The 55448-nt window shown below is 73.3% G+C and carries 53 protein-coding genes, 3 pseudogenes and 2 riboswitches (2 of these 58 only partly in view); of the genes and pseudogenes, 21 read left to right on the forward strand and 35 right to left on the reverse strand.

All coding sequences use genetic code 11. The annotated features are described in order from the left end of the window. Window positions 1-935, forward strand: the 3' portion of a protein-coding gene (locus tag ACF07S_RS12835) for a DUF3488 and DUF4129 domain-containing transglutaminase family protein (RefSeq protein ID WP_391974244.1). The gene continues 1405 nt to the left of window position 1, outside the view; the window shows 935 of its 2340 coding nt (coding positions 1406-2340); its start codon lies beyond the left edge, outside the window; its stop codon occupies window positions 933-935. A gap of 282 nt (window positions 936-1217) precedes the next feature. On the opposite strand, the gene ACF07S_RS12840 is transcribed toward ACF07S_RS12835, so the two are convergent. The 3 genes from ACF07S_RS12840 to ACF07S_RS12850 form a co-directional block, all read right to left on the reverse strand. Beyond that, complete coding sequence (locus ACF07S_RS12840; RefSeq protein ID WP_391965158.1) at window positions 1218-1622, reverse strand: DUF3040 domain-containing protein; 405 nt, start codon at window positions 1620-1622, stop codon at window positions 1218-1220. 288 nt (window positions 1623-1910) lie between these two features. After that, window positions 1911-2681, reverse strand: coding sequence for a methyltransferase (locus ACF07S_RS12845; RefSeq protein ID WP_391965159.1), 771 nt, complete (start codon window positions 2679-2681; stop codon window positions 1911-1913). A gap of 229 nt (window positions 2682-2910) precedes the next feature. Continuing rightward, entirely contained in the window at window positions 2911-3486 is a 576-nt protein-coding gene (locus ACF07S_RS12850) for an SAV_6107 family HEPN domain-containing protein (protein ID WP_391974172.1), read from the reverse strand. A gap of 315 nt (window positions 3487-3801) precedes the next feature. Between ACF07S_RS12850 and ACF07S_RS12855 the strand changes: the two genes are divergently transcribed. Together ACF07S_RS12855 and ACF07S_RS12860 are read left to right on the forward strand one after the other, a co-directional pair. Next, window positions 3802-4431, forward strand: coding sequence for a TetR/AcrR family transcriptional regulator (locus ACF07S_RS12855; protein ID WP_391965161.1), 630 nt, complete (start codon window positions 3802-3804; stop codon window positions 4429-4431). A gap of 470 nt (window positions 4432-4901) precedes the next feature. Then, window positions 4902-6398 (forward strand): phytoene desaturase family protein, encoded by a 1497-nt coding sequence (locus ACF07S_RS12860; protein WP_391974173.1) that lies wholly within the window; start codon window positions 4902-4904, stop codon window positions 6396-6398. Between the two features lie 30 nt (window positions 6399-6428). Here ACF07S_RS12860 and ACF07S_RS12865 read toward each other — a convergent pair whose 3' ends face one another. The 5 genes from ACF07S_RS12865 to ACF07S_RS12885 form a co-directional block, all read right to left on the reverse strand. Then, window positions 6429-7349, reverse strand: coding sequence for a hypothetical protein (locus ACF07S_RS12865; RefSeq protein ID WP_391974174.1), 921 nt, complete (start codon window positions 7347-7349; stop codon window positions 6429-6431). Window positions 7350-7405: 56 nt separating this feature from the next. Beyond that, entirely contained in the window at window positions 7406-8329 is a 924-nt protein-coding gene (gene metF / locus ACF07S_RS12870; RefSeq protein ID WP_391965164.1) for a methylenetetrahydrofolate reductase [NAD(P)H], read from the reverse strand. 106 nt (window positions 8330-8435) lie between these two features. Then, window positions 8436-9098: a thiamine phosphate synthase gene (thiE, locus tag ACF07S_RS12875; protein ID WP_391965165.1), complete on the reverse strand. Its 663-nt coding sequence runs from the start codon at window positions 9096-9098 to the stop codon at window positions 8436-8438. 301 nt (window positions 9099-9399) lie between these two features. Further along, on the reverse strand, window positions 9400-9765 hold the full coding sequence (locus ACF07S_RS12880) for an Rv2175c family DNA-binding protein (protein ID WP_391965166.1): 366 nt from the start codon (window positions 9763-9765) through the stop codon (window positions 9400-9402). 104 nt (window positions 9766-9869) lie between these two features. Beyond that, window positions 9870-11111: an NAD(P)/FAD-dependent oxidoreductase gene (locus tag ACF07S_RS12885; protein ID WP_391974175.1), complete on the reverse strand. Its 1242-nt coding sequence runs from the start codon at window positions 11109-11111 to the stop codon at window positions 9870-9872. A gap of 260 nt (window positions 11112-11371) precedes the next feature. Then, window positions 11372-11483, forward strand: a riboswitch (TPP riboswitch). On the opposite strand from ACF07S_RS12885, the gene thiO reads away from it, so the two are divergent. The 5 genes and pseudogenes from thiO (at window position 11481) to ACF07S_RS12910 (ending at window position 16713) form a co-directional block, all read left to right on the forward strand. Continuing rightward, window positions 11481-12647, forward strand: a complete 1167-nt coding sequence (gene thiO, locus ACF07S_RS12890; protein WP_391965168.1) for a glycine oxidase ThiO — start codon at window positions 11481-11483, stop codon at window positions 12645-12647. It overlaps the preceding riboswitch by 3 nt. Continuing rightward, window positions 12644-12856, forward strand: coding sequence for a sulfur carrier protein ThiS (gene thiS, locus ACF07S_RS12895; RefSeq protein WP_391965169.1), 213 nt, complete (start codon window positions 12644-12646; stop codon window positions 12854-12856). Before thiO ends, thiS begins: the two co-directional genes overlap by 4 nt. Window positions 12857-12858: 2 nt before the next feature. After that, window positions 12859-13650, forward strand: a pseudogene (locus ACF07S_RS12900) (thiazole synthase); the annotation flags it as partial. Window positions 13651-13815: 165 nt separating this feature from the next. Then, window positions 13816-15783 (forward strand): Stk1 family PASTA domain-containing Ser/Thr kinase, encoded by a 1968-nt coding sequence (gene pknB / locus ACF07S_RS12905; RefSeq protein WP_391974176.1) that lies wholly within the window; start codon window positions 13816-13818, stop codon window positions 15781-15783. A gap of 51 nt (window positions 15784-15834) precedes the next feature. Beyond that, entirely contained in the window at window positions 15835-16713 is an 879-nt protein-coding gene (locus ACF07S_RS12910) for a deoxyribonuclease IV (RefSeq protein WP_391965171.1), read from the forward strand. A gap of 13 nt (window positions 16714-16726) precedes the next feature. Here the strand turns inward: ACF07S_RS12910 and ACF07S_RS12915 are convergent, their stop codons facing one another. Next, window positions 16727-17374, reverse strand: a complete 648-nt coding sequence (locus tag ACF07S_RS12915; protein ID WP_391974177.1) for a sulfite oxidase-like oxidoreductase — start codon at window positions 17372-17374, stop codon at window positions 16727-16729. A 184-nt stretch (window positions 17375-17558) separates the two neighbouring features. On the opposite strand from ACF07S_RS12915, the gene bfr reads away from it, so the two are divergent. Next, window positions 17559-18077, forward strand: a complete 519-nt coding sequence (bfr, locus tag ACF07S_RS12920; protein WP_391974178.1) for a bacterioferritin — start codon at window positions 17559-17561, stop codon at window positions 18075-18077. A gap of 27 nt (window positions 18078-18104) precedes the next feature. On the opposite strand, the gene ACF07S_RS12925 is transcribed toward bfr, so the two are convergent. Both ACF07S_RS12925 and ACF07S_RS12930 read right to left on the reverse strand, forming a co-directional pair. Beyond that, the gene (locus ACF07S_RS12925) at window positions 18105-18332 is read right to left on the reverse strand and encodes a bacterioferritin-associated ferredoxin (protein ID WP_391965173.1); all 228 of its coding nucleotides are present in this window, start codon (window positions 18330-18332) and stop codon (window positions 18105-18107) included. Between the two features lie 159 nt (window positions 18333-18491). After that, a complete protein-coding gene (locus tag ACF07S_RS12930; RefSeq protein WP_391965174.1) occupies window positions 18492-19847 on the reverse strand; it encodes a class II 3-deoxy-7-phosphoheptulonate synthase in 1356 nt (451 codons plus the stop codon). A 120-nt stretch (window positions 19848-19967) separates the two neighbouring features. Here ACF07S_RS12930 and ACF07S_RS12935 point away from each other — a divergent pair, with 120 nt between their 5' ends. After that, a complete protein-coding gene (locus ACF07S_RS12935; protein ID WP_391965341.1) occupies window positions 19968-20024 on the forward strand; it encodes a trp operon leader peptide in 57 nt (18 codons plus the stop codon). Between the two features lie 106 nt (window positions 20025-20130). Then, window positions 20131-22125: an anthranilate synthase family protein gene (locus ACF07S_RS12940; protein ID WP_391965175.1), complete on the forward strand. Its 1995-nt coding sequence runs from the start codon at window positions 20131-20133 to the stop codon at window positions 22123-22125. On the opposite strand, the gene ACF07S_RS12945 is transcribed toward ACF07S_RS12940, so the two are convergent. From ACF07S_RS12945 to ACF07S_RS12960, 4 genes are all read right to left on the reverse strand, one after another. Then, window positions 22077-23072: a 2-hydroxyacid dehydrogenase gene (locus ACF07S_RS12945; protein WP_391965176.1), complete on the reverse strand. Its 996-nt coding sequence runs from the start codon at window positions 23070-23072 to the stop codon at window positions 22077-22079. The two genes, ACF07S_RS12940 and ACF07S_RS12945, sit on opposite strands and share 49 nt — an antisense overlap. 111 nt (window positions 23073-23183) lie before the next feature. Beyond that, complete coding sequence (locus ACF07S_RS12950) at window positions 23184-23915, reverse strand: response regulator (protein ID WP_391965177.1); 732 nt, start codon at window positions 23913-23915, stop codon at window positions 23184-23186. After that, the gene (gene macS / locus ACF07S_RS12955) at window positions 23912-25177 is read right to left on the reverse strand and encodes a MacS family sensor histidine kinase (RefSeq protein ID WP_391965178.1); all 1266 of its coding nucleotides are present in this window, start codon (window positions 25175-25177) and stop codon (window positions 23912-23914) included. The genes ACF07S_RS12950 and macS overlap by 4 nt, the downstream gene beginning before the upstream one ends. A 27-nt stretch (window positions 25178-25204) precedes the next feature. Continuing rightward, complete coding sequence (locus ACF07S_RS12960) at window positions 25205-26008, reverse strand: lysophospholipid acyltransferase family protein (protein ID WP_391965342.1); 804 nt, start codon at window positions 26006-26008, stop codon at window positions 25205-25207. Between the two features lie 191 nt (window positions 26009-26199). Here ACF07S_RS12960 and ACF07S_RS12965 point away from each other — a divergent pair, with 191 nt between their 5' ends. Together ACF07S_RS12965 and ACF07S_RS12970 are read left to right on the forward strand one after the other, a co-directional pair. Further along, the gene (locus ACF07S_RS12965) at window positions 26200-26997 is read left to right on the forward strand and encodes an alpha/beta hydrolase (RefSeq protein WP_391965179.1); all 798 of its coding nucleotides are present in this window, start codon (window positions 26200-26202) and stop codon (window positions 26995-26997) included. Next, the gene (locus tag ACF07S_RS12970) at window positions 26990-27640 is read left to right on the forward strand and encodes a hypothetical protein (protein ID WP_391965180.1); all 651 of its coding nucleotides are present in this window, start codon (window positions 26990-26992) and stop codon (window positions 27638-27640) included. Before ACF07S_RS12965 ends, ACF07S_RS12970 begins: the two co-directional genes overlap by 8 nt. Window positions 27641-27645: 5 nt before the next feature. Here the strand turns inward: ACF07S_RS12970 and ACF07S_RS12975 are convergent, their stop codons facing one another. Then, window positions 27646-28401, reverse strand: a complete 756-nt coding sequence (locus ACF07S_RS12975) for an endonuclease/exonuclease/phosphatase family protein (protein WP_391965181.1) — start codon at window positions 28399-28401, stop codon at window positions 27646-27648. Window positions 28402-28685: 284 nt separating this feature from the next. Then, window positions 28686-29489 carry a TioE family transcriptional regulator gene (locus ACF07S_RS12980; RefSeq protein WP_391974179.1) on the reverse strand — a complete coding sequence of 268 codons (804 nt, stop codon included), beginning with the start codon at window positions 29487-29489 and terminating at the stop codon, window positions 28686-28688. Between the two features lie 68 nt (window positions 29490-29557). Between ACF07S_RS12980 and ACF07S_RS12985 the strand changes: the two genes are divergently transcribed. After that, window positions 29558-30775, forward strand: a complete 1218-nt coding sequence (locus ACF07S_RS12985) for an erythromycin esterase family protein (protein WP_391974180.1) — start codon at window positions 29558-29560, stop codon at window positions 30773-30775. Window positions 30776-30890: 115 nt separating this feature from the next. Here the strand turns inward: ACF07S_RS12985 and ACF07S_RS12990 are convergent, their stop codons facing one another. The 5 genes from ACF07S_RS12990 to ACF07S_RS13010 all read right to left on the reverse strand — a co-directional run bounded on the left by ACF07S_RS12990 (window position 30891) and on the right by ACF07S_RS13010 (window position 35279). Further along, window positions 30891-31844: an ROK family glucokinase gene (locus tag ACF07S_RS12990; RefSeq protein ID WP_391965184.1), complete on the reverse strand. Its 954-nt coding sequence runs from the start codon at window positions 31842-31844 to the stop codon at window positions 30891-30893. 126 nt (window positions 31845-31970) lie between these two features. Continuing rightward, window positions 31971-32642, reverse strand: a complete 672-nt coding sequence (locus tag ACF07S_RS12995; protein ID WP_391974181.1) for a DUF5304 family protein — start codon at window positions 32640-32642, stop codon at window positions 31971-31973. 57 nt (window positions 32643-32699) lie between these two features. Further along, a complete protein-coding gene (locus ACF07S_RS13000) occupies window positions 32700-33872 on the reverse strand; it encodes an ArsA family ATPase (RefSeq protein ID WP_391974182.1) in 1173 nt (390 codons plus the stop codon). Window positions 33873-33915: 43 nt separating this feature from the next. Next, the gene (locus tag ACF07S_RS13005; protein WP_391965187.1) at window positions 33916-34359 is read right to left on the reverse strand and encodes an SRPBCC family protein; all 444 of its coding nucleotides are present in this window, start codon (window positions 34357-34359) and stop codon (window positions 33916-33918) included. A gap of 122 nt (window positions 34360-34481) precedes the next feature. Beyond that, complete coding sequence (locus tag ACF07S_RS13010) at window positions 34482-35279, reverse strand: metallophosphoesterase (RefSeq protein ID WP_391974183.1); 798 nt, start codon at window positions 35277-35279, stop codon at window positions 34482-34484. Between the two features lie 296 nt (window positions 35280-35575). On the opposite strand from ACF07S_RS13010, the gene ACF07S_RS13015 reads away from it, so the two are divergent. Next, window positions 35576-37372: an AMP-dependent synthetase/ligase gene (locus ACF07S_RS13015; RefSeq protein ID WP_391965189.1), complete on the forward strand. Its 1797-nt coding sequence runs from the start codon at window positions 35576-35578 to the stop codon at window positions 37370-37372. 152 nt (window positions 37373-37524) lie between these two features. On the opposite strand, the gene ACF07S_RS13020 is transcribed toward ACF07S_RS13015, so the two are convergent. Next, window positions 37525-38667 carry a glycosyltransferase family 4 protein gene (locus ACF07S_RS13020; RefSeq protein WP_391974184.1) on the reverse strand — a complete coding sequence of 381 codons (1143 nt, stop codon included), beginning with the start codon at window positions 38665-38667 and terminating at the stop codon, window positions 37525-37527. Window positions 38668-38799: 132 nt separating this feature from the next. On the opposite strand from ACF07S_RS13020, the gene ACF07S_RS13025 reads away from it, so the two are divergent. After that, window positions 38800-40032 (forward strand): glycosyltransferase 87 family protein, encoded by a 1233-nt coding sequence (locus ACF07S_RS13025; RefSeq protein WP_391974185.1) that lies wholly within the window; start codon window positions 38800-38802, stop codon window positions 40030-40032. Window positions 40033-40124: 92 nt separating this feature from the next. On the opposite strand, the gene ACF07S_RS13030 is transcribed toward ACF07S_RS13025, so the two are convergent. The 5 genes from ACF07S_RS13030 to ACF07S_RS13050 form a co-directional block, all read right to left on the reverse strand. After that, window positions 40125-41315: a hypothetical protein gene (locus ACF07S_RS13030; RefSeq protein WP_391965192.1), complete on the reverse strand. Its 1191-nt coding sequence runs from the start codon at window positions 41313-41315 to the stop codon at window positions 40125-40127. Window positions 41316-41348: 33 nt separating this feature from the next. After that, the gene (locus ACF07S_RS13035; protein WP_391974186.1) at window positions 41349-42362 is read right to left on the reverse strand and encodes an NlpC/P60 family protein; all 1014 of its coding nucleotides are present in this window, start codon (window positions 42360-42362) and stop codon (window positions 41349-41351) included. Between the two features lie 190 nt (window positions 42363-42552). Next, a complete protein-coding gene (locus ACF07S_RS13040; protein ID WP_391965194.1) occupies window positions 42553-43593 on the reverse strand; it encodes an NlpC/P60 family protein in 1041 nt (346 codons plus the stop codon). 230 nt (window positions 43594-43823) lie between these two features. Next, complete coding sequence (locus ACF07S_RS13045; protein ID WP_391974187.1) at window positions 43824-45167, reverse strand: NYN domain-containing protein; 1344 nt, start codon at window positions 45165-45167, stop codon at window positions 43824-43826. Window positions 45168-45234: 67 nt separating this feature from the next. Next, window positions 45235-45474 (reverse strand): hypothetical protein, encoded by a 240-nt coding sequence (locus ACF07S_RS13050; RefSeq protein WP_145869774.1) that lies wholly within the window; start codon window positions 45472-45474, stop codon window positions 45235-45237. 156 nt (window positions 45475-45630) lie between these two features. On the opposite strand from ACF07S_RS13050, the gene ACF07S_RS13055 reads away from it, so the two are divergent. The 4 genes and pseudogenes from ACF07S_RS13055 to ACF07S_RS13070 form a co-directional block, all read left to right on the forward strand. Further along, complete coding sequence (locus tag ACF07S_RS13055; RefSeq protein WP_391965196.1) at window positions 45631-46365, forward strand: rhomboid family intramembrane serine protease; 735 nt, start codon at window positions 45631-45633, stop codon at window positions 46363-46365. Then, entirely contained in the window at window positions 46362-46643 is a 282-nt protein-coding gene (locus tag ACF07S_RS13060; RefSeq protein WP_030820493.1) for an Lrp/AsnC family transcriptional regulator, read from the forward strand. The genes ACF07S_RS13055 and ACF07S_RS13060 overlap by 4 nt, the downstream gene beginning before the upstream one ends. Before the next feature lie 82 nt (window positions 46644-46725). Beyond that, window positions 46726-46898: pseudogene (locus ACF07S_RS13065) on the forward strand (small secreted hydrophilic protein); the annotation flags it as partial. After that, window positions 46883-47056 (forward strand): annotated as a pseudogene (locus tag ACF07S_RS13070) (ATP-binding protein); the annotation flags it as partial. The pseudogenes ACF07S_RS13065 and ACF07S_RS13070, both read left to right, overlap by 16 nt. A gap of 123 nt (window positions 47057-47179) precedes the next feature. Here ACF07S_RS13070 and ACF07S_RS13075 read toward each other — a convergent pair. The 6 genes from ACF07S_RS13075 to ACF07S_RS13100 all read right to left on the reverse strand — a co-directional run bounded on the left by ACF07S_RS13075 (window position 47180) and on the right by ACF07S_RS13100 (window position 54369). Beyond that, a complete protein-coding gene (locus ACF07S_RS13075; RefSeq protein ID WP_391965197.1) occupies window positions 47180-48562 on the reverse strand; it encodes an aminotransferase class V-fold PLP-dependent enzyme in 1383 nt (460 codons plus the stop codon). Window positions 48563-48741: 179 nt separating this feature from the next. Beyond that, window positions 48742-48860: riboswitch (SAM riboswitch) on the reverse strand. 74 nt (window positions 48861-48934) lie between these two features. Then, on the reverse strand, window positions 48935-49999 hold the full coding sequence (gene trpD, locus ACF07S_RS13080) for an anthranilate phosphoribosyltransferase (RefSeq protein WP_391965198.1): 1065 nt from the start codon (window positions 49997-49999) through the stop codon (window positions 48935-48937). A 152-nt stretch (window positions 50000-50151) separates the two neighbouring features. After that, window positions 50152-51813 carry a cytochrome bc complex cytochrome b subunit gene (locus ACF07S_RS13085; protein WP_391965199.1) on the reverse strand — a complete coding sequence of 554 codons (1662 nt, stop codon included), beginning with the start codon at window positions 51811-51813 and terminating at the stop codon, window positions 50152-50154. After that, entirely contained in the window at window positions 51810-52868 is a 1059-nt protein-coding gene (locus ACF07S_RS13090; protein WP_391965200.1) for a Rieske 2Fe-2S domain-containing protein, read from the reverse strand. Before ACF07S_RS13090 ends, ACF07S_RS13085 begins: the two co-directional genes overlap by 4 nt. Continuing rightward, entirely contained in the window at window positions 52865-53677 is an 813-nt protein-coding gene (locus ACF07S_RS13095) for a c-type cytochrome (protein WP_391965201.1), read from the reverse strand. Before ACF07S_RS13095 ends, ACF07S_RS13090 begins: the two co-directional genes overlap by 4 nt. Before the next feature lie 80 nt (window positions 53678-53757). Continuing rightward, entirely contained in the window at window positions 53758-54369 is a 612-nt protein-coding gene (locus ACF07S_RS13100; protein ID WP_391965202.1) for a heme-copper oxidase subunit III, read from the reverse strand. Between the two features lie 215 nt (window positions 54370-54584). Between ACF07S_RS13100 and ACF07S_RS13105 the strand changes: the two genes are divergently transcribed. Then, window positions 54585-54986: a hypothetical protein gene (locus ACF07S_RS13105; RefSeq protein ID WP_391965203.1), complete on the forward strand. Its 402-nt coding sequence runs from the start codon at window positions 54585-54587 to the stop codon at window positions 54984-54986. Window positions 54987-55063: 77 nt separating this feature from the next. Here the strand turns inward: ACF07S_RS13105 and ACF07S_RS13110 are convergent, their stop codons facing one another. Continuing rightward, a protein-coding gene (locus ACF07S_RS13110; protein WP_391965204.1) for an Ig-like domain-containing protein crosses the window boundary here: on the reverse strand, window positions 55064-55448 show its 3' portion. 893 nt of this gene lie beyond the right edge of the window; 385 of the gene's 1278 nt are visible here — the last part of the coding sequence; its start codon lies beyond the right edge, outside the window; it ends in the stop codon at window positions 55064-55066.

A 55448-nucleotide genomic window follows, 5' to 3' on the forward strand; every position in this document is an offset into this window, starting at 1 on the left:
GTTTCTGCGTGCACTTCTCCTTCGCGATGGCGTCGATGGCCCGCTCGCTGGGCATACCGGCGCGGGTCGCGGTGGGCTTCGCGCCGGGCACGCCGCAGGCGGACGGCACGGTCGCGGTCGGTCTGCGGGACGCGCACGCCTGGCCGGAGCTGTACTTCGAGGGCGTGGGCTGGACCCGCTTCGAGCCGACCCCGACCCGTGGTTCGACGCCGTCGTACACCGTGCCGGACGCCGCGGACAGCACGGTGCCCGACCCCGCCCGGCCGTCCCGGACGGCGCCCGAGGAGCCGTCCGCCGCGCCCTCGGAGAACGAGAGCTGCACGGCGGAGAGGAAGCGGCTGGGGGCGTGTGCGAGCGAGTCGCCGCAGGCGGCCCTGGCCACGGACGACGACGGGCCGAAGTGGTACGCGCTGCTGGGGTGGGCGCTGGCCGGTCTCGCCGTGCTGGTGCTGCCGCTGTCGCCGATGCTGTGGCGGACGAGGACCCGGGCGTCGCGGCTCGGCGCGCACGGCCGGTCGGAGGCGGACGCGGCGCCGTACGTGCTGGCCCTCTGGGACGAGCTGACCGACACGGCGTGGGACCACGGTGTCTCTCCGGACGGGTCGCTGACCCCGCGCGGGGCGGCGGCCCGCATCGTGCGGCTCGGCCGTCTCGACGAGGGCGCGGCGGCGTCGGTGCACCGGGTGGCCGATGCGGTGGAGCAGGTCCTGTACGCGCCGCGGCCACGCCCGGCGGTGGGTCTGACCGACGACGTGCGCCGGGTGATCGCGGGTCTGCGGGCCCCGGTCGGCCGGTGGACGCGGCTGCGCGCGGTGTTCGCCCCGCGCTCCGCCGTGCGGGTGGTGTGGGCGGTGTCGGCCTGGCGGTCCGGCGTCCGCGAGCGGGTCGTCGCGATGCGGCCGGCCTGGCGCAAGCCGTCACGGCAGCGGGGCTGAACCCGCGGGCGGGACGGCACCGGCCGCCGTCCCGCCCGGTGGGTCCAGCGGGCCGGAGACGCCCGGGGAGAGCCGGGCGTCCGGGGGCGGGACGGCTTCGGGTGTCCCGCCGGTACCGCCCGGACGGCGCGGCGGGTGCGGGACGTTCGGTGAGGACACGCGTCAGGGGGTGACCACCGTGCCGGTGGTCACCCCCTGAGCCGTGCTTTTCACTTGATGCCGCCGGGAGCCGTCGCCCGGTGGCCGGATCCTGAGGACGGCGCCGGGGTCGGGACCCGGGGCCTAGTGGCCGCCCTGCTCGTCGCGCCGGCGCTGCCAGCGCTCCTCTATGCGGTTCATCATGGAGCGGCGCTGTCTGCCCTGCCGGCCCGCATGCGGCTCACCCGGGGTGCCGACGGCGGCCTGCTCGCCCGGCTTGGGCGCCTTGCGCCAGCCGGTCACCGCGAGTACCGCGCAGCCCAGCATCACGAGGAATCCCACGACGCTGAGCCAGACCTGCTGGGCGACCATACCGGCCATGAGGAGCGCAATACCCACGAGGAAGCCCGCGACCGCCTGGTAGACCCGTCGCCGGGTGTACGTACGCAGCCCGCTTCCCTCGAGCGCCGTCGCGAACTTGGGATCTTCGGCGTACAGCGCTCGCTCCATTTGCTCGAGCATGCGCTGCTCGTGCTCCGAGAGCGGCACGGAGTCCTCCTCATCGTGCAGTCGCCGGGGCGACCCGGGGGTCCCTTCAGGATAGGCAGGGAATCGCCCCCGTGAAACCCGCCCCTCTGCGCCAATTGGCCAACCGGTACCACCACGCACGTCCCGGCCCGCTGAGGCTGTTCATTCCCCGGCGGCCGACCCGTCATGCCGGACAGTCTCCCTCGATCATACGGCGCCCAGCCGCCATTCGGGGGGCCTGTGGCGCACTCCATGCACGGCCGGGGCGACGGGGCCGCCGCAGATCAGCGGCACGTCGGGGAAGGAACCTCACGCCTCGGAGGTCCCCCGCGTCTCACCGAGCACATGGAGCTGCGTGGCCACGGAGTGGAAGGCGGCGAGCTCGGCCGCCGCGGCCTCCAGCTTCAGCAGCGCGTCCAGCGCTCCGGGCTCGGTGTCGACGAGCACGCCGGGGACGAGGTCGGCGAAGACCCGCACGCCGTGCACGGCCCCGACCTCCAGGCCCGCTCCCTCCACCAGTGCGGTGAGCCGGTCGGCGGTGAAGCGGCGTGGCATGGGGTCGCCCGTGCCCCACCGGCCGTCCGGGTCGCCGAGCGCCTGCCGGGCCTCCGTGAAGTGACCGGCGAGGGCGCGGGCGAGCACGGCGCCGCCGAGGCCCGCGGCGAGCAGGCTGAGGACACCCTCGGGGCGCAGGGCGGCCACCGCGTTGCGCACGCCCTCGGCCGGGTCGTCGACGTACTCCAGGACGCCGTGGCACAGCACGACGTCGTACCCGCCGCGCTCGGCGACGTCGAGGAGGCCGTGGGCATCACCCTGGACGCCCTGGACCCGGTCGGCGACGCCGGCCTCGGCCGCGCGGCGCTCCAGAGCGAACAGCGCGTTGGGGCTGGGGTCGACGACGGTCACCCGGTGGCCGAGCCGGGCCAGCGGCACCGCGAAGTTGCCACTGCCGCCGCCGGTGTCCAGGACGTCCAGCGCCTGCCGCCCGGTCGCCTTCGCCAGGCGTTCCATGGCGTCCTGGAGGACCTCCCGGACCACGGCGGTACGGAGAGCGGCGCGGGATCGCATCGGGTCCGACACGGCAGTTGACTCCTCGGCGCGGCACCGCCTTGTACTCGGCGGAGCGATCGGGCTCCCTGCCCGGCCGGGCAGGGCTTCAGGCGCTGCCCACCCTATTGCCTGCGCCGAGGTGCGCGGCCATCCGCCCACGCCCCGCGGCGGCGCCCCCGCCGCCCCTCCGGTCCCCGGGGTCCTTGCTCCCGGTGAGCCTCGCGCCGTTCCCCGCGCCCCTGGCCGGGCGCCGTCCCCGTCAGCCGGCGTCCGGCAGGCCGCCCGGGGTGTCGCCGTCCGGGGGACGGGTGTCCGGGTGGTCCCCGTCGCCGCGGGACTTCGGGAGGACCGGCTGGAGGACGAGCAGGTGCTCCACCAGGCGGAGGAACATCGCCGCGTCGCGTATCAGGTCGTCGGCGTCCCGGCCGGTCGCCGCGCCCTGGATGCCCGCCTCGGCCCGGGCGCGGCGCGGGGCCCCGGAGGCGAACAGCGCGCTCCACTCGGCGAGCTCGGGCGCGATCTCGGGGAGCACCTCCCACGCGCTGCGGATCCGGGCCCGGGCCCGGGGCGAGGTCTCGGGCCGCCCGCGGGCGGCGAGCACGGCGGCGGCGGTGCGCAGGGCGGCGAGGTGGGCCGTCGCATAGCGCTCGTTGGGGGTCTCGAGGACGGTGGCCTCGTGGAGTCCGGCACGGGCCTGGGCGAGCAGGTCGAGGGCGGCGGGCGGAGCCGCGGCGCGGCGCAGCACGGGGTGGATGTCGCTCGCCGGGCCGTTCGGTGAGGGGGCAGGGCGGGTTGCGCGGTGCCGACGGGCCGCTGCTGCGGACGAGTTGGCCATGACGAACCTCCTGTCGTCTTCGTGACGGCACGCCCTGATACGAGGTGCCGTTTGTCCACATCGTGGGGTATGGCACTGACAATCCGTTCCGACCTGGGCTTTTGCTTCGATCGGGAGTTCGGGTGGAGCGCAGCGGTGAACCGGCGGGCGCGCGCGGCGGGCGCCTCGGCGTGACGGATCGCGCCGGCGGGCCGACTGCCGGCGATCGCGCGGTGGCACTGCCGGCCGCCGCCGCCAGGTGTGGACCCCGGACCGGGTGCACCCGGAGCCGAGCCCGTGACCGCGCGGGGAGGCGTTGCTGTGAGAATCGGGGCCATGAACAGCAGCAGCACCACGCCGGGCGGCAGCGGCCGCCGCGAGGCCACCCGGCAGAAGCTCTACGAGGCGGCCGTCACCCTCATCGCCGAGCAGGGCTTCTCCGCCACCACCGTGGACGAGATCGCCGAGCGGGCGGGAGTGGCGAAGGGCACGGTCTACTACAACTTCGCGAGCAAGTCGGTCCTCTTCGAGGAACTGCTGCGGCACGGGGTCGGTCTGCTGACCGCCTCGCTGCGGGAGGCGGCCGAGAAGACGGCCGGAGAGGGCGGCAGCAGGGTCGACGCCCTGGACGCGATGATCCGCGCGGGACTGGTCTTCATCGACCGCTACCCGGCCTTCACCCAGCTGTACGTGGCCGAGCTGTGGCGCACCAACCGGGCCTGGCAGTCCACGCTGATGGTGGTGCGGCAGCAGGCCGTGGCGGTGGTCGAGGACGTGCTGCGCGAGGGTGTGGCGAACGGTGAGTTCAGCGAGGAGATCGACGTTCCGCTGACGGCGGCGGCGCTGGTCGGCATGGTGCTGGTGGCCGCGCTGGACCGGCAGTCCTTCCAGCCGGGGCGCTCCCTGGACGATGTGCACGCGGCGCTGTCCCGGCTGCTGCAGGGGCGGGTCAGCGGCCGGCCCTGAGACCTCGGCGCGTCCCGGGGCCCCGGGCGTCCCAGGGCCCCGGCATGCCGGGCCTCTGAAAGAGCGCCGGTCCGGCGGTGGCCGCGTCCCCCGCGGGCCACCGGCCGGACCGGTGCCTTCCGTGCTCCCCCGTACGTCCCCCACGGCCCCCGTTGCGGTCGTCCCCCGGGTTCCCCCTCACCTCGCTCCCGCCGGCGGCGCCGGCGGAAGGAGCGGATGGCGGGCACGTCCCGTTCCGGCGCCCCGTGTCGCCGGCTGCGGGCCGTGCCCCTCTCCGTGGTCTCCACTCTCTCGTCGCCGCAGGCCGCAGCCCATCCGTGCGGGTACTCAACGGGCGGTTGGGTACGGGTACTCAGTGCTGCGCGCACAGGCCCACTCCGCGGCGGCGCCGGCTGGTGCTCCGGACGGGGGCGCGGGTACCCGGGACCGGACTGCCGGTGCCGGCCGATCCGGCCGATAAGGTCCCTGGCATGGCACGGATTGCGGTGATCGGCGCCGGGATGGGCGCGATGGCGGCCGCCGCCCGGCTGGCCGTCGCGGGCCACCGGGTGGCGGTGTACGAGCGGACGGACACGTACGGCGGTGCGCTGCGCCGGCTGGAGCGGGAGGGGTTCTCCTTCGACACCGGCCCCGGGCTGCTCCCCGTGCCCGCGGTGTACCGCGATCTGTTCGTGAAGACCGGCCGGGAGCCGCTGGAGGAGTGCGTCGAGCTGGTCCAGGTGGACCCGTCGTCGCACCACGTGTTCGCGGACGGCACGCGCGTGTCGCTGCCCGACGCCTCCCGCGCGGGCGTCGTCTCCGCCCTGGAGGAGACTCTGGGACCGGTCGCCGGCCGGCACTGGGGCGACTTCCTGGTGCGGGCCCGGGAGGCCTGGGACCGGTCGCGCCGCCCGCTGCTGGAGGAGCCGCTGTGGCCCAACTGGCAGGTGCTGGCCGAGCGTGAGCCCTACCCGGCGGTCCCGCACAAGAGGTTCCTGCGCACCCGTACGGCCGGCACGCTCGCCGAGGTCGGCGCGTGGGAGCTGCGTGATCCCCGGCTGGTCGCGCTGCTGGAGAGCCATGCGCTGGCGTACGGTCTCGACCCCCGCCGGACCCCGGCGAGCGCGGCGGTGCTGCCGTACCTGGAGCACGCCTTCGGCACCTGGTACGTGCTGGGCGGCATGCGGGAGCTGGCGCGGGCGGTGTACGAGCGGTGTCTGGCCCGCCGGGTGGAGTTCCGCTTCGGCGCGGAGGTCGCCAGGGTGCTGGAGGAGGACGGCCGGGTGGCGGGGGTGGAGCTCGCCGACGGCGCGGTGGCGGAGGCGGACCTCGTGGTCGCCGGGGTGGCTCCCGGGGTGCTGGACCGGCTCGGCGCGGGCACACGGCTGCGCGGGGAGGACGGGGTGCCGGCCCGGCGGGGGGCGGCGAGCCGGGTCACGGTGCTGCTGGCGCTGCGGGGCGGACGGCCGCGGGGGACCCCGCACCGCACGGTCGTGCACACCGAGGACCGGGAGACGGAACTGGAGGCGCTGTTCGGTCCCCCCGCGGGCGTGCCCGCGCGCCCCACGGTCACGGTCCTGCGGCCGGACGACCCGGCCCTGGTCCCGGACAGCGGCCACGAGGCGGTCACGGTGACGTCGGTGGTGCCCGAGGGGTACGAGGGCGATCCGGACGCGCACGCCGAGAACCTGATCGCCGTCGCCGGGCGGGCGATACCCGGTCTGCGCGACCGGCTGCTGTGGCACGAGGTGCGCACCCCGGCCGACATCGCCGAGGAGACCGGTGCGCGGGGCGGCGCGGTGCCGGCGCCGGCGCTGGCCGCAGCCGGCGGACGGCTGCTGCACCCGTCCAACAGCACCGGACTGCCGGGGCTGTTCGCGGCCGGCGGCTGGTCCCACCCCGGCGGCGGGCTCCCGCACGCCGGCATGTCGGGGGCGCTGGTCGCCGGACTGATCGTGGAGGGGCCGGAGTTCCGCGGCTCGCAGTGAGCCGCGCTCAGTACTCGCAGTGAGCCGCGCTCAGTAGCGGTACTGCTCGTCGTACCCGTTGCCGCTGCCCTGCGCCTGCCCACCGCCCTGGTACGGGTACGGCTGCTCCGGCGGGAGTTCACCGCCGTACGGGTCGCCGGCGCTGCGCTGCTGGGGAACCCACAGCCCGCCGGGCGGGGTCTCGCCGCCGTACGTGCCGGCGTACGGGTCCTGGTCGTAGCCCTGCCGGCCGTACTGCTGCGGGTCCGCGTGACCGGTGTCGTACGAGGTGTCGCCGTAGGTCGGGTTGCCGATGTACGGGTCGGAGTACGCGGCGTACTGCTGCTGGCCCGTGGTGTCGTAGCCCTGCTGCCGGCCGTAACCGGAGTAGTCGTAGGCGTAGTTCTGGTCGGTGCCCTGCGCGGTCGCCGCGTACTGGTCCTGGGCGGGGGCCGCGTACCCGGTGTCGCCGCCGTAGACGCCGTAGGAGCCGGTGTCGTCGGGCATCGGCTGCGGCTCGTAGACGCCGGTGCTCCCGGCGGTCGCCGGCCGGGCGGGGGTGAAGACATCGTCGCGGTCGTAGTCGTCGTCGTCCGTGCCGTGGGCGGCCCGGTCGTGGTGGCCGCCGTCGTCGCCGGACGCCTCCAGGCCGGAGACCTCCAGGGCCGGTTCCCGGCGCCCGCGGTCACCGCGGCGGCCCTTGGCGGCGGCCAGCAGCGGCGCGTTGACCGCCCAGCCGGCCGCGAAGCCGCGGCGGAACGACAGCGTGACGTAGGTCTGGCCGACCGCGAAGGCCGCGGCGCCCAGCCCGATGACGACGACGGACGGGATCAGCACGCCGAGCACGACACCGAGGAAGCCGCCGAAGGCGAGCAGCCGCCAGCGCAGACGCGCCTTGTACTGCAGCAGCACCTCACCGAGCAACCACAGCGCGACGATGCCGAACGCGATGTAGAGGACCGCCCAGCCCATGTACGCCCCTCTCACAGTGGTCGCTACGCAGTGTGTCGTAGATCCGTGCGACCGGTCTAGGCCTGCGGTGGGTGGTGCAGGCCCAGGTTCTCGTAGATTTCCAGCGTCGCCGTGGAGTTGTTGAGCGTGATGAAGTGCAGTCCGGGCACTCCTTCGGCCAGCAGCCGCGCGCAGAACTCCGTGGCGAAGTCGATACCGATGGAGCGTACCGCCGCCGGATCGTCCTTCGCTGTGAGGATCCGCTCTTTCAGGGCGTCCGGGAACGCGGCGTTACTGAGCCTCGGCAACCGTTCCAGCATCTTCACGCTGGTCACCGGCATGACCTCGGGAATCACGGGGGTCTCGCAGCCGGCGGCGTGGACTCGGTCACGCAGGCGCAGATAGGACTCGGGCCGGAAGAACATCTGGGTGATCGCGTAGTCGGCGCCGGCCCGGCACTTGTCGACGAAGTGCGCGACGTCGGTGTCCCAGTCGGCCGAACGCGGATGCATCTCCGGGAAGGCGGCGACACCGACACAGAAGTCGCCCGACTCCTTGATGAGGCGGACGAGTTCGGCGGCGTAGGCCAGGCCCTGCGGATGCGGCACCCAGTCGCCCATGGGGTCGCCGGGCGGATCGCCGCGCACCGCGAGCATGTTGCGGATCCCGGCGTCGGCGTACTGGCCGATGATGTTGCGCAGCTCGGCGACGGAGTGGTCGACCGCGGTGAGGTGGGCGACCGGGGTGAGGGTCGTGTCGGCGACGATCTGCTCGGTCGCCCTCACCGTGCCGGCGCGGGTGGAGCCGCCCGCGCCGTACGTCACGGAGACGAAGCTGGGGGCGACGGCCTCGACCCGGCGCAGCGCGTTCCACAGGTTGCGCTCGCCCTTCTCCGTCTTGGGGGCCCAGAACTCGAACGAGAAGGTCGTCTTTCCGGCGGCGAGCATGTCACGCACGGTGCGCGCGCGATCAGTCCTGGTGGATGCGGTTCCTAGGGCCATACCCGCAGGTTAGCCAGGGAGCGGCGGTCCCCCAACCGGATGCGGGGAATTTGTCCTTGATGCCGACTTGTTGTCCACCCCTTGGACATTCCCGGGAGGCAGCGGGTCAGCCGGCGTCCGGAGCGGTCCGCCGCAGCCGCGCGGCGAACTCCGCGGCCGCCGCACCCGGGTCGTCGGCCTCGGTGAGGGCGCGGACGACGACGACCCGGCGGGCGCCGGCGGCCAGGACCTCGTCGAGGTTGCCGAGGTCGATGCCGCCGATGGCGAACCAGGGGCGGTCGGTGCCGAGGGCGGCGGTGTACCGGACCAGGTCCAGGCCGGGGGCGTGGCGGCCGGGCTTGGTGGGGGTGGGCCAGCAGGGCCCGGTGCAGAAGTAGTCCACGCCGGGCTGGACGGCCGCCGCGGCGGCCTCGGACTCGGTGTGGGTGGAGCGGCCGACGAGGACGCCGTCGCCCAGGACGGCGCGGGCGGCGGGGACGGGCAGGTCGCCCTGGCCGAGGTGGAGGACGTCGGCGCCGGCGGCGTGGGCGACGTCCGCGCGGTCGTTGACCGCGAGCAGCCTGCCGTGCCGGGCGCAGGCGTCCGCGAGGACCGCCAGGTGCTCCAACTCCTCGCCGGCCTCCATGCCCTTGTCCCGCAGCTGCACGATGTCGACCCCGCCGGCCAGGACCGCGTCGAGGAACTCCGCGAGGTCGCCCTGCCGCTTGCGGGCGTCGGTGCAGAGATAGACCCGGGCGTCGGCGAGCCGGGCGCGAACGGTGTCGGTCATAGGGATGTCCCCCGGGGTTCGGTGGTGGCGTACGGACCCGGCGGGCCGGTGTGCCGCCGGCACGCGCCGCCCCGCCCGTCAGGAGCCGGCGGAGCGCCGGCCGCAACGGACCCTATGCGACCCTGTGCCGCCGCTCCGCGCCCCGCGGCGAGAACACCCCGCGGGGCCCCGGGCCGCTCCGGGCGGGACGGACGGCATGGGTGGGCCGTCGGCCGGGGCGCGCGGCGCCCCGGCCGGTGTCGTTCGTGCGGGCGGCGCCACGCGCGGTGGCGCCGGGACGGATCCGTCGGTGGGATGCGGGTCAGACCGCGAGCGCCTGGGCCCGGCGCTTCACCTCCGTGCCACGGTTCTCGCCGAGTGCCTGCGCGGGCGTGCCCGGCAGCGAGGGGTCGGGGGTGAAGAGCCACTCCAGCATCTCTTCGTCCGTGAAGCCGTCGTCCCGCAGCAGCGTCAGGGTCCCGGTCAGGCCCTTGACCACCTTGTCCTCGTCGATGAAGGCGGCGGGAACGTGCAGCGCGCGGTTCTCACCCCGGCGTACGGCGATGAGCTGGCCATCCTTGACCAGCTGCCGGACGCGCGTCACCTCGACGCCGAGCTTCTCGGCGATGTCGGGGAGAGTGAGCCAGGCGGGGACGAGAGCATCGATCTTTGCGTCAATCTCGGTCACGGGACAAGCCTGCCACCTGCCACTGACAGTCGGAAGCCAGCCCCGTCCACCCGGGCGGGCGCGTCGCCCGGACGCGCCCGCCCGAAGGGCGCCCCGCCGGCGTGTCAGGCCGTCGCCGACTTCAGCGGCCGGGCCGGATCCGCCAGCAGGCGCGCGTCCATCGCCGTGCCCGCCTCGATCAGTCTGCGCCCCTGCGCCAGGTCCCGGGGGCGCCCCACCGCGAGCAGCGCGACCAGCCGGGTTCCACGGAGCCAGCAGACGCTCCACGCGGCGTCGGAGGGGTCCCCCCGCCACACGGTCCGGTCGGCGTCCGCGTGGTGCCCCGCGTACTGCACGAAGCGCCCGAACTGCTCGGACCAGAAGTACGGCACCGGGTCGTACACCGCCGGGGCCCGGCCGGCGGACGCGCCGAGGATGTTCTCGGCGACGGTGCGCGGCCCCTGGAGGGCGTTGTCCCAGTGGTGGACCAGCAGACGCTCGCCGTAGCGCCCGGACGGGAAGGACGCGCAGTCCCCGACCGCGTACACGTCGGGAAGGGAGGTCGCCAGATGCCGGTCGGCCACGACCTCGCCCCGCTCCCCCAGCCCGATCCCGGAGCCCGCCAGCCAGGCCGTGGCGGGCCGGGCCCCGATCCCGACGACCACGGCACCGGCGGGCAGCCGCGAACCGTCGTCCAGGAGTACGGCGCCGGGCTCGACGCCCGTCACGCGCGTGCGTGTGCGCAGCACGACACCGGCGTCCGCGTACCAGCCGGTCATGGGGGCGCTCACCTCGGCGGGCAGCGCCTCGGCGAGCGGCCGCCCGGCGGTCTCCACGACGGTGACCGCGCAGCCCGCCCCGCGTGCCGCGGTGGCGAACTCCGCGCCGATCCAGCCGGCCCCGACCACCACGATGTCGTGCTGGCGCGCGAGTACCGGCCGCAGCCGTTCGGCGTCGTCCAGGGTGCGCAGCAGATGCACCCCGGGGACCCCCTCCGCGCCCGGCAGCCGGACCGGCTCCGCACCGGTGGCGACCACCAGGACGTCGTAGGGGACGGGGCCGCCCTCCGTGTCCAGTTCGTGGTCCCCGGGGCGCAGGCCGAGCACCTCGCAGCCGAGCCGCAGGTCGATGCCGAGTTCTTCGAAGTCGACGTCGAAGGCGGAGCCCTCGGCGGTGCCGAGCAGCACCGCCTTGGACAACGGCGGCCGGTCGTAGGGCTGGTGGGGTTCCGCGCCGATCAGGGTCACGGTGCCGGTGAAGCCCTGTTCCCGCAGGGCGACCGCGGTCCGCACACCGGCCATGCCCGCGCCCGCCACCACCACCCGCCGCGGCTCGGACGGTCCCGGTTCCTGCGTCTGCTCGCTCACCCGATCACCATAGACACCCGGCCGTGGGGCGCGGCCGGCTCCTGCCGTCCGGCGGCTCCTCCACCACGCTGGTGCCGTTGCCCGGCCGCGACTCCCGCTCCCGCCTCCCCGCCGGCCCACGGGGGCGGGGACGAGTCCGTCGAGGGACCTGCGGGACGGGACGACCACCCCCGGCCGGGGGTGGTCGTGGGCGAGGGGCGGGCGGGCCACGCGCGGGCTCCCTTACAGGGCGGGTGTGCCGGGGGCTAGGGTGGCCGACGTAAAGCACTCGCGGGAGCCCGGACGCACCGGGCTGAGAGGGAGGCTGGCGGCCTCCGACCGTACGAACCTGATCCGGGTCATGCCGGCGAAGGGAGGGGCTGGACGCCCATGTCGCCCACGCGCAGCACAGACGTCCTCGTCGTCGGGGGCGGGATCATCGGTCTGGTCACGGCCTGGCGGGCCGCGCAGCGCGGTCTCGCCACGGCCGTGGTGGATCCCGAGCCGGGCGGCGGGGCCGCCCGGGTGGCCGCCGGGATGCTGGCCGCCGTCACGGAACTGCACTACGGCGAGGAGACCCTGCTGGGTCTGAACCTCGCCTCCGCGCGGCGCTACCCCGGCTTCGCGGCCGAGCTGACCGAACTGACCGGCCAGGAGCTCGGCTACCGCCGGTGCGGCACCCTCGCGGTGGCGCTGGACGCCGACGACCGCGCCCATCTGCGGGAGCTGCACGCCCTGCAGCAGCGGTCGGGGCTGGACTCGCAGTGGCTGTCCGGGCGGGAGTGCCGGCGGCTGGAACCGATGCTCGCGCCGGGTGTGCGCGGCGGTCTGCGGGTGGACGGCGACCACCAGGTCGATCCGCGCCGGCTGGCGGCCGCGCTGGTGACGGCCTGCGTGCGGACCGGCGTGACCGTCCACCGCGCGTGGGCCGGGCGGCTGCTCGTCGCGGGGGGCCGGGCGACGGGCGTGGTCACCGCCGACGGCACCGAGCTGGGCGCCGGGCAGGTGGTGCTGGCCGCGGGCAGTCTCAGCGGGCGGCTCGCGGGCGTCCCCGAGGACGTGCTGCCTCCCGTGCGCCCCGTGAAGGGACAGGTCGTACGGCTGACGATGCCCGAGCGGCCCGGTCCCTTCCTGAGCCGGACCGTGCGGGCCGTGGTGCGCGGCAGCCAGGTCTATCTGGTGCCGCGCGAGAACGGCGAGCTGGTCGTCGGCGCGACCAGCGAGGAGCTGGGCTGGGACACGACGGTGACCGCGGGCGGCGTGTACGAACTGCTGCGCGACGCCCACGAGCTCGTCCCCGGGATCACCGAACTGCCGCTCACCGAGACCCGGGCCGGGCTGCGCCCCGGCTCCCCCGACAACGCGCCGCTGCTCGGCCCGACCGGTCTCGACGGACTGCTGCTGGCCACCGGCCACTACCGCAACGGCGTCCTGCTGACGCCGGTGACCGGCGACGCCATGGCGCACGCCCTGACCACCGGTGAACTGCCGGAGGAGGCCCGTCCCTTCACCCCGCGGCGCTTCGGCGCCGCCGTCCCCACGGAGCAGCCCGCGTGAACGCCTCGGTCACCGTCTCGGTCAACGGGGAGCCCCGGGAGTTCGCGCCCGGCACCGCCCTCGACCTCGTCGTGCGGTCGCTCACCGCGGCGCCCTCGGGAGTGGCCGCCGCCCTCAACGAAACCGTCGTCCCGCGCGCGCAGTGGCCCACCACCCCCCTCGCGGACGGGGACCGGGTGGAAGTCCTCACCGCCGTCCAAGGAGGCTGACCATGGCCGACGATCCGTTCGTCCTCGGCGGTACGTCCTTCACGTCCCGCCTGATCATGGGCACCGGCGGGGCGCCGAGCCTCGACGTGCTGGAGCGGGCGCTGGTGGCGTCCGGGACGGAGCTCACGACCGTCGCGATGCGGCGGGTGGACCCCTCGGTGCGCGGCTCCGTGCTGTCGGTGCTGGAGCGGCTCGGCATCCGGGTGCTGCCGAACACCGCGGGCTGCTTCACCGCCGGGGAGGCCGTGCTCACGGCGCGTCTGGCCCGGGAGGCGCTCGGTACCGATCTGGTCAAGCTGGAGGTCGTCGCCGACGAGCGGACGCTGCTGCCGGACCCGATCGAACTGCTGGAGGCGGCGGAGACGCTGGTCGACGACGGGTTCACGGTGCTGCCGTACACCAACGACGATCCGGTGCTGGCGCGGAAGCTGGAGGACGCCGGCTGCGCGGCGATCATGCCGCTGGGGTCGCCGATCGGGTCGGGGCTGGGGATCCGCAACCCGCACAACTTCCAGTTGATCGTGGAGCACGCGCGTGTGCCGGTGATCCTGGACGCGGGGGCGGGGACGGCGTCGGACGCGGCGCTGGCGATGGAGCTGGGGTGCGCGGGGGTGATGCTGGCGTCCGCGGTCACCCGGGCGCAGGAGCCGGTGCTGATGGCCTCCGCGATGCGGTGCGCGGTGGAGGCGGGGCGGCTGGCCCGGCTGGCGGGGCGCATTCCGCGGCGGCATTTCGCGTCGGCGTCCTCTCCCGCGGAGGGGCTGGCCGCGCTGGATCCGGAGCGGCCGGCGTTCCAGGGCTCCGGCCGGGCCGGGAGCGGGTTGCGCCCGCCGGGTGCCGCCGCGCCCGCTCTCCCCCCGGGCTCCCCGCTTCCGGGTGCGGGTGCGGCGCGTCACAGGTCCGCTCCAACGGGGGGTGAACGGGGCGGGGGTGTCGGCGGGGACTCGTAGACTCACCGCGTGGACACGACCCTTCAGGACCCTCTGGTCGGGCAGGTGCTCGACGGCCGGTACCGCGTCGACGCGCGGATCGCGGTCGGCGGGATGGCCACGGTCTACCGGGCCGTGGACACCCGCCTGGACCGCGTCCTCGCCCTCAAGGTGATGCACCCCTCCCTCGCCGTCGACGTCTCGTTCGTCGAGCGGTTCATCCGCGAGGCGAAGTCGGTCGCCCGCCTGGACCACCCGAACGTGGTGCAGGTGTTCGACCAGGGCGCCGACGGGGCGTACGTCTACCTGGCGATGGAGTACATCGCCGGCTGCACCCTGCGCGACGTGCTGCGCGAGCGCGGCGCGCTCCAGCCGCGGGCCGCGCTGGACATCCTGGAGCCGGTGCTGGCCGCCCTCGGCGCGGCGCACCGGGCCGGGTTCGTGCACCGGGACATGAAGCCCGAGAACGTGCTGATAGGGGACGACGGCCGGGTCAAGGTCGCCGACTTCGGGCTGGTGCGCGCCGTGGACACGGTGACGAACACCACGGGCACCGTGCTGGGCACGGTCTCCTACCTGGCCCCGGAGCAGATCGAGAGCGGCGCCGCCGACCCCCGGGTGGACGTCTACGCCTGCGGCATCCTCCTCTACGAGATGCTGACCGGCGTCAAGCCGCACGACGGCGACTCCCCCGCGATCGTGCTCTACAAGCACCTGCACGACGACGTGCCGCCCCCGTCGGCCGCCGTGCCCGGCATGGCGTACGAGCTGGACGAGCTGGTCGCGTCGGCGACCGCGCGCACTCCCGGGGTCCGTCCGCACGACGCGGTGGCTCTGCTGGCGCAGGTCCGCCGGGGCCGCGGCCGGCTCGGTGCCGAGCAGCTCGACGCGGTGCCGCCGCAGGCGCTGACGGCGGAGCACGACAACGCCGGGGACCGTACGAGCGTCATCCCGCGCGCGCTGACGTCCCCCACGCCCGGCTTCGCCCGCGCGGGGGGACCCCCGTCCCGCCCGCTGCCGGCCGACGAGGGCGACGGCGGCGCGGCGGACTCCTCCCACCGCACCAGCCGGTTCCGGTCCCCGCCGCCGCTGCCGCCCCGGCGCCGGACGGCGCTGCGGCGCGGCCCGATGGCGGCCGTCGTGGCCGTGCTCCTGGTCCTCGGGCTCGGCACCGGCGTGTGGTACATCAACTCCGGCCAGTTCACCAAGGTCCCGCCGCTGCTGGCGAAGACCGAGCGGGAGGCCCGGGACCGGCTGGCGGACGCGGGCCTGGACGTCGGGCAGGTCGAGGAGGCGTACAGCGACACGGTGGAGCGGGGCACGGTGATCAGCACGGACCCGGCCGTGGGCGCCCGCATCCGCGGCCACGACCCGGTGTCGCTCACGATCTCCAAGGGTCCGCAGACCGTGCGGGTGCCCGACCTCGACGGCTACCCGCTGGACAAGGCCCGCTCCCTGCTGGAGGACGAGGGCCTGGAGCCCGGCATGGTCACCCGGGCGTTCAGCGAGGACGTGGCCCGGGGCTCGGTGGTCTCCACCGAACCGGGCAAGGGCACCGAGGTCCGGGCGGGCTCGGCGGTGGCGCTCACTGTGAGCAGGGGCAGCCCGGTGGACGTGCCGGACGTGACCGGGGACGACCCGGCGGACGCACGGTCCGAACTGCGGGAGGCCGGCCTCGAGGTGAGGATCGCCGACGAGCGGGTCACCTCCGGGCACGACGCGGGTCGGGTGGCCCGGCAGTCCCCGGGCGCCGGCCGCCGGCTCGCCGAGGGCGACACCGTGACGCTGACGCTGTCCAAGGGCCCGGAGATGATCGGGGTGCCGGACGTGGTCGGCGACAGCGTGGACGAGGCCAGGGAGAAGCTGGAGGGCGCCGGGTTCCGGGTGGAGGAGGACCGCGGACTGCTCGACCTGTTCGGCGACACCGTCGAGGGCCAGTCCGTGGCCGGCGGCGACACCGCGCCCAAGGGGTCGACGATCACCGTCGAGATCGGCTGATCCCGGGAATCCACCGGCGGGCGGGCCCGGCGCTCATGGCACCCTGGGTGGGTGAAGAGTCACCTGTCCGGATCCGCCCGCAACCCGGTCGGCGGCCACGTCCCCGTGGCCGGCGGTCTGCACTCCGTCGGTCTGTCCTACGCCCGTGAGCTGAACGCCGAGGCCGTGCAGGTCTTCGTCGCCAATCCGCGCGGCTGGGCCACGCCGGCCGGCGATCCGAAGCAGGACGAGGCGTTCCGCGCGGCCTGTGCGGCCGGGTCGATCCCGGCGTACGTGCACGCCCCGTATCTGATCAACTTCGGTTCCCACACCGAGGCGACCGCCGAGCGGTCCGTGGAGTCGTTGCGGCACTCGCTGCGGCGCGGGCGGGAGATCGGCGCGCTGGGCGTGGTGGTGCACACCGGCAGCGCGACGGGCGGGCGGGAGCGGCCGGTGGCGCTGCGGCAGGTGCGCGAGTACCTGCTGCCGCTGCTCGACGAGCTCACCCACGACGACGACCCGTTCCTGCTGCTGGAGTCGACCGCCGGCCAGGGTTCCTCGCTGTGCTCACGGACCTGGGACTTCGGACCGTACTTCGAGGCGCTGGACGCCCACCCGAAGCTCGGTGTCTGCCTGGACACCTGCCATGTCTTCGCGGCCGGCCACGACCTGACCGGGCCCGGCGGGATGCATCGGACGCTGGATCTGCTGGTGGGGACGGTCGGCGAGGGACGGCTGAAACTGATCCACGCCAATGACTCCATGGATGTGGTCGGCGCCCATAAGGACCGGCACGCGAACATAGGTGCCGGACACATCGGTGAGGGCCCCTTCCGGGCCTTGATGACGCACCCGGCGACCGAGGGCGTACCGCTGGTCATCGAAACCCCCGGCGGCAAGGAGGGGCACGCGGCGGACGTGGAGCGGCTCAAGAAACTCCGGGACCGCTGACCTCCCGCACTCCTCAGAGCTCGGGGCCCTCCCCGGGCTCCTCCTGGTAGGAGTAGCGCTGTTCCCGCCACGGGTCGCCGACGTTGTGGTACCCGCGCTCCTCCCAGAAGCCCCGGCGGTCGGCGGTCATGTACTCCACACCGCGGACCCATTTGGGGCCCTTCCAGGCGTACAGGTGGGGGACGACCAGGCGCAGCGGGAAGCCGTGCTCGGCGGTCAGCAGTTCGCCGTCCTTGTGGGTGGCGAAGAGGGCGCGCTCGGACATGAAGTCCTCCAGCCGCAGGTTGGAGCTGAACCCGTACTCCGCCCACACCATCACATGGGTGACGTCCGGCGCGGGCGGGGCGATCTCCACGACGGTGCGCGCCGGTATCCCGCCCCACTCGGCGCCGATCATGCTGAACTTGGTGACGCAGTGCAGATCGGCCACGACGGTGGTGTACGGCAGGGCCGTGAACTCCTCGTGGTTCCAGCAGTGCTTCTCACCGTCGGCGGTGGCGCCGAAGATCCGGAAGTCCCAGCGCTCGGGCCGGAACTTGGGGACCGGTCCGTAGTGCGTGACCGGCCAGCCCTTCTGCAGTCGCTGCCCCGGCGGGAGCTCGGACCGCGCCGCTTCCCGTGACGCGCGCTCCCCCGATTCGCGTTCCGCCGGCTGACCCATGGCTCCATCCTGACAGACCGGGGACGAGATCCCTGAACCAGGTTCGGCGAAATCGGTCAATCAGGCATTGAATTGACCAAGCATGGACTTACTTACTAAGTGAAGACTTACTGGACTATCTTCCGCGTCGAGTGCAATCATGCGCCCCAACCGCCAGATCCCCCGCGCGGAAGGAGCCCATGCGATGCAGGGCGACCCCGAGGTCCTCGAATTCCTGAACGAGCAGCTGACCGCCGAGCTCACGGCGATCAACCAGTACTTCCTGCACTCGAAGCTGCAGGACCACAAGGGCTGGACGAAACTCGCCCAGTACACGCGCGCCGAGTCCTTCGACGAGATGCGGCACGCGGAAGTGCTCACCGACCGCATCCTGCTGCTCGACGGCCTGCCGAACTACCAGCGGCTGTTCCACGTCCGGGTGGGCCAGACGGTGACCGAGATGTTCCAGGCCGACCGGGAGATCGAGCTCGAGGCGATCGACCGGCTGCGCCGCGGGGTGGAGGTCATGCGCCACAAGGGGGACATCACGTCGGCCAACGTCTTCGAGGCGATCCTCGCCGACGAGGAGCACCACATCGACTACCTGGACACGCAGCTGGAGCTGATCGAGAAGCTCGGTGAGGCGCTGTACCTGTCGACGGTCATCGAGCAGTCCCAGTCCGACGCCTCGGGCCCGGGGACCGGCGGCTTCTCGACGCACTAGGGCCGCGTCAGCCGGGACCGGCGGGCCCTAAGCGGCTTCCGGCAGTTCCGCCGCGAGGGACGGGGCCTCCTGGCCGGTCAGCTCCCGACGGGGGCAGGCACCGCGGCCCAGCAGCGCCTGGATGCGCCGCACACAGCCGCCGCAGTCGGTACCGGCCTTGCAGGCGGAGGCGATCTGCCGCGGGGTGCACGCCCCCGCTTCCGCGTGACTCCTCACCTGTTCCTCGGTCACGCCGAAGCAACTGCAGACGAACACGCGGTTCACCTCCCGCCGAAGTACTGGCCGTACCCCACCGGCCTGATCGGTGAGGCAAACCTAACCTTACCTGTGGTCCGGAGGGCACAAAAGTGGGGTGGGGCGCGGATCCCTGTGATCCGCGCCCCACCCCTTCGCCGGTGTCACCGGCGGTGCCGGTCACTGGTCGCGGTACATCTCCGCGACGAGGAACGCCAGGTCCAGCGACTGGCTGCGGTTGAGCCGGGGGTCGCAGGCCGTCTCGTAGCGCTGGTGCAGGTCGTCGACGAAGATCTCGTCGCCGCCGCCCACGCACTCGGTGACGTCGTCGCCGGTGAGCTCCACGTGGATGCCGCCCGGGTGGGTGCCGAGACCCTTGTGCACCTCGAAGAAGCCCTTGACCTCGTCGAGCACGTCGTCGAAGCGGCGGGTCTTGTGACCGGAGGCCGCCTCGAAGGTGTTGCCGTGCATCGGGTCGGTCACCCAGGCCACGGTGGCGCCGGAGGCGGTGACCTTCTCGACCAACTCGGGAAGCTTGTCGCGGATCTTGTCCGCGCCCATGCGGACGATGAAGGTCAGCCGGCCGGGCTCACGCTCGGGGTCCAGGCGGTCGATGTACTGCAGCGCCTCCTCGGCCGTCGTGGCCGGGCCGAGCTTGATGCCGATCGGGTTGCGGATCTGCGAGGCGAACTCGATGTGCGCGTGGTCCAGCTGCCGGGTGCGCTCACCGATCCACACCATGTGCGCGGAGACGTCGTACAGCTGCCCGGTGCGGGAGTCCACGCGGGTGAGCGCCGACTCGTAGTCGAGCAGCAGCGCCTCGTGCGAGGAGAAGAACTCGACGGTCTTGAACTCCTCCGGGTCGGTCCCGCAGGCGTGCATGAAGTTCAGCGCGTTGTCGATCTCGCGGGCGAGCTGCTCGTAACGCTGGCCGGACGGGGACGACTTCACGAAGTCCTGGTTCCAGGCGTGCACCTGGCGCAGGTCGGCGTAACCGCCGGTGGTGAAGGCGCGCACCAGGTTCAGCGTGGAGGACGAGGCGTGGTACATGCGCTTCAGCCGCTGGGGGTCCGGGATCCGGGCCTCTTCGGTGAAGTCGAAGCCGTTGACGGAGTCGCCCCGGTAGGTGGGCAGTGTCACGCCGTCGCGGGTCTCGGTGGGCTTGGAGCGCGGCTTGGAGTACTGGCCGGCGATCCGGCCGACCTTCACCACGGGCACGGAGGCGGCGTACGTGAGGACGGCGCCCATCTGGAGCAGCGTCTTCAGTTTCGCCCGGATGTGCTCGGCGGACACCGCGTCGAAGGACTCGGCACAGTCGCCGCCCTGGAGCAGGAACGCCTCTCCTCGGGCCACTGCCGCCATGCGCGCGCGCAGCTGGTCGCACTCGCCGGCGAACACCAGCGGGGGATACGTTTCGAGCTCGGCGATCACATCGCGCAGAGCCCCGGCATCCGGGTACTCGGGCTGCTGCGCCGCGGGCAGGTGTCGCCAGGTCGCCTGAGCGGCGACGCTTCGGGAATCAGCGTTCACGGTCACGCGCACCAGCCTACGCGGTCGCTCGGGGTGTCCATCGCCCCGCTCACCCTGTGAGACGGCTCCGCCCCGGCGACGCGGAACCGCCCCCCGGCGCGCGTCGCATCGTGTAGCGTGCGGCCCATGTTCGCGCACTCGATCCAGAACTGGTGGTGGACCGCTCGTCCGGCGGCCCACTGACTGCGCGTACGCACAGACTTCGCGAAGGCCGCCCGAGGGGCGGCCTTCGGTGTTCTCCGGGGTCGTTCCTCACCGCTCATGACAGCGACGAAACGAGGAACGCACCATGGATCTGGCACAGCTCGCGTCCGACGACCGGCCCTTCGCCCTGCTGCTCCGCCGCACTCCGGGCCGCCCCGCCGAGGACGGCGCCGTGGTCGAGCTGCTGACCGGCCCCGTCGGCGTCCGTGACCGCCTGGCCGACCTGCCCGACGAGTGCCTGGCGCTCGTCCCCTTCCGGCAGATCCGCGAGCGCGGCTTCGACGTCCGCGACGACGGCACCCCACTGCTGGTGCTGACGCCCGAGGAGCGCCACGAGATCCCGCTCGCCACCGCCCTCGAGCAGCTTCCCTCCCATGACGTCCGCGTCGAACGCGGCGGCTTCGACGTCGGCGACGAGGAGTACGCGCGGATCGTCGGGCGGGTGCTCGACGAGGAGATCGGCGGGGGCGAGGGCGCCAACTTCGTGATCCGGCGGACGTACGAGGGGGAGATCCCCGGGTTCGGCCGGGCGGACGCCCTCGCGCTGTTCCGGCGGCTGCTCGAGGGCGAGCGGGGCGCGTACTGGACGTTCGTCGTCCACACCGGGAACGGGAAGGGGCCCGGAGGGCCTTCCCCACAAGGGCGGGGGCGGGGGACGGGTGGGCGGACGCTGGTCGGGGCCAGCCCCGAGGCGCACGTACGGGCGTCCGGCGGGACGGTCGTGATGAACCCGATCAGCGGCACCTACCGCTACCCGGCCGGAGGACCGACGCCCGAGCACCTGCTGGAGTTCCTCGCCGACGGCAAGGAGATCGAGGAGCTGTCGATGGTCGTCGACGAGGAGCTCAAGATGATGTGCACCGTCGGCGACATGGGCGGGGTCGTGATCGGACCCCGGCTGAGGGAGATGGCGCACCTCGCGCACACCGAGTACGAGCTGCGCGGCCGGTCCTCGCTGGATGTGCGCGAGGTGCTGAGGGAGACCATGTTCGCGGCGACCGTCACCGGATCGCCGGTGCAGAACGCCTGCCGGGTGATCGAACGGTACGAGCCCCTCGGGCGGGACGGTGCCGGGCGCGGCTACTACGCGGGGGCGCTGGCCCTCATCGGCCGGGACGCGAACGGGGCGCAGACGCTGGACTCCCCCATCCTCATCCGTACCGCCGACATCGACGCCTCCGGGCGGCTGCGGGTGCCGGTCGGGGCCACGCTGGTGCGCGGCTCCGACCCGGCGGGCGAGGTCGCGGAGACCCACGCCAAGGCGGCCGGGGTACTGGCCGCCCTGGGCGTACGCCCCGGGCGGCCGCGCGCGGAGTCGGTACGGCACGGGCTCGCCGACGATCCGCGGGTGCGGGCGGCGCTGGACGGGCGCCGGGCCGCGCTGGCGCCGTTCTGGCTGCGGATGCAGGAGCCCTCGGACACGCTCACCGGCCATGCCCTGGTGGTCGACGGGGAGGACACCTTCACCGCGATGCTCGCCCACGTGCTGCGCGCCGCGGGGCTGGAGGTGACGGTGCGGCGGTACGACGAGCCGGGACTGCGGGAGACGGTGCTCGGGCACGAGGGGCCGCTGGTGCTGGGGCCCGGGCCGGGTGATCCGTCGGACACGGCCGATCCGAAGATGCGGTTCCTGCGCGCGCTGACCGCCGAGCTGCTCCTCCCCCACGCCCGGCTCCGCTCGCGCGGGAAGACCCCCGCGCACCGGCACGGCGTCCTCGGTGTCTGTCTCGGCCACGAGCTGATCGCGGCGGAGCTGGGCCTGCGGATCGTACGCAAGGACGTGCCGTACCAGGGGGCGCAGACGGAGATCGATCTGTTCGGGCGCCCGGAGACGGTCGGCTTCTACAACAGCTTCGTGGCGCGCTGCGACGAGGACGCCCTGCGCGAACTGGCCGCGCGCGGAGTCGAGGTGAGCCGCGCGGCCGACGGCGAGGTGCACGCCCTGCGGGGGCCGGGCTTCGCCGGGGTGCAGTTCCACCCCGAGTCGGTGCTGACCCTGAACGGCGCGGCGCTCGTGCGGGAGCTGATGGGTCAGCTGCGCGGCACCAGCACGTTCTCGGAGCGGCGGCCGGCGGTGTAGTCGAGGACGTTGTCCACCGTGGTCCGGGCGATCTGCCCGACGGCGTCCACCGTGTAGTACGCCTGGTGCGACGTGACCAGGACGTTCGGGAAGGTGACGAGGCGGGCCAGGGTGTCGTCGTCGACGGCCTCCAGGGACCTGTCGAGGAAGAACAGCCCGGCCTCCGCCTCGTACACGTCCAGGCCGACACCCGTGAAGCGGCCCTCGCGCAGCTCGGCGACGAGGGCCGCGGTGTCGACGAGGCCGCCCCGGCTGGAGTTCACCAGGATCGCGTCGTCCCGCATCGCCTTGAGCGCGTCGGCGTCGATGAGGTGCCGGGTCCCGGGCAGCAGCGGGACGTGCAGGGTGACCAGGTCGGACTCGGCGAGCAGCTGTTCCTTGGGGACGTAGGTCATGCCGAGGTCCCGGCAGGCGGGGTTCTCGGCGACGTCCCAGCCCAGCAGCCGCATGCCGAAGCCGTGGGCGATCCGGGCGAACGCCTCGCCGATCTTCCCGGTGCCGAGCACGCCGGCGGTGCGTCCGTGCAGGTCGCGGCCCATCAGTCCGTCGAGCCGGAAGTCGAAGTCGCGGGTGCGGGTGGAGGCGCGGACGACCCGGCGGTTGACCGCCATGGCGAGGGTCCAGGCGAACTCGGCGACGGAGTACGGCGAGTAGTACGACACCCGGGCGACCGTCAGGCCGAGCCGTTCGGCGACCTCGAGGTCGATGTTGTTGAAGCCCGTCGAGCGCTGGGCGACCATCCGGGTGCCGCCTGCCGCGAGGTCCGCCAGCACCTCGGCGCCCAGGTCGCAGTTGACGCTGGTGGAGATGGTCTCGTGGCCGGCGGCGATGGGGGCGGTGTCCGCGTTGAGGAAGACGTCGAGGCCGCGTACCTCGTGGTGGCCCGCGAAGGCCCGCTCGATCAACGGCTTCTCGTCGGCCTGCACTCCGAACGCCAGGATCTCCACGGGTTCCCTCCGGGGGTCGTGCCGGGTTCGACGTCCTACCGGCGAATATACGAGGGGCCGGGAGCGTCCGCCCGGGCGGCCGGGGCACGCGGGGGCGCCGGGGCGCCGGTTCTACTCGTCGTCGAGGCCGCGCTCTATGGCGTAGCGGACGAGTTCCACGCGGTTGTGCAGCTGGAGTTTGCCGAGGGTGTTCTGCACGTGGTTCTGCACCGTGCGGTGGGAGATGACGAGCCGTTCGGCGATCTGCTTGTAGCTCAGGCCCTTGGCGACCAGGCGCAGCACCTCGGTCTCGCGGTCGGTCAGCCGGGGTGCCCCGGTGTCGCCGTCGCCCGGTGCGGGGCCGGCCGGTTCGGAGGCGAGGCGCCGGTACTCGCCGAGGACCAGCCCGGCCAGGCCGGGGGTGAACACCGGGTCTCCGGCGGCGGTGCGGCGCACCGCGTCCTGCAGTTCCCCGGTGGAGGCCGACTTCAGCAGGTATCCGGTGGCGCCGGACTTCACCGCCTCCAGGACGTCGGCGTGCTCGCCGCTGGCCGACAACACGAGGACGCGGACCGCGGGGTCGGCGGCGACGACCTCCTTGCAGACCTGGACGCCGGGCTTGCCGGGCAGGTTCAGGTCGAGGACGAGGACGTCGGGTGCGACGGCCTTGGCGCGGCGCACCGCCTGATCGCCGTCGCCGGCGGTGGCGACCACCTCGAAGCCGGACTCGCACAGGTCGCGGGCGACGGCGTCGCGCCACATGGGGTGGTCGTCGACCACCATCACCCTGACCGGGCCCCGCCGATCGTCCTTCCCGTCCCGGCCGTCGTGGCCGTCGTGCCGTTCGGCTGCCGTGTCCGTCATCGCCGTTCCGCCTTCCCCCGCGGGTCGTCCGCGTCGTCCTCGGTGTGCCGGGAGTCGCCCTTCGGCACCGTCAGTTCGACCTCCGTGCCCTGCCCCGGCACCGAGATCAGTTCCGCACCGCCGCCGAGGTCGCGCAGCCGGCCCCGGATGGACAGGGCCACGCCGAGCCGGCCCTCGCCCTCGGCCTCGGCGAGCCTGCCCCGGGGGATGCCGGGTCCGTCGTCGCGGACGGTGACGGTCACCCGGTGCGGTTCGTCCTCGACCAGGATCCAGGCGCGGGCCTGCTCCCCGGCGTGCCGGCGGACGTTGTCCAGGGCGGCCCCCACGGCGGCGGCCACCTCCCGCGCGGCGGCCGGCGCGAGCAGCACCGGCGCTCCGGGCTCGGCGAAGGCGACCCGGGCTCCGGCGTAGGGGGCGAGCAGGGCGCGCAGGTCGGTCCGCCGGTCCCCGGTGCCGTCCTCGTCCTGCCCGTCGTGCTCCACGGCCCGTACGACCGCGCCCTCGGCGGCCTCCTCGGACGCCCGGGAGACCGGGACGAGCCCGCCGGAGACCAGGGTGCGCAGCGCCACCTCCTGTTCCCCGGCCATCCGGCCCAGCTCGGCCGCCTCGCCGCCGATCACCGCGCCGCGCCGCTGCACCATCGCCAGCACCTGGAGCACGCTGTCGTGGATGTCCCGCGCGAGGCGCTCCCGCTCCCTGGTGGCGGCCTCGATCTCCAGGGCGCGGGCGAGGGTGCGCTCGGAGGCGCGGGCGACCTCGACGACGTAGCCGATGGCGATGGAGGCGACCCAGACGAGGATCACGTTGTGCACGGTGTCGCGGGCGGGGCTGCCGCGCTCGACGACGTTGGCGACGGCGACGAGGGTGGAGGCGAGGGCCGCCCAGCGCCAGCCGCCCTTGACGGCGAAGGCGAGCACCGATCCGGCGGTCCATATCGACGGCAGCGTGGGACCGCCCGCCTGGACGCGTTCGTGCGCGTCGGCGAGGGGGGTGAGCAGGATGCCGGTGAGCGCGACGGCCAGGTCGGCGGTGAGGAAGCGCTTGGTGCAGGCGGCGGCGTTCGCGACCTTGGGCAGGGTGGCGAACGTCCACACCGCGAGTACGGCGAAGTAGCCGACGGCGAGCCAGGGACGGGTGAACCGCTCGTAGGCGGTGGCGAACAGGCCGACCGCGTACACCAGGGCGAGGACCCGGTAACCGGAGAGCGCGCGCCACAGCGGCTGCTCGACCGACATGCGCATGACTCGCTCGCGCCTGACCATGTCCCCCACTTCCCCCTGAGCCCCCGTCTAGGGGCCGGGCCGCCGCCCGTCCTGCTCCTGGTCGGCCTGCTCCATCGCGGCCCTCAGCTTCTCGGCCTGTTCCTTCTCCGCGCGGGCGAGCGCGGCCTTCGCCGCCTTCTCCGCTTCCCTCTCGGCCTTGGCCGCCTCCGAGAGCTGCCGCTTCATGGCGGTGGCGTACATGTCGACGTACTCCTGGCCGGACAGCTTCATGATCTCGTACATGACCTCGTCGGTCACCGCGCGGAGCACGAAGCGGTCGTGCTCCATGCCCTGGTAGCGGCTGAAGTCCAGCGGGCGGCCGATCCGGATGCCGGGCCGCATCAGCTTCGGCACGACCTGCCCGGGAGGCTGGATCTTCTCCGTGTCGATCATGGCGACCGGTATGACGGGTGCTCCGGTGGCCAGCGCCACACGCGCGAGGCCGCCGGGCTTGCCCCGGTAGAGCCGTCCGTCGGGCGAGCGGGTGCCCTCCGGGTAGATGCCGAACAGCTCACCGCGCTCCAGCACGCCGATACCGCTCCTGATCGCCGCCTCACCGGCGCCGCGCGCTCCGGAACGGTCCACCGGGAGCTGGCCCATGCCCTTGAAGAAGGCGGCGGTCAGCCGGCCCTTCACCCCCGGCGTGGTGAAGTACTCGGCCTTGGCGATGAAGGTGACCTTGCGGTCCAGCACGGCCGGCAGGAAGAAGGAGTCGGAGAACGACAGGTGGTTGCTGGCCAGGACGGCGGGGCCCTCGGCGGGTACGTTCTCCAGGCCCTCCACCCAGGGCCTGAAGGCGAGCTTCAGCGGCCCTCCGATGGCGACCTTCATCGTGCCGTACAACAACCGAGTGCCTCCTGTGTGTGTCCGTCAGACCATATCCCGGAGCACCGTCGAAGGCCCCGACGGCCCTGGTCGGTGTCAGTGCGGTCGCGTACGGTGAAGGTCCTGCACCCCCTTGTGCGGCACCTGCCGCGATCACCGTGACGTGCCAGACCCTTCCCACGAACAGGAGGCCGAAGGTGCCGCTCCTGCCCGGAGCCGAGCCGTTCCGCCACGAGGGCGGGGAGACCGCCGTCCTCCTCTGCCACGGTTTCACCGGTTCACCTCAGTCGCTGCGTCCCTGGGCGGAGCATCTCGCCGCACGCGGCCTCACCGTCTCGTTGCCGCTGCTGCCCGGGCACGGCACCCGCTGGCAGGACCTCGGTGCCACGGGCTGGCAGGACTGGTACGCGGAGGTGGACCGCGAGCTGCGGCTGCTGCGGGACCGGTGCGCCCGGGTGTTCGTGGCCGGTCTGTCGATGGGCGGCGCGCTGGCACTGCGGCTGGCCGCGCGGCACGGTGACGCGGTGAGCGGGGTCATGGTCGTGAACCCGGCCAACCGGGTGCACGGGGTGGCCGCGCACGCCCTCCCGGTGGTCCGCCATCTCGTCCCCGCGACGAAGGGGATCGCGAGCGACATCGCGAAGCCGTTGACCAGGGAACTCGGGTACGACCGGGTGCCGCTGCACGCGGCGCACTCGCTGCGGGCCTTCCTGCGGATGCTCGACGGCGAGCTGCCCCGGGTCACCCAGCCGTTGCTGCTGCTGCGCAGCCCGCAGGACCACGTGGTGCCGCCCGCGGACCCGGCTCGGATCCTCGGCCGGGTGTCGTCGACGGAGGTGACGGAGATCCTGCTGGAACAGAGCTACCACGTGGCGACGTTGGACTACGACGCGGAGCGGATCTTCCAGGAGAGCACCGCGTTCATCGACCGGCTCGCACCCGGCGCCGTCAAGGAGCCCGGTCTCGGCAAGGAAGGGACGACCGCAGGTGGCTGAGCACGACTCGGACCGCGAGGACCGCGAAGGTCGCGAGGACCGCGAGGACCGTGAAGGTCGCGAGGGCCGTGCGGGCCCTGAAGGCCGCGAGCCGGAGGAGGCGGGCGTCTCCTTGGACGAGGACGCCGTGTGGGCGGCGATCGTCGCCGGGTACGGCGACGAGCCGCCGGACCCGCCGGGCGCCAAGCCGTTCAAGTCGATCGAGGACCTGGCGCTGCTGGAGCCCGAGACCAACGAGGACGAGGACGAGGAGGAGGGGGCCGAGGCACCGCGCGGGGCCGAGGACAAGCCGGCCAAGCCGCTCGGCGGCTCCGTCTCCTTCGCACCCGGGGTCGGCGGCCCGCGCGACTACAGCGTGGCCGAGCCGGCGGACGACGACCTCGACGCGAGCGACGAGGGCCACTTCGTGCCGCCGGAGCCGCCGCCGCTGCCGGATGCCGACGTCACCTCCAGGTTCGCCTGGCTCGGGGTGCTCGGCGGCCCGCTGCTGCTCCTGCTGGCGGTACTGCTCGGCTGGGAGATGACCTGGTGGCTGACCACCCTGTGCATCGGCGGCTTCCTGGGCGGCTTCGTCACGCTGGTGATGCGCATGCGCACGGACGACGAGGACGACGACGACCCGGGCCGGGGCGCGGTGGTCTGACTTCCCTACGCCGCGGGGATTCCGAGGGCGGCCAGGACCGGAAGGTGGTCCGTGGCCGCCCTCAGGTCGCTCTCGGTCACCCCGGGCTGCTCGAGCGGGACGCCGCAGCCCAGGACCTCGACGCCCTTGGTGGCGAAGAGGGCGTCGATACGGCGGTGCGGGGCGTCCCGGATCCAGGTGTGCTCGCCGCCCCAGGGAGCCGCCGCCCAGCAGTCGGTCAGGGACTCGCTCAACCGCCGGAACGTACGTCCCTGAGGCCGCTCGTTCAGGTCCCCACCCGCGACCGCGTGCTCCACGCCCATCGCGGCGAGCCGGTCGAGGAGCATGCCGCCCTGCTCGTACCGCTCGTTCCCCTCCAGTGACAGATGACAGCTCAGCACCCCGATCCGGGCACCGCCGAACCGCACGACGGCGGTCGCGAAGCCGCGCCGGTGCCGGCCCGGGGCGAGCGGCAGCAGGACGTCCTCGGTGTGCTCGACGGCCGCCCGCAGGGAGCAGAGGATCGCGGGCCCGGCGGCCGTGGCGCCCCCGGTGAGCATCACCGTGCCGGACTCGGAGGCGAGCCGGGCGAGCTTCTTGCGCCAGCGGAAGAACCGCGGCGCCTCCTGCAGCAGGACCAGATCGGGGGCGCAGGCGCTGATCACCCGGGCGAGGGCACCGGTGTCGTCGCGCATCGAACGGATGTTGTAACTCAGTACCCGGATGACGGCCGAACCGTCGGACTCGGTCCGGGAGCCGGGCAGCAGCGGAGTCGTCGCCATGCCGATCAAGATACGCCGATCCGCACGGTCCGGTCCGGCTCGGCGCCGCACGTACCCGGGGACGCCGCCCCCGCGGACGAGGAGCCCGCGGACCGCGGCCCGTCCGGCGTCTTCGCGTCACGTACGGGCACGGCCCCGGGTGCGAAGGCCCGGTCCGCTCCCGGGGGACGTCCTCGCCGCCCGTGTGCCGCGGCCGCCGTGCGGCCGTACGGACGGCCCGGCGGCCGCCGGGGGCTGCGGGCCAGGCCCGGCCAGGGCCCGTACAAGCCGGCGTGTACCGGAACTCATCCGCGCTCACGGAGGTACGCCTCCAGCTCCGCGGCCCCGGTCAGCATCGCCCGCCCGCGGGCGGAGAGCCGCCCGTGCCAGTCGCGCAGCGCCGCCTCCAGAGGCTCCGGACCGCCGGCCGCCCGCACCTGGGCGACCAGCGGGGCGATCTGCTCCAACAGGTAGCCGCCGCGCCTCAGTTGATGGGTCATCCGGGCGTCCCGTACGTCGGCATCGTCGTAGACGCGGTACCCGGTCCGCGGGTCGCGGCGCGGGCGCACCAGCCCGGCGCGCTCCCACGTGCGCAGCGTCGCCGGCCGGACGCCGAGCTTGGCGGCCAGCGGCCCGATGAAGGTGCCGCCGGGCTTGGACCCGGCACCGGGCCAGGGCGCCGTGGTGCGCCCGGACCCCGTGGTGGGCACGGACGCCGTGGTGCGCCCGGACCCCGCACCGGGCCCGGACCTCGTGGTGGGCTCCAGGTCGCGCAGGGCGCTCTCCACGGCCTGGAGGGTGCGCCGGTCCTCGAGGAGCTGGGCGTGGCTCTCGTCGATCAGGCGGAACGCCTCGTCGGTCGCGCCCTCGTTCACCGCCCGCATGACCGCCGTCGCCGTCCGGTGGCCGTGGCCGGGGACCAGGGCGAGGAACGCGCGCAGGGCCCCCGCGTGCAGCGGGGTGTAGGTGCGGTAGCCGTGGGGGGTGCGAGGGGCGGCCGGGAGGATGCCGGCGTCCTCGTAGTTCCTGATCGCCTGCGTGGACAGACCGTGCCCGCGCGCCAGATCGACCGGCCTGAGCCGCTCACCGCTTTGAAGGTTCCGTCCCATGGAGCCGAAGATACCGGGTTGGATCGCAGAAAAGTCTCCACCGAATGTTCAACGATAGCGTTGACGGCATGACTCCGGACATCAAGGACACCGTCCATCCCGTCGAGGCCTCCGCCCTCATGCGGCTGCTCCCGGCCAGACCCCGGCTGCTCGCCCTGGGCGAGCCCACCCACGGCGAGGACACTCTGCTCGGCCTGCGCAACGAACTCTTCCGGCGACTCGTCGAGCAGGAGGGCTACCGGACGATCGCGCTCGAGAGCGACTGCGTGATGGGCCTGGTCGCCGACGACTACGTCACCTCGGGCACCGGCACCCTCGACGAGGTCATGGAGCGGGGGATCAGCCACGGCTGGGGCGCCCACGCGGGCAACCGCGAGCTCGTGCGCTGGATGCGCGCGTACAACGTCCGCGCCGACGAGGACGGCCGGCCCGCGTCCGAGCGGCTGCGCTTCGCCGGCTTCGACGGTCCGCTGGAGATCACCGCTGCCGCGAGCCCCCGGCAGGCCCTCACCGCCCTTCACGGCTTCCTCGCGGCCCGGGTGGACACCGGCCTGCTCCCCTGCACCGCGGACACGCTCGACCGGCTGCTCGGCGCCGACGACCGGTGGACCGATCCCGCCGCGATGAGGGACCCGTCCCGGTCGGTGGGGCAGTCGGCCGAGGCCGGCCGGCTGCGGCTGCTGGCCGACGATCTGGTGGCACTGCTCGACCAGCAGGCGCCGCACCTGCGGGCGGCGGTCTCGCGGGAGGAGTGGGACCGGGCGCGCCTGTACGCGCGTACCGCGACCGGCCTGCTGCGCTACCACCACTGGATGGCCGACACCTCACCGGCCCGCATGGCGTGGCTGGTCGGCGTACGGGACCGGATGATGGCCCACAACCTCCTCGCCGTCGCCGAACGCGGCCCGGCACTCGTGTACGCCCAGAACGCCCACCTCCAGCGGAGGAGGAGCTCGATGCGGATGGGCGGGAGGCCGGTGGAGTGGTGGAGCGCCGGTGCCCTGGTGAGCGCACGGCTCGGTGAGGAGTACGCGTTCGTGGCCACGGCCCTCGGCACGATCCGGCACCGGGGGGTGGGCACGCCGCCGCCGGACACCGTCGAGGGGTTCCTGTACGCGCTCCCGGAGGACCGCTGCCTCCTCGACGCCCCGCGGCTGGCCACCGCCCTCGGCGACGCACGGCCCGCGCCCCGGGTGTCCCCCTGGTTCGGCTACGCCCCGCTCGACCCGGCCCACCTGGCGGACAGCGACGGCCTCGTGTTCGTCAGGGACGTCACGCGGAGTTAGGGCCCCGGGGCCCCCGTCGGCGGCGCCTCGCGGTCGCGGACGCGGCGTCCGGGAACGGCCGCGCCCGCCGTCCCCGGGGGGATCGGGCGGGCGCCGCCGTGCGCGGACGGGGGGGTCACATGACGGGGTCGGGCTCCCGGGCCAGGTCGGCCGCGCCCACCAGGCCGGCCTTGTTGCCGAGCTGGGCGGCGAGGACGTCGGCGACCGGGCGCCAGTTGCCGCCCACCAGCCAGCGCTTGTAGGACTTGCGGATCGGGCCGAGGACCAGTTCGCCCTCGTCGGAGAGGCCGCCGCCGACGATGAACGCGGAGGGGTCGAAGAGGGAGGCCAGATCGGCGAGGCCGGCGCCGACCCAGCGGGCCAGCTCCCGGTAGGAGTCGACGGCCACCCGGTCGCCCTGCCGGGCGGCCATGGAGATGTGCTTGCCCTCAATGCCGTCGGGGGTGCCGTCGCCGAGGGAGAGCAGGGTCTCGGCGTTCTCGGGGGTGGCGTTGGCGCGCTGCTTGGCGTAGCGGACGAGGGCGCGGCCGGAGGCGTACTGCTCCCAGCAGCCCTGCGAGCCGCAGCCGCACAGCAGGCCGTCGGGCACCATGCGGATGTGGCCGAACTCGGCGGCCACGCCGAAGTGGCCCCGGCGCAGCTTGTTGCCGATGATGATGCCGCCGCCCAGGCCGGTGCCGAGCGTGATGCAGATGACGTTGCGGTGGCCCTTGCCGCCGCCGAACCGGTACTCGCCCCAGGCCGCGGCGTTGGCGTCGTTCTCCACGACGACCGGGAGCCCCGTGCGGGCCTCGACCTCCTCCTTGAGCGGCTCGTTGCGCCAGTCGATGTTGGGCGCGAAGTACACCGTCGAGCGCTGGCGGTTGACGTATCCGGCCGCACCGATACCCACGCCCACGATGTCGTGTCCGGCGCGCGCGCCCTCCACCGCGGAGGCGATGGCGTCCACGATGCCCTCGGGCGTGCCCGGGGTCGGCACCTTGTGGGTCGAGAGGATGTTGCCTTCCTCGTCGACCACGCCGGCCGCGATCTTGGTGCCGCCGATGTCGACGCCGATGGTGAGTCCCATGAATCCCTCAGTTCCGGTCGAGCCCCGCTAACGCCAACGGTACCCGAGCCCCTGCCGCCCGGGGCCCGGCGTCCGTACGGTGAGCGGCCGGGCGCGGATCACGGGTGCCCGCCGGTGACCGTGGTGTCAGTCCAGGTCGATGCGCTCGCCGGAACCGGTGCCGGGGTCGTCGCCGCGGTCCCGGGGTTCGCCGAGGTCGCGGGGATCGGTGTCACCGGCCGCCCAGCGGCGCTCCTGCTCGCGCACCGCCGAACGGTAGGCGGCGAGGAGTTCGCCGCCGGCGGCGGCGAGGTGGTCGAAGACGTCCGGGTTGCGTTCGATGACGGGTTCCACGGCGGCCTTGGCCTGCTGGACGACCTGGCGCACCACCTGCTGCGCCGCGGGCCCGGCGACCGCGCCGAACAGGGGGGACTGCAGTCCGGAGAGCTTGTCCGCGACGGCGTCGACGAGCTTCTTCAGCTCCTCGGCGGCGGACCCGGGGGGCGCCGCGCGCTCGGCGCGACGGCGGGCCTTCTCCGCCTCCAGGTCCTCGGCGCAGGCGGTCGCCCAGGCGTCGGCGTGGGTGTCGGCTCGTGAGTCGGCCTGTGGATCGGCCGGGGTGCCGGCTTGCGAGTCGGCCTGTGTGTCGGCTCGTGAATCGGCCTGTGTGTCGGCCTGTGTGTCGGTCGGCGAGTCGGCCGGCGAGTCGGCCGGGGTGCCGGCTCGTGTGCCGGCCGCCCGTACGTCGTCGGCCGGCCGGCCGGTCGTCTCGTCCCCGGCCTGGTCCCCGTCGTCGTGCGGGGGGAGCTGTTCGCTCATGACGGACTCCTGACTACGGGTGGCCCCTCCGACGTTACCCGAACGGGGGTGGCCGCTTCACGGGATGCGCGGCCACAGCCCCGGATCCGGCCGGAACCGGATGCGCAGCTCGCCCTCGCGCAGGGCGGCCCCGTCGACGGTGCAGCGGCGCAGCGCGGAGGGCAGCGGGACGATGCGGCGGAAGGGTCCGGCGGTGACGACGAGTTCGTCGCCGCGCCGGATCAGGTCCAGTTCCTCACGGCGGGCGTCCGGCAGGGGGATGTGCCAGATCAGGACGCCGTCCTCGGCGAGCGCGTCGGTGACCGGCCACTCGACGGCGCCGCTCCCCGTTCCCGCACCGGGCAGGGCGAGCGCGGCGAGGTCGTCGGTGCCGCGCGGGTCGCGGCCCAGGTGGGCGGCCGGGCGGACGTCGTACGACGCCCGCCAGTCGTCCAGGGTCTTGCGCTGCTGGGCGACGGGTCCCGCCAGCCAGCTCCCGCCGTCGCTCTCCGGCAGGACCCGGGTCGCGATCAGCGCGTCCGTGCGCAGTCCGCGCAGGGCGAGGCCGAGGGCCGTGGTGCGTACGGCGTCGGCACCGGCGGGTCCCGGCTCGGCGACCAGGCGTACGGCGGTGTCGCGGTCGGCGAGCACGGCCTCGACGGCGGCGAGTTGGAGGTCGAGGCGGGCCGCCGCCTGGTAGAGCCACTCGGCGGGCAGCGGGACGCCGGCGAGGCGGCCGAGGACGGGGCGCAGGGCGCGGGCGGCCTGCCGCTCGGGCGGGAGCAGCCGGCGCAGGTAGCGGCGGAGTTCCTCGGGAAGGGCGAGCAGGGCGAGGGCCCGCGGGGCGGGCGGGAGGTCCACGACGACGAGGTCGTACGGCTCCTCCGACAGCGCGGCGTCGCGCAGGGCCCGCAGCACGGCGAGTTCCTCGGCGCCGGGGAGCGGGCCGATCTCCTCCGGCTCGAGCCGGGAGGCGCCGAGCAGGTTCAGTGCGGAGGCCGCCCGGTCCTGGAGGGCGGCCAGATCGGCGCGGGAGGCGGCGTCGGCGTCGACCCGTCGCGCGGTGAGCCCCGGGGCGGCCTCGACCGGCCCGGTTCCGACGGGCACCCCCAGTACCGCTCCCAGGGTGTCCGTCCGGTCGGTGCCCAGCACCAGGGTGCGGGCGCCCGCCCGGGCGGCGGCGAGCGCGGTGCCGGCCGCGACGGTGGTACGCCCGCTGCCGCCGGGGCCCATGATCAGGAGGGTACGCATGGGAGTGAACGCTACCCGTCGCGCCCACCGCGCCCGGCGGGCGCTACGCGGCGCCGGCCTCCACGCGCTTCTTCAGGCCCGCCAGGGCGCGGTCGATGATGACCTTCTCCGCCTTGCGCTTGATCATGCCGAGCATGGGGATCTTGACGTCGACGGTCAGCCGGTAGGTGACCTCGGTGCTGCCCGGGCCGGCCGGGGTGAGCAGGTAGGAGCCGTCGAGAGAGCGCAGCATCTGGGACTTCACCAGGGTCCAGGAGACCTCGTGCTCGCCGGTCCAGGTGTACGCCAGGGTCTGGTCGTCCTTGATGGCGCCGGCGTCCATGACGAGCCGCACCTGTTCGGCGCGGCCCCGGCCGTCGGTCGCGATGACCTCGGCCTCCTTCACCTCACCGGTCCAGTCCGGGTAGCGGGCGAAATCGGCGATCACCTCCATGACATCGGCCGGGGCCGCCTCGATCGTGATGCTCGAGCTGGTGTGTTCCGCCATCGCCGTGGTTCCTCCGGATGCGGGCCGGTACTCGGATCGCCGTGCGCGAGTGCAGCGCACGCCTGTGCAGCGGAAGGCTACCGCGCACCGGACCGGCGCAACTCACCCCGCCCGGGGCCTCGTCACCACTCGAGCGCCCAGGGCCGCCCGCTGCTCGCGAAGTGCCCCACGTTGACGCACTCGGTGGCCCCGATCCGCATCCTGCGCGCCAGCGGCTGGTGGACGTGCCCGAACAGGGAGTAGCGGGGCCGGGTGCGGCGGATGGCGTCCAGCAGGGCCCGGCTGCCGCGTTCGAAGCGGCGCGCCACGGTGTCGTACACCAGCTCCGGTACCTCCGGCGGGATGTGGGTGCACAGCACGTCGACCTCGCCGACGGCCTCGATCTTCGCCGCGTACTCCTCGTCGTCGATCTCGTAGGGCGTACGCATGGGGGTGCGCAGGCCGCCGCCGACGAAGCCGAAGGTCCAGCCCCCTATCTCCACCCGCTGCCCGTCGAGCACGGTGGTGCCGGGACCGGCGTACTCCTGCCAGAGGGGCGGCATGTCGACGTTGCCGTAGGTGGCGTACGTCGGGGTGGGGAAGGCGGCGAACAGCTCGGCGTACTGTTTGCGCACCGCCTTCTCGATCGCCGCGGCCTTGTCCGTGCCGATCCCCGCCCACAGCCGGCGTCCGAACTCGCGCGCCTCCTCGAAGCGGCGGGCGGTGCGCAGCTCCACGATGCGGTCGGCGTTCCCGGTGCCGAACAGGTCGGGGAAGATGCCGCGCGAGTGGTCGGCGTAGTCGAGGAAGAGCACCAGGTCGCCGAGGCAGATCAGGGCGTCGGCGCCGTCGCCGGCCCGGGCGAGGTCACGGGCGTTGCCGTGCACGTCGCTGACCACGTGGACACGCGTGCGGCGCTCGCCGCCTGGTGTGGCTGCCATGGCGATCAAGGGTAAGCGCGTGCGCCACCGTGGACAACGGCGGGCCGGACCTGCGGTTACTGGCTCGCCGGCGAGGGGGTGGACTACTGTGCGCAATGAAACGCCAACCTGTGTGACGCAGCGAACATCTCGCGGGGACCCCCTGTCGTAGACGCCATACCGGCGGGTAACGTCCGGGCGGTCCAGTCGTGCTCGGGATTTCAACTTGTGAATTCGCGAGCACCCGCCCGAGCCTTGGACCGCACCGTCGCATCGCACGATGTCGTGGCGCCGGCGCCCTAAGAGGAGCAGCAGTCTTGCGCGAGTTCAGCCTTCCGGCTTTGTACGAGGTCCCAGCGGACGGCAACCTGACCGATATCGTCCGCAGAAACGCCGCGCAGCACCCCGACGTCGCCGTCATCGCCCGCAAGACCGGGGACACCTGGCAGGACGTGACGGCGTCGGCCTTCCTGGCGGAGGTGCGGACGGCCGCCAAGGGCATGATCGCGGCCGGTGTGCGGCCCGGGGACCGGGTCGGCCTGATGTCCCGCACCCGTTACGAGTGGACCCTGCTGGACTTCGCCATCTGGAGCGCCGGAGCGGTCACCGTGCCGGTGTACGAGACCAGTTCGCCGGAGCAGGTGGCGTGGATCCTCGGCGACTCCGGTGCCACCGCCTGCTTCGTGGAGCTGGACGCGCACGCGGCGACCGTGGAGTCGGTGCGCGACCGGCTGCCCGCGCTCGAGCACCTGTGGCGGATCGAGGACGGCGGCATCGGAGAACTGGGCCGGCTCGGCCGGGACGTCACCGACGAGACGGTCGAGGAGCGCGGCTCGACCGCGAAGGCCGACGACCCGGCGACGATCGTCTACACCTCGGGGACGACGGGCCGTCCCAAGGGCTGTGTGCTCACCCACCGCAGTTTCTTCGCCGAGTGCGGCAACATCGTGGAGCGGCTGCGCCCGCTGTTCCGTACGGGCGAGTGCTCGGTGCTGCTGTTCCTGCCGCTCGCGCACGTCTTCGGACGGCTGGTGCAGATCGCGCCCATGATGGCGCCGATCAAGCTGGGCTGCCTGCCCGACATCAGGAACCTGACCGACGAGCTGGCCTCGTTCCGGCCGACGCTGATCCTGGGCGTGCCGCGGGTCTTCGAGAAGGTCTACAACTCGGCGCGGGCCAAGGCGCAGGCCGACGGCAAGGGGAAGATCTTCGACAAGGCGGCGGACACGGCGATCGCCTACAGCCGGGCGCTGGACACGCCGTCGGGTCCGTCGCTCGGCCTGAGGATCAGGCACAGGGTGTTCGACAAGCTGGTCTACGGCAAGTTGCGCGCGGTGCTGGGCGGACGCGGCGAGTACGCCATCTCCGGCGGCGCCCCGCTGGGGGAGCGCCTCGGCCACTTCTTCCGCGGCATCGGCTTCAGCGTGCTGGAGGGCTACGGCCTGACCGAGTCGTGCGCGGCCACCGCGTTCAACCCGTGGGACCGGCAGAAGATCGGCACGGTGGGCCAGCCGCTGCCCGGCTCGGTGATCCGCATAGCGGACGACGGTGAGGTGCTGCTGCACGGCGAGCACCTGTTCAAGGAGTACTGGAACAACCCGGGCGCGACCGCCGAGGCGCTGGCCGACGGCTGGTTCCACACCGGGGACATCGGCACCCTGGACGAGGACGGCTATCTGCGGATCACCGGCCGCAAGAAGGAGATCCTGGTGACGGCGGGCGGCAAGAACGTCGCCCCGGCAGTGATCGAGGACCGCATCCGCGCGCACGCGCTGGTCGCGGAGTGCATGGTGGTGGGCGACGGACGGCCGTTCGTGGGCGCGCTGGTCACCATCGACGAGGAGTTCCTGGGCCGCTGGTGCGCCGAGCGCGGCAAGCCGGCCGGCTCCACGGCGGCGTCGCTGAGCGAGGACGCGGAACTGCTCGCGGAGATCCAGTCGGCGATCGACGACGGCAACGCGGCGGTGTCGAAGGCTGAGTCGGTGCGCAAGTTCCGTGTCCTGCCCGCGCAGTTCACCGAGGATTCGGGGCATCTCACCCCGTCGCTGAAGCTGAAGCGGAACGTGGTGGCGAAGGACTACGCCCACGAGATCGAGGCGATCTACGCGAAGTAGGACTTCGGTGCCCATGGGGTGCCGGGGCGCCAGGCCGGCGGGTGCGGGGCGTCCGTGGCCTGCCGCGCCCGCGCGGCGGAGCCGCATGATGCCACAGCCCCGCGCCCCGGGTGGTGTTGCCGCCGAGGGTGTCCCCCGTCGAGGGCGTTGTCCTACAGCAGCTTCTCCAGGTGCTCCGCCAGCAGGTCCCACCGCCACTTCCGCTCGACCCACTCCCGGCCCCGCCCGCCCATCCTGCGGCGCAGTTCCCCGTCGCCCAGGAGGGTGATGACGCGGTCGGCGGTCTGGTCGGGGGAGTCGCCCCGGACGACCCAGCCGGTCTCCCCGTCGAGGACCGCGTCGGGGGCGCCGCCGGAGTCGCCGGCGACGACGGGCAGGCCGGTCGCGGACGCCTCCAGGTAGACGATGCCGAGCCCTTCGACGTCCAGTCCCCCGCGCCGGGTCCGGCAGGGCATCGCGAAGACGTCGCCGGCACCGTAGTGGGCGGGCAGCTCGGACCAGGGGACGGAGCCGGTGAAGCGCACGGAGGCGGCGACGCCCGCGTCCCGGGCGAGGACGCGTAGGTCCTTCTCGTACGGGCCGCCGCCGACGATCAGCAGCACGGCGTCCGGCTGGGCCGCCAGGATCGCGGGCATCGCCCGGATCAGCGTGTCCTGCCCCTTGCGCGGCACCAGCCGCGAGACGCACACGACCACCGGCCGGTCGGTCAGCCCGAGCCGCGCCCGGACCTCCTCGCCGCCCGAGCCGGGGTGGAAGGTCTTCTCGTCGACCCCCGGCGGCAGCTGCACCATCCGCGCGGCCGCCTCGGGGGTCAGCGCGCCGGCGATCCGCGAGCGCGTGTACTCGCCGAGGTAGGTGATCGTGTCCGTGGACTCGCCGATCCGGCGCAGCAGTTGCCGCGCGGCGGGCAGCTGGGCCCAGCCGGCCTCGTGGCCGTGGGTGGTGGCCACGATCCGCTCGGCGCCCGCGCGGCGCAGCGCCGGCGCCATCAGCCCGAGCGGCGCCGCCGCTCCGAACCACACCGAGCGGCAGCCGTGCTCGCGCAGCAGCCCGACGGCCCGCCGGGTGGCCCCGGGGGTCGGCAGCAGCACCGTCGTACGGTCGCGTACGACGGTGAAGGGCTGCTCGGCGTCGAAGGCGGCGGTCGCCTCCACGCCCTCCCGGGAGCGCTTCCAGGTGGAGGCGTAGACGACGAGCCGCTCCGGGTCCAGCCGCAGCGCCATGTTGTGCAGGAACGCCTGGATGCCCCCGGGCCGGGGCGGGAAGTCGTTGGTCACGATCAGGGTCTTGTGCATCGCCGCAGACCCTACCGAACGGGGTCGTGCCGTCCGCCACGGCCGTGCTCGGTGGCACGTGCACAGGACGCCGGGACATCATGGCCCCCTCGACGACCGCACAGGACCGCACACCGGACGGGCAGGCATCACGTGAAGACGACGGCCGCACGAGGGTCCCTCGCCTGGCTCCTGGTCCTGTGGGGCCTGACGAGAACGGCCCTGCTGCTGTGCGTCTGCAAGGTGATCGTCTTCCCCGGGCCGGACGTCACCAGCGACGTGTCGGTGATCTACCGGGGCTGGTACGACGTCCTGCGCACCGGATCGTTCCCGCTGGACGACGTCACCTGGCAGTACCCGCCCGCCGCGGCCCTGGCGATCCTCTCCCCCGCCCTGCTGCCGTTCCTCGGGTACGCCACCGCGTTCTTCGTCCTGGCACTCGTCGCCGACCTGGCCGTCCTGGTCCTGCTGGTGTCCGCGGGCCGGCGTCCCGGCCGGTCCCCGCGCGGCGCCCGGGTGTGGGTGGCGGGCGTGCCGCTGCTCGGGCCGACGGTGTACGCGCGCTACGACGTGATGGTCACCGCGGTGGCGGTGGCCGCTCTGCTGGCCGCGGGCCGGCACCCCCGGCTGGCGGGGGCGCTGGCCGGCTTCGGGGCGCTGCTGAAGGTGTGGCCGGCCCTGCTGCTCCTCGCGGTCCGGCGGCGCGGCGCGTGGGTGTCGGCGGCGGTGACCGGCGCCGGTGCGGCCGCCCTGTTCGCCGCGCTCATGCCGGGGGCGTTCGCGTTCCTCACCTTCCAGCGGGACCGGGGCACGGAGGTCGAGTCGCTGGGGGCGCTCGTCTTCCACGTGGCCCGGCATCACGGCTGGGAGGGCGAGGTGCTGCTCAACTACGGCTCGGTGGAGTTCCTCGGCCCGTACGTGAACCGGGTGAGCGCGGGCGCGCTCTTCCTGACCGGGGCCGCGCTGGCCTGGCTGGTGCTGTGGCGGCTGCAGGCGACCCGGTTCGCGCCGCACACCGTCACCGACGCCGCGTTCGTGGCGGTGCTGCTGTTCACCACCACCAGCCGGGTGATCAGCCCGCAGTACATGGTGTGGCTGGTGGGGCTGGCCGCGGTCTGCCTCTGCTTCCAGGACAGCGTGATGCGGCTGCCGGTCGCGCTGGTGCTGACGGCGTCCTTCGTGACGGTGCTGGAGTTCCCGCTCTGGTTCGCCCACGTCGTGGCGAGCGATCCGCTGGGCATCGCCCTGCTGGTCGTCCGCAACGGCCTCCTGGTCGCGGCGGCGCTCCTCGCGGCCCGCAGGCTGTGGTGCGCCACGGTCCCGCTCCCGGCCCCGCCGCCCCGGCAGCGGGCCCCCCGCTCCAGCGAGACGCCGGTCTCCTCCTGATCCGCCGCCGGTGTCACGCGCCCCCGCCCCGCGGGCGCGTCCGCCGGGGCGCGCCCGCGCGGGGATCGCGTCTCCTCCGGCTCCGGCCCGGCTCAGGCCAGCAGGTCCCTCAGGTACCGCTGCCACCGTGCCGTGAACTCCTCGGGGGTGATGCCGAGGACCCGGTCCATGGCGTCCTCGACCGCGCCCTCCCGCCCGGCGTGCGCGCCCACCGCCCGGTAGAACTCGCCGAGGCGTTCCTCGCCCCAGCGGCCGGCGATGAGGAGGCAGGCCGTCCAGCCGCCCTCGTAGGCGCGGGCGAGGCGGCCGGCGTCGCCGGAGAAGTCGAAGTCGTCGTCGGTGGGCAGCCCGTCGGGCACGTCGCCCCGGCTCACCGCGTGGGCGAGCTCCGGTGCGGTCTCGTCGGGGGCGCGGTCGCCGCCGCGGTAGCCGACCCAGTCCGCGAAGCCCTCGGACAGCCACAGCGGGGTCGCGGCGGAGGTGTGGGCGCGGGTGGCGACATGGGTGGCCTCGTGGGTCAGGACGACCTGCCGGCCCGGGTCGCCGAGCAGTCCGAAGGCGTCCGGGTTGACGATCACCCGGTCCGCCGGCGCCCGCGCCCCGGGGCCGGTCGCGCCGGTGGTGACCGCCGCGATCCCCCGGTAGGAGGAGGCGGGTGAGCCCAGCAGACCCGCCATGTCCGCCAGGGACTCCGGCACCAGGACGACGACGCGCCGGGACCACCGCGGGCTCCAGGCGTCGGACACGGCGGGCACCGCGCGGTCGGCCAGCCCGGCGTAGTCGCGCAGTTCCGCCCCGCTGCGGCCGACTCCCAGCACCAGGCTGCGTTCACCGCGGACGGCCCGTACCGCGCCCTGGTCCCACAGCTGCCGGCCGGACCTGCCGGCGGGGCGGTCGGAGTCGACGGACCAGCGGCCCTCCCGGTCCCGGCTCAGGCGCAGGGAGCGGGTGGTGGTGACCGGGGCCACGTCGTAGCCCTCGACGCGGTAGCTCAACTCGGCGGAGGCGGTGGCGGTGTCACCGGTGCGGTCGAGGGCGGTGACGCGGTAGGACCAGTCGGCGAACGGTACCGCGCGCAGGTTGCCGAATCCGGCCCGGGTGCCGGTGCGGGCGTAGGCGGCGGCGTCGCGCTGGAGGACCGCGTCCGCGCGCCGGTCGAGGAGCGACTGCACCTGCGCCCGCGCGCCGTCGGCGGCCGGTCCCCCGCCGCACGCCACGAGGGAGACGAGCAGCAGACACAGCGCCACCACCGACGCACCCGGCACCCGCCTTCGACCAGCCACCTTCCCGAGGGTACGGGCGCCGGGCCGTTGCGGTCAGACCCTGGTGACCGACGAGACCGGCATCATGCCGACCGGGTCGTAGCGCACGGGGGCGCCGGGGTGGGGCGCGTGGATCACCTGGCCGTTGCCCGCGTACATCCCGACGTGGCTCGCGTCGTCGCGGTAGACCACGAGGTCGCCGGGCCGCGCCTCGGAGAGCGGGACCCGCCGGCCGGCGTACCGCTGGGCCTGCGAGGTGCGCGGCAGGGCCACCCCGGCCTGCGCGTACGACCACTGGGTGAGGCCCGAGCAGTCGAAGCCGGAGGGGCCGTCGGCGCCCCGGACGTAGGGCTTGCCGAGGGCTGTGCGGGCGGCGGCCAGGGCGGCGGCGCGCGCCGGGGCGGGTGCGGTGCCGCCCGGGCCGAGCAGGTCCGCGCGGGCGGAGCGGGTGGCCCGGTCCCAGGCGGCGCGTTCGCCGGACGGGAGGGAGTCGAGCAGTCTGCGGGCCTCGGCGAGTTTGCGTTCCGCGGTCCGCTTGTGGGCGGCGGCGGCCCTGCGGCTCCTCTCCAGCGCGCCGAGCCTGCCGACGGTCTCCTCGCGGTCCTGGGCCAGGGAGCGCAGGGCGCCCCGGAGTCTGCCGAGTTCACCGGTCCGGTGGGCGGTGATCCGGTCCAGCACGGAGGCCTTCTCGAGGTAGTCCTGCGGGTCGTCGGCGAAGAGCAGGACCAGGGAGGGGTCGAAGCCGCCGGAGCGGTACTGGGCACCGGCGAGCGCTCCCAGCGACTCCCGCAGGGTGTTGACGCGCTCCTGCTGGCGGGCGATGCCGTCCTGTGCGGTGGCGATCTGCCGGCGCAGGCCGTCGGCGCGCTCGCCGGCCTCGTCGTACGCCTCGGTCGCCTTCTCGGCCTCCCGGTGGAGGCGGTTCACCTCGGCGCGGGTGTCGTCGTACGGCGTGGCCGCGGCCGGTACCGCGCCGAGGGCGGTGGCCGCCGCCGACAGCAGGCCGAGGGCGACGGCGGTGCCCCGGTCGGCTCCGGAGGACGGTGCGAGACGGCGATGGGACCCCACGGGAAACCGCGCTCCTTCCGCTGGCGGACGGGGAAACGCGGCAGACAGTAGCCCCCGCGGCGGCGGGCGGACCAACGGCCGGGACCGGGCGCACACGGCGGCGCCCCGCCTCTGACGCAGGTCACAGGCGGGGCGCGGGGCCGGTGCGGTCCGGTGCGATTCCCCCGGACGGCGGCACCGGCGGGGAACGCTAGACGCGGACTCCGAACATGAACGGGCCGCCGATGGTGTCCATCGACTCGTAGCGCACGACGGTTCCGGTGCGCGGGGCGTGGATGATCTGGCCGTTGCCCGCGTACAGGCCCACGTGGTGCAGGTCGTTGAAGAAGAAGACCAGGTCGCCGACCTTGAGCTGGCTCACCGAGTAGATCCGGGTGCCGGCGCCGGTCTGCGCCTCGGAGGTGCGCGGGATGCCGACGCCGGCCTGGGCGTACGCCCACTGGGTCAGGCCCGAGCAGTCGTAGGAGGACGGGCCGGTGGCGCCGTAGACGTAGGGGCTGCCGAGCTTGCTCTGGGCGGCGGCGTAGGCCGCGGCGGCGCGTCCGGAGCCGGCCGGGACGTCGGCGGTGAGGGCGTCGCGCTCGCTGGTGCGGGTGGCGCGGGTCTGCTCCTCGGCGAGCTGGGCCTTCTCCGCGGCGGTGAGGCTGTTGAGCAGCTTCTGCGCGGAGGCGAGCTTGGACTGGACTTCCTTCTTCTTGTTGCCCAGTTCGGTGCGGGTGGAGGCGAGGTCCTCGAGCTTCTCGGACGCCTCGGAGCGCTGCTGGGCGAGTTCGCGCTGCTTCTCCTGGATCTTCTTCAGCGCGTCGACCTGCTGGGTGCTCAACTGGTCGAGGGTGGACGCCTTGTCGAGGTAGTCGTCCGGGTCGGAGGAGAGGAAGAGCTGGACGGAGGGGTCGATGCCGCCGCTGCGGTACTGGGCGCTGGCCATCGAACCGAGGCCGTCGCGCAGCTCGTTGAGCTCCTGCTGACCGCGGGCGACGTTGTCCTGGATGGTGGAGATCTCCTTCTGGAGCTTCTCCTGCTTCTCCTTGGCCCCGTTGTACTTCTCGGTGGCCTGCTCCGCCTGCTCGTAGAGCTTGTCGACCTTGGCCTTGACCTCGTCCTTGCTCGGCTTCTCACTGGGCGCCGCGTTGGCGGCCTGCGAGCTCATGACTACGGCAGCTGCGGCAGCGGTGGTGAGCACGGTCACACGTGCGCGGCTCGGCTGCTTGGGACGACGGTGGGACGCCACGGAGACGAGCTCCTTCTCGAGAGTGATCGCGCGGTCGCGGGTTCGAGGCAGACCCTAATGATTCTCTTGTGATCAGTTCAAATCCCCGGACGGAAAATCTCCATTACAGCGCGTTTATTTGACCTCAACTCACCTGCAGTGACGCACCCTTGACGCTACGCTGCGTGACGATCCCGTCAATTCGGTCATAGACCGCGTACGTTGCAGGGGGGACGGAAGTCAATCAGGTGTCAGGAAAGCCTCTTGAGGAGAACCGCCGAGGCGACCGGGCGGGCGCCCGCGCGGGCCACTCCGTCGGCGACCTCGCGGTCGGTGGAGGCGACGATGACGGGCCGGCCCGGCGGCTCGGCGCGTACCAGCTGACGGATCAGCTCGTCGGCGGTGACGCCCGGCTTGGAGAACAGCACCCGCACCCCGCGCGGCGGCGCCAGCAGCACCGGCACGGCCAGTTCGGCACCGTCGAAGACGCAGGTCACCTCCGCGCCGGTCTGGGCGGCGAGCTGGGCGAGCTGGCCCAGCAGCCGCAGACGCTGCTTCTCCAGGGGCATCTGCGGATAGCCGGTCTTGGTGACGTTGTAGCCGTCGACGACCAGATGCGCCTGCGGCAGCGCCAGCAGCTGGTCGAGGATCGCGGGGTCGTCCTCGGACAGCGCGCGGGCGGCGATGTCCTTCGGGGTCATGCGCCCCGGTTCGACGGCGTCCACGGTCTCGGCGGGCCGCACGGACACCGGGGGCAGTGCCAGCTCGCGGCGGAGCCCCTGGGCGGCGTCCAGCACGGTGTCCAGCAGCAGCCGTACCCGCATGTCCTCCACGCTGCGGCCCTCGCGGGCCGCCCGGCGCGCGGCCTCCAGCGCGGCCTCGGTCTCGCCGAGCCTGGTCCTGAGGCGGCGGCTCTCGCTCTCGGCGGCCGACACCTGGGCGTGTCCCTCGGCGCGGACGCCCTCCATCTCGCCCCGCAGCTTGCGCAGCGCGGCCTCGCCGCGCTTGACGTCGCTCAGCGCGGAGCGCAGCTTGCGGTGCAGCGCGTCGGCCTCCCGCTTCGCCGCGTCCAGTTCGGTGCGCAGCCGCTCGGTCTCCGACCTGGTGTGCTCGCGGGCCCGGTCGAGTTCGGCGCGCAGCCGCTCCAGCTCGGCCCTGCTCTCCTCGCCGGCCCGCTCGGCGTCGGCGCGCTGGGCCTCCTCGCCGGCGGCGGTCACCAGCTTGACCCAGCCGGGCGGGCGGATCACGTAGGCCGCGGCCGCCACGTCGAGCGGGTCCGCGGCCGGGGGCGGGGTGCCGGATTCGAGGGCGCCGGTCAGTTCCGGCTGGGCCTCTGCGAGCCGCTCACCGATGCGCTGCCGGAACAGCGGGTCGGTCTCCAGCGCCGCCGCCATGGCGTTGCCGGCGAACTTGGCACGGCGGTTCGGGGCGAACCGGGCGTACTGCCGCAGCTGGGCGGGCAGCTCGGTGACCGTGAGCCCGCCGAAGCCGTCGGCGACGATCTGGACGACCCGGCGGCGCACTCCCTCGGGCAGCGGGCGGTCGAGCACCTCGGCGGCGCCGTCCTGCGGCCCCTCGCCCATGGTCTCCGCCATCCGTCACACCCCCATGCCTGTGTGCGCCCCCGTGTGCGGGGTCGCCGTCCGCGGGGCCCGCTCCTGCTCAGGAGCCGGCGCCCGGCCTGTCCACGAGTTCCACCTGGTCCACCGCGTTGCACCAGCGGCAGCGCACCGACTCGATCGTCTCATCGAGCACCTCGCGCTCCTCGACCGCGGGCTCCCCGGCCAGGTCGAGGTGGACGTACTCGACGACCTTCGACGAGCGGGTCACGTCGAAGCGCGTGAGGTTGCCGCAGAGGGTGCAGCGCCACCGCGTCGAGGCGGTCGGCAGAGGAACCGTCATCGTGGCTGTTCGCCTTCCTTCCAGTGTCCGTGACGCACCGGCCCGCCCGGGGCGTGTGGCGGTAACCCTAAGGCCTGGCGGGTCCCCGCCGCCCGCCCGCCCACGACGGCGAGGCGGTCCGTGCGGTTGTGTCCGGTTACGTCATGCTCTGTGGTCATGATCCGCAACTGGGGCGCGTCGGCGGCCGGGGCGATCCGGGGCACCCCGGCGCCGGTCACCCGCGCCCTCATCGTCCTGTGCTGCCTGCTCTTCCTGGTCGGGCCCGCCTCCGGCCTCGATCCGGCCCACGGCTCCGGGGAGGAGCTGGCCGCGGCGCGGCGGGCCTATTTCCGGCGCTGGGGCGTGATTCCCGCAGACCTGTTCGAGGGTTCACCCGGGGCCGTCCTCACCCCCGCCACCGCGCTGTTCGTGCACGGCAGCTGGGTGCACCTGCTCGGCAACATGCTCTTCCTCCAGGTCTTCGGCACGATGACCGAGGCACGGATGGGCCGGGTGCGGTTCACCCTGTGCTACGCCGGCTGCGGCTACCTCGCGCTGCTGGGGTACGCCGCCGCCAACGCCGGCTCCGAGCGGTCCCTGGTCGGTGCCTCGGGGGCGGTCTCGGCGGTCCTCGGCGCGTTCCTCCTCCTGTTCCCCCGGGCGCGGGTGACCAGCCTCCTGCCGTTCCTGTTCTTCCTGCCGGTACGTCTGCCGGCCTGGGTGGTGCTGCCGTGCTGGGCGGCGTTGCAGTGGGTGGCGGCGGGGCGGGCGGCCCAGGGGCCGGGGGTGGCGTACCTGGCGCACGTGGTGGGGTTCGGCCTGGGCTTCGGCTGCGCGTGGGTGTGTTCCGGCAGGGCGACTACAGTGAAGTCCGCCCCTGCTCCGGCCCCCGAGGGAGAGAACCAGCCGTGATCACCGCGATCGTCCTCATCAAGACCAGCGTGGACCGGATCCCCGAGATCGCGGAGCGGATCGCCGCGCTGGACAGCGTCAGCGAGGTCTTCTCCGTCACCGGCACCTACGACCTGATCGCCATGGTCCGGGTCCGTGAGCACGAGGACCTGGCGGAGGTGATCCCCGGCCGGATCAGCAAGATCCCGGGGGTGGAGGGCACCGACACGCACGTGGCGTTCCGCACGTACTCGCAGCACGACCTGGAGGCGGCGTTCGCCATCGGGCTGGACAGCTGAGGCCGGCCGGCGCGGAGGAGATGAAGGGTTCCTCATCCTGGACCCATCCGGGCCCTGCGGTCCGGCGCGCAGGATCGGGTCCATGGTCCTCACTCGCCGGATGGCGGCCCTGGCCGCCGTCGTACTGATCCCGCTGGGCGCCGCCGCGACCAGCTTCGCGCTCGCCGACAGTCCCGCGCCCCCGAGGTGCCGCCGCGCGTCGAACTGGACAGCGGCTCGCCCACCCCGACGTCCACGGCAGGCGCGGCACCGCCCGGCGTGGCGCGCGCGGCTCGGGCGCCGGACTCGGCCTGTCGATCGTCAGGGCGATCGCGGAGGGCCACGGCGGCCTGGTCCGCCTGTACGACACCGAGGGCGGCGGCGCCACCTTCGTACTGACGCTGGACCGATCGCGGGAGGAGACGCGCACATGAACCGGATTCTGATCGTCGAGGGCGAGGAACGCATCGGACGCCGAGCTCGACCGGATCCCGCTGGTCGACGGCGGTGAGGGCACGGCCTCGGCGCTCGCCGCCGCACCCGGCGGACCGGCACCGTCACGCCCGGGCGGAGGGATTCGGCACGCAGCGGCCGTCCACCGTGCGGTAGCTCCAGCGCGCCCCGTCCCGCACCAGTTCCCGCACCGCCCGCACGAACCGCTCCACGTGCTCGTCCGGCGTGCCCGCGCCGAAGCTGACCCGGATGGCGTTGAGGGACTTCTCCCCGGGCGCCGCCTCGGGGGCGCCGCACTCGCCCTGGGCCTGCGGGTCACCGCCGAGCAGCGTGCGCACCAGCGGGTGCGCGCAGAACAGCCCGTCCCGTACGCCGATGCCGTACTCGGCGGACAGCGCGGCGGCGAAGTGGGAGCTGTTCCAGCCCTCGACGACGAAGGAGAGCACGCCGACGCGCGGGGCGTCGTCCCCGAACAGGGACAGGAACCGCACCTGGGGAACGTCCGCGAGCCCGTCGCGCACCGTGCGGATCAGCCGCTCCTCATGGGCGAGCAGCGCCTCGAAACCGGCCTCGGTGAGCGCCTTGCAGGCGGAGGCGATGGCGTAGGCGCCGATGACGTTGGGGGATCCGGCCTCGTGGCGGGCGGCGCCGTCGTGCCACTCCACGTCCACTCCCCCGTCCGCGCGGCGGGTGACCTTGCGGCTGGCGCCGCCGCCCGCGAGGTAGGGCTCGGCCTGCCGCAGCCAGTCGGCGCGGCCGGCCAGCACACCGGAGCCGAAGGGGGCGTACAGCTTGTGCCCGGAGAACGCGACCCAGTCGACGTCCAGGTCGCGGAGGCTCACCGGGTGGTGCGGGGCGAGCTGGGCGGCGTCCAGCACGATCCGGGCACCGTGCGCGTGCGCGGCGGCGGCCAGTTCCCGTACGGGCCACAGCTCGCCGGTGACGTTGGATGCGCCGGTGACGCAGACCAGGGCGGGCCCGCGGGGGTCACGGCCGGCGAGGGCGCGCTCCAGGGTCTCCACGGCCTGCCGCGGGCTGCTCGGGGCGTCGAGGCAGGTGAGGCGCGTGCCGCGGGCGGACCCCCAGGGCAGCAGGGAGGCGTGGTGCTCGGTCTCGAAGACGAAGACCTCGCAGCCGTCGGGGAGCGCGGCGGCGAGCAGGTTGAGGGAGTCGGTGGTGGACCGGGTGAACACCACCTGGTCGCCGGTGCGGCAGTCGAGGAACTCGGCGACGGTGCGGCGGGCGTTCTCGAACAGGTCGGTGGAGAGCTGGGAGAGGTACCCGGCGCCGCGGTGGACGCTGCCGTAGTACGGCGCGTACGCGGCCACGTCGTCCCAGACGCGCTGGAGCGCGGGCGCGCTGGCGGCGTAGTCGAGCGCGGCGTAGGCGACCTCGCCGCCCGTGACGAGGGGGACGGTGACGTCCCGGCCCAGAACGGGCAGCGGGGAACAGACGGACTGGCCGACGGCAGCGGTGGAGACGGACATGGCGCAACTCCCGGTGAGGCAGGCGGAACCGCCGCGCGAGCACACATCGCTCGAGCACGGGGGGAAGAGAAAGGGGGTGTGCGGAGGCGGGGCTCTGCGGCCCTAGCGCATTCGCTTGCTCACGGAAGGCTCCTCGACGACCAGGACCCCTGGCCCCACGCTGTTCACAGCGTGCGAGGGGTCCGCGCTTGCCGACGCGCCCTGCTGCCCATCGGCCTGGTCTTCACCCGGGGCACCCCGCCACGGACGGAGGGTTGCCGGACAGCCGGCCGGGGCCTGATGGCTGTCACTCATGACCTGGAGAGGAACGTACGTGAAGTGATCGAGTCCCGCAACCCGGGTCCGGATCGCGGGACGTCCGCCGTCGGGCCGCTACGCGTTGCTGACGGCCACCCAGCGCTCCAGGACCCGCCCGGCGGCCCCCGAGTCGATCGCCTCGGCCGCCCGCGCCATCCCTGCACGGATCTGCTCGGTGAGGGTTCCGGGGCCCGGCTCCAGGGCGACCAGCGCCGCCGCCGAGTTCAGCAGCACCGCGTCCCGTACGGGGCCGCGCTCGCCGTCCAGCAGCCGCCGGGCGACCTCGGCGTTGTACGAGGCGTCCGCGCCGCGCAGCGCTTCCACGGGCACCAGGTCGAGACCGGCGTCGCGCGGGTCGAAGGCCTCCTCGGTGACCTCGCCGTCCCGGACCACCCACACCCGCGAGGTGGCGGTGGTGGTCAGCTCGTCCAGGCCGTCGTCGCCGCGGAACACCAGTGAGGAGTGGCCGCGTGCGGCGAACACACCGGCCATGATCGGGGCCATCCGCGGGTCGGCGACCCCGACCGCCTGGGCCTTGACCCGTGCCGGGTTGGCCAGCGGACCGAGGAAGTTGAACACCGTACGGATGCCCAGCTGTCCCCGGGCGGCGGCCACGTGGCGCAGCGCCGGGTGGAACTTCACCGCGAAGCAGAAGGTGATCCCGGCCTCCTCGGCGACCTCGGCCACCCGCCGCGGGGTCAGCTCCAGGTTGACGCCGAGCTTCTCCAGGACGTCGGAGGCACCGGATGCCGAGGACGCCGCCCGGTTGCCGTGCTTGACGACCTTCGCGCCGGTGCCGGCCACGACGATCGAGGACATCGTGGAGATGTTCACCGTCTTCGCGCCGTCCCCGCCGGTGCCGACGATGTCGACGGTGTCTCCCGGCACCTCGATCACATGGGCGTGGTCGTACAGCGCACGGACGCAGCCGGTGATCTCCTCGACGGTCTCGCCCTTGGCCCGCAGGGACACCGCGAACCCGGCGATCTGCGCGTCACTCGCCTCGCCGCGCATGATCAGGTCCATCGCCCAGGCGGTGTCGTCGGCGGACAGGTTCCGTCCGTCCAGCAGTCCGTTCAGCAGGGCGGGCCAGGAGCGGCCCGCCGCGGTGTCGCCTCCAGCGGGGGTCACAGCGCTCATCGGCCGCTCCTGATCGTCGTAGAGGAGTTCCGGGACCGCGGGGGTCCCGCACCCACCCTATCCAGGTCCGGGGACGGCGAAGGGCCCCCGTCCGCGGAACGGACGGGGGCCCTTCGCCGTCGTGTGGCGACTCGGGTGAGGCGAACCGGTGATCAGTGGTGGCCGTGGCCGCTGGTGATCTCCTTGTACTCCTCGACGGTCGGCTTCGCGACCTGCGCGTCCTCGCCGTAGTACCCCTTGCTCAGCCTGGCGCGCAGCTTCTCCGTCGCGCCGACCTTGCGCCGGACACCGTTCTCGTCGACCGTCGGGCCGATCTCGACCGGCTTGTACTGCTCGTGCGCGGTGAGGGTGTGCAGCTGCTCCTGGCTGAGCGGCTCGTGGACCTCGATGAACTCACCGTGCGGCAGGCGCTTGATGATGCCCGACTCGCGGCCGTGCAGCACCTTGTCCCTGTCCCGGCGCTGCAGGCCGAGGCAGATCCGCTTGGTGACGATGAACGCCAGGACCGGCGCGACGAAGAACGCGACCCGCACGAACCAGGTGATGGCGTTGATCGACAGGTGGAAGTGGGTGGCGAACAGGTCGTTGCCACCACCGATGAGGAGCACGACGTACAGCGTGATCCACGCGACGCCGAACGCGGTGCGGGTCGGGGCGTTGCGCGGGCGGTCCAGGATGTGGTGCTCGCGCTTGTCGCCGGTGACCCAGGACTCGATGAACGGGTAGACCGCGATCGACACCAGGACCAGCGGGAAGATCAGCAGCGGGATGAACACGCCCAGGACGAGCGTGTGACCCCAGAAGTTGATCTCCCAGCCCGGCATCACACGGATCAGACCCTCGGAGAAGCCCATGTACCAGTCGGGCTGGGCGCCGGTGGAGACCATGTCCGGCCGGTACGGGCCGAGTGCCCAGATCGGGTTGATCGTGGCGATCGCCGAGACGGCCGCGAGCACACCGAAGACCAGGAAGAAGAAGCCTCCGGCCTTGGCCATGTAGACCGGCAGCAGCGGCATGCCGACGACATTGTCGTTGTTCTTGCCGGGGCCCGCGAACTGCGTGTGCTTGTGGTAGAAGACCAGGATCAGGTGCGCCACCACGAGGCCGAGCATGATGCCCGGCAGCAGCAGGACGTGGATCGAGAAGAACCGGGCCACGAAGTCGTCGCCGGGGAACTCGCCGCCGAAGAGGAAGAACGACAGGTACGTGCCGACGATCGGCACGGACAGGATCGCGCCCTCCATGAAGCGGATACCGGTGCCGGAGAGCAGGTCGTCCGGGAGCGAGTAACCGGTGAAGCCGGTGAACATGCCCAGGACGAACAGCAGGAAGCCGAACAGCCAGTTGATCTCACGCGGCTTGCGGAACGCGCCGGTGAAGAACACGCGCATCATGTGCACGAACATGCCGGCCAGGAAGACCAGCGCGGCCCAGTGGTGGATCTGCCGGATCAGCAGACCGCCCCGGACGTCGAAGCTGATGTCCAGCGTCGACTTGTAGGCCTCGCTCATCAGCTGTCCCTGCAGCGGGACGTAGGAGCCGTGGTACTCCACCTCGTTCATCGACGGGTGGAAGAACAGCGTCAGGTACACACCCGTGAGGATGATGATGAGGAAGCTGTAGAGGCAGATCTCACCCAGCATGAACGACCAGTGGTCGGGGAAGATCTTGCGCATGTTGGCCTTGGCCAGGGAGTAGATCCCCAGCCGGCCGTCGGCCCAGTCGGCGACGCGTTCGCCGGCCGGCGCCTTCGCGCGGGAGCGGCCCGACGCGTCGGCGGCCGATGTATGCGTGGTGGAGTTGGTGGTGCTCATCCGCGCTCCCAGAAAGCAGGCCCGACGGGCTCGTCGAAGTCGCCGAGCGCCTCGAGGTAGCCCTCGTCGTTCACGCCGATGCGCAGCTGCGGCAGGGCGTGACCGGCGGGACCGAAGATCACCCGGGCGCCGTCGGCGAGGTCGAAGGTGGACTGGTGGCAGGGGCACAGCGCGTGGTGCGTCTGCTGCTCGTACAGGGAGATCGGGCAGCCGACGTGGGTGCAGATCTTCGAGTAGGCGAGGATGCCCTCGTGCGACCACTCGAGCGAGCGCTTGTCCTTGATGTCGTCCGGCTGGATGCGGACCAGCATCAGGGCGGCCTTGGCGATCTCCGTCTGGAAGCCGTGGTCGTGCTCCTCCAGGCCCTCGGGCTTGGCGAAGGTCAGCGAGCCCAGGGTGAGGTCGGACGGCCGCAACGGCTCGTTCGTGTTCATGTTGACGAGCAGCTTGCCCTTGGACCACAGCGTGTGGCGCAGCTTGGTGCCCGGCAGGGGTCCGAGGTCGCGCAGCAGCACCACGCCGGAGAGCGGGAACAGGGCGAGCGCGCCGAACATCGTGTTGCGGATCAGCTTGCGGCGGCCCAGCACCGACTCCTTGGCACCCTGGCGGAAGTCGTCCATGACCTTCGCCTTGACCTCGGGGGAGGCCTCGATCGGGTGCCGCTCGTCGGCGAGCTCGTGGTCCGACATCAGCGTGCGGGCCCAGTGGACCGCGCCGGCGCCGATGGCGAACAGGGCGAGACCGAGCGTCATGCCGAGCGCGAAGTTCAGCGCGCTGACGTGACCGAGCGGGAAGATGTGGACCACCCGGTCCACCGGGATCGTGACGTACGACACGATGAAGCCGATGGTGGCCAGCATCGACACCGTGAACAGCAGGGCGACCGTGCGCTCGGACCGCTTGGCGGCCCGCTCGTCGAGGTCCTGGATCCGGTGCTCGTGGGGCGGCAGGCCCGGGTCGGCGAACGGGTTCCGGTCGTCGGCGAGCTTCACCGCGCCACGGGTGGTGTCCCGCGCGGCGGGCAGGTTCTCTTCGGGAATGTCTTGGCTACTCATGACTTCTTGGCCTTTGCGGTCCGAGCGGCGACCCAGACGGCGACCGCGACCAGCGTGCCCAGTCCGAAGATCCATCCGAACAGACCCTCGGCGACCGGCCCGAGGCCACCCAGCTCGAGGCCGCCGAAGCTCTCGGTCTCTTCGCCGTTGACCGCGTGCAGGTACGCGATGACGTCCTTCTTGTTCTGCTCCGACAGCGCGCTGTCGGGGAAAACGGGCATGCTCTGCGGGCCGGTGAGCATGGCCTCGTAGATGTACTTGGGGGCGACGCCCTCCAGGGTCGGGGCGTACTTGCCGTGGGTGAGCGCACCGCCCTTGCCGGTGAAGTTGTGGCACTGCGCGCAGTTGTTGCGGAACAGCTCGCCGCCCTTGGCGATGTCGGCGCCCTCGGGGCCGTACTGCTGCTCGGTCGGGACGGCCGGGCCGGCGCCCAGGGAGGAGATGTACGCCGCCAGCTGGTCGATCTGGGCCTGGGTGTAGACGGCCTTCTTGTCCGGGAGCTGCGCGGCCTGCGAGGTGGCGGCCGGCATGCGGCCGGTGCCCACCTGGAAGTCGACGGCCGCGGCGCCCACGCCCACCAGGGTCGGGCCGTCGGAGGTGCCCTGACCGCCGGTGCCGTGGCAGCTCGCGCAGCCGACCGTATAGAGCTTCTTGCCCTCCTCGATGGTGAGGGACTGGGCGGTTTCGTCGGCCTGCGCCTTGTCCGCGGGTGCGAACACGGCGTACAGCCCCCCGGTGCATGCCAGCGCGAGGAGTAGGACGACGAGCGCCGCCAGCGGATGGCGTCGTCGTGCGGAGAGCTTTTTCACGGATTACCCCGGTGTCAGGATCTTCTGCGTCGATGCTTCTGTTGGGTGCGCCGCTTCGAGCGCGCGCGGATGTGGCCCGGTTACTTGATCATGTAGATCGTGGCGAAGAGGCCGATCCAGACGACATCGACGAAGTGCCAGTAGTAGGACACGACGATGGCCGCGGTCGCCTGCTCGTGGGTGAATCTCCGGGCCGCGTAGGTCCGGCCCAGGACCAGCAGGAAGGCGATGAGACCGCCCGTCACGTGCAGGCCGTGGAAGCCGGTGGTCAGGTAGAACACCGAGCCGTACGGGTCGGAGGAGAGGGACAGGCCCTCGTGCTTGACCAGCTCGGTGTACTCGAAGACCTGACCGCCGATGAAGACCGCGCCCATGATGAACGTGACGATGAACCACGTCCGGAGCTTCTTCACGTCACCGCGCTCGGCGGCGAACACGCCGAGCTGGCAGGTGAGGGAGGAAAGCACCAGGATCGTGGTGTTCGCCGCCGAGAACGGGAAGTTCAGGCTGTCGGCCTTCTCCGACCAGAAGTCGGGTCCGGTCACCGATCGCAGGGTGAAGTACATCGCGAAGAGGGCCGCGAAGAACATCAGCTCGGAACTCAGCCAGATGATGGTTCCGACGCTGGTGAGGTTCGGCCGGTTGACCGACGGGTGCGCGTGCCCGGTATCTACTGTCGTTGCTGTCGCCACGCCGACATTATGTCGGTCGCTTATCCCGCCCTCACTCCCGGGGGTGCCGTTCGGTGTGTTCGCCCGTCCTGTACTGCCCGTATGGCCCACCGGGCGCCCCTTCGAAGCCATGTCCGAACCAGTGTTGACAAGCGGTTCGAAGGGGTAGCATCCGCGCCATCGGTACCCGAAGTTCCCGACAGAGCGATGCCCTCTCTCTTACGCGCGGAGGAACAATGCAGGCGACCGCCACGGTGCTGGTCTACAGCGACGACGCCCACACCCGGGAGCAGGTGCGGCTCGCCACCGGCCGGCGGCCGGCCCCGGACGTGCCCCTCGTGGAGTTCGTGGAGTGCGCGACCCCGGCGGCCGTGCTGAAGGAACTGGACCGGGGCGGCATCGACGTGTGCGTGCTGGACGGTGAGGCCGTGCCGATGGGCGGCATGGGGATGTGCCGGCAGATCAAGGACGAGGTCTTCCGCTGTCCGCCGGTGCTCCTGCTGATCGGGCGGCCGCAGGACGCGTGGCTCGCGACGTGGAGTCGCGCCGAGGGCGCGGTCACCCTGCCGGTGGAGCCGGTGGAGTTCGCCTCGGCGCTGGCGGCCCTGCTGCGGCAGAGGTTCCTGCAGAGCGTCTAGGAGCCCGATCCGTGCCGTGGTGGTGCGGCCGCGGGGCCCCCGTGGCCGGTCGCGCGCCTTTCCCGCGCCCCCGGGGGTCACACCGCCGCCGGCCGGAGGCGGGCCGACTCCCCGGGGTCCGCAGCCGTGCCGGAGGTCAGGGCACTGCCCGCGCGCCACTCGGTCCAGTCGAGGTTCCAGTCGCCGTAGCCGTTGCCGAAGGGCTCCATGGTGTCGCCGGCGGAGTTCACCACCTCGACGACGTCGCCCGCGCGCACGGTGTCGAAGAACCACTCGGCGTTCGTGGTGTTCATGCCGACGCAGCCGTGGCTGACGTTGGCGGAGCCCTGGGAGCCGACGGACCACGGGGCGGCGTGCAGGTACTCGCCGCTCCAGGTGACCCGGGTGGCGAAGTGGACGTCCATGTCGTACGACTCGGCCGAGCCCTCGGCGATGCCGACGGTGGTGCTGCGCATACGTACG

This window comes from Streptomyces sp. NPDC016640 (genome assembly GCF_043076215.1).
Lineage (GTDB): Bacteria > Actinomycetota > Actinomycetes > Streptomycetales > Streptomycetaceae > Streptomyces.

What these genes read in the sequence shown, in the direction of transcription:
- ACF07S_RS12850 (WP_391974172.1), bottom strand. Translation starts at nt 3,486, where the DNA reads ATGGCCAACTCGTCCGCAGCAGCGGCCCGTCGGCACCGCGCAACCCGC.
- ACF07S_RS12855 (WP_391965161.1), top strand. Translation starts at nt 3,802, where the DNA reads ATGAACAGCAGCAGCACCACGCCGGGCGGCAGCGGCCGCCGCGAGGCC.
- ACF07S_RS12860 (WP_391974173.1), top strand. Translation starts at nt 4,902, where the DNA reads ATGGCACGGATTGCGGTGATCGGCGCCGGGATGGGCGCGATGGCGGCC.
- ACF07S_RS12865 (WP_391974174.1), bottom strand. Translation starts at nt 7,349, where the DNA reads ATGGGCTGGGCGGTCCTCTACATCGCGTTCGGCATCGTCGCGCTGTGG.
- metF (WP_391965164.1), bottom strand. Translation starts at nt 8,329, where the DNA reads ATGGCCCTAGGAACCGCATCCACCAGGACTGATCGCGCGCGCACCGTG.
- thiE (WP_391965165.1), bottom strand. Translation starts at nt 9,098, where the DNA reads ATGACCGACACCGTTCGCGCCCGGCTCGCCGACGCCCGGGTCTATCTC.
- thiO (WP_391965168.1), top strand. Translation starts at nt 11,481, where the DNA reads ATGTCGCCCACGCGCAGCACAGACGTCCTCGTCGTCGGGGGCGGGATC.
- ACF07S_RS12915 (WP_391974177.1), bottom strand. Translation starts at nt 17,374, where the DNA reads ATGGGTCAGCCGGCGGAACGCGAATCGGGGGAGCGCGCGTCACGGGAA.
- bfr (WP_391974178.1), top strand. Translation starts at nt 17,559, where the DNA reads ATGCAGGGCGACCCCGAGGTCCTCGAATTCCTGAACGAGCAGCTGACC.
- ACF07S_RS12940 (WP_391965175.1), top strand. Translation starts at nt 20,131, where the DNA reads ATGGATCTGGCACAGCTCGCGTCCGACGACCGGCCCTTCGCCCTGCTG.
- ACF07S_RS12950 (WP_391965177.1), bottom strand. Translation starts at nt 23,915, where the DNA reads ATGACGGACACGGCAGCCGAACGGCACGACGGCCACGACGGCCGGGAC.
- macS (WP_391965178.1), bottom strand. Translation starts at nt 25,177, where the DNA reads ATGGTCAGGCGCGAGCGAGTCATGCGCATGTCGGTCGAGCAGCCGCTG.
- ACF07S_RS12960 (WP_391965342.1), bottom strand. Translation starts at nt 26,008, where the DNA reads ATGAAGGTCGCCATCGGAGGGCCGCTGAAGCTCGCCTTCAGGCCCTGG.
- ACF07S_RS12975 (WP_391965181.1), bottom strand. Translation starts at nt 28,401, where the DNA reads ATGGCGACGACTCCGCTGCTGCCCGGCTCCCGGACCGAGTCCGACGGT.
- ACF07S_RS12980 (WP_391974179.1), bottom strand. Translation starts at nt 29,489, where the DNA reads ATGGGACGGAACCTTCAAAGCGGTGAGCGGCTCAGGCCGGTCGATCTG.
- ACF07S_RS12985 (WP_391974180.1), top strand. Translation starts at nt 29,558, where the DNA reads ATGACTCCGGACATCAAGGACACCGTCCATCCCGTCGAGGCCTCCGCC.
- ACF07S_RS12990 (WP_391965184.1), bottom strand. Translation starts at nt 31,844, where the DNA reads ATGGGACTCACCATCGGCGTCGACATCGGCGGCACCAAGATCGCGGCC.
- ACF07S_RS12995 (WP_391974181.1), bottom strand. Translation starts at nt 32,642, where the DNA reads ATGAGCGAACAGCTCCCCCCGCACGACGACGGGGACCAGGCCGGGGAC.
- ACF07S_RS13000 (WP_391974182.1), bottom strand. Translation starts at nt 33,872, where the DNA reads ATGCGTACCCTCCTGATCATGGGCCCCGGCGGCAGCGGGCGTACCACC.
- ACF07S_RS13005 (WP_391965187.1), bottom strand. Translation starts at nt 34,359, where the DNA reads ATGGCGGAACACACCAGCTCGAGCATCACGATCGAGGCGGCCCCGGCC.
- ACF07S_RS13010 (WP_391974183.1), bottom strand. Translation starts at nt 35,279, where the DNA reads ATGGCAGCCACACCAGGCGGCGAGCGCCGCACGCGTGTCCACGTGGTC.
- ACF07S_RS13020 (WP_391974184.1), bottom strand. Translation starts at nt 38,667, where the DNA reads ATGCACAAGACCCTGATCGTGACCAACGACTTCCCGCCCCGGCCCGGG.
- ACF07S_RS13045 (WP_391974187.1), bottom strand. Translation starts at nt 45,167, where the DNA reads ATGGCGGAGACCATGGGCGAGGGGCCGCAGGACGGCGCCGCCGAGGTG.
- ACF07S_RS13050 (WP_145869774.1), bottom strand. Translation starts at nt 45,474, where the DNA reads ATGACGGTTCCTCTGCCGACCGCCTCGACGCGGTGGCGCTGCACCCTC.
- ACF07S_RS13055 (WP_391965196.1), top strand. Translation starts at nt 45,631, where the DNA reads ATGATCCGCAACTGGGGCGCGTCGGCGGCCGGGGCGATCCGGGGCACC.
- ACF07S_RS13075 (WP_391965197.1), bottom strand. Translation starts at nt 48,562, where the DNA reads ATGTCCGTCTCCACCGCTGCCGTCGGCCAGTCCGTCTGTTCCCCGCTG.
- trpD (WP_391965198.1), bottom strand. Translation starts at nt 49,999, where the DNA reads ATGAGCGCTGTGACCCCCGCTGGAGGCGACACCGCGGCGGGCCGCTCC.
- ACF07S_RS13085 (WP_391965199.1), bottom strand. Translation starts at nt 51,813, where the DNA reads ATGAGCACCACCAACTCCACCACGCATACATCGGCCGCCGACGCGTCG.
- ACF07S_RS13090 (WP_391965200.1), bottom strand. Translation starts at nt 52,868, where the DNA reads ATGAGTAGCCAAGACATTCCCGAAGAGAACCTGCCCGCCGCGCGGGAC.
- ACF07S_RS13105 (WP_391965203.1), top strand. Translation starts at nt 54,585, where the DNA reads ATGCAGGCGACCGCCACGGTGCTGGTCTACAGCGACGACGCCCACACC.